Source organism: Sorangiineae bacterium MSr11367 (assembly GCA_037157805.1).
Classification (GTDB): domain Bacteria; phylum Myxococcota_A; class Polyangia; order Polyangiales; family Polyangiaceae; genus Pendulispora; species Pendulispora rubella.
The window spans coordinates 1,383,200-1,440,870 of sequence record CP089983.1 but is presented as its reverse complement, the minus strand read 5'-3'; the positions used below and the strand labels follow the sequence as shown (position 1 = coordinate 1,440,870).

The 57,671-nt window shown below is 65.5% G+C and carries 38 protein-coding genes and 1 pseudogene (2 of these 39 running past the window's edge); 23 read left to right on the top strand and 16 right to left on the bottom strand.

Annotated features, from left to right (window positions below):
* The 5 genes from LVJ94_05995 to LVJ94_05975 all read right to left on the bottom strand — a co-directional run.
* Positions 1–207, bottom strand: partial view of a sigma-54 dependent transcriptional regulator gene (locus LVJ94_05995; GenBank protein WXB06785.1) — the 5' portion only. Its footprint begins 1,164 nt before the window's first position; 207 of the gene's 1,371 nt are visible here — the first part of the coding sequence; its start codon is at positions 205–207; the stop codon falls past the left edge of the window.
* Between the two features lie 253 nt (positions 208–460).
* On the bottom strand, positions 461–1,165 hold the full coding sequence (locus LVJ94_05990; protein ID WXB06784.1) for a hypothetical protein: 705 nt from the start codon (positions 1,163–1,165) through the stop codon (positions 461–463).
* A gap of 43 nt (positions 1,166–1,208) precedes the next feature.
* The gene (locus LVJ94_05985) at positions 1,209–2,567 is read right to left on the bottom strand and encodes a FecR family protein (GenBank protein WXB06783.1); all 1,359 of its coding nucleotides are present in this window, start codon (positions 2,565–2,567) and stop codon (positions 1,209–1,211) included.
* Positions 2,554–3,156: a sigma-70 family RNA polymerase sigma factor gene (locus tag LVJ94_05980; protein WXB06782.1), complete on the bottom strand. Its 603-nt coding sequence runs from the start codon at positions 3,154–3,156 to the stop codon at positions 2,554–2,556. The genes LVJ94_05985 and LVJ94_05980 overlap by 14 nt, the downstream gene beginning before the upstream one ends.
* A gap of 51 nt (positions 3,157–3,207) precedes the next feature.
* Positions 3,208–3,678: a hypothetical protein gene (locus tag LVJ94_05975; protein WXB06781.1), complete on the bottom strand. Its 471-nt coding sequence runs from the start codon at positions 3,676–3,678 to the stop codon at positions 3,208–3,210.
* A 123-nt stretch (positions 3,679–3,801) separates the two neighbouring features.
* Between LVJ94_05975 and LVJ94_05970 the strand changes: the two genes are divergently transcribed.
* Positions 3,802–4,104, top strand: coding sequence for a hypothetical protein (locus tag LVJ94_05970; GenBank protein WXB06780.1), 303 nt, complete (start codon positions 3,802–3,804; stop codon positions 4,102–4,104).
* A gap of 159 nt (positions 4,105–4,263) precedes the next feature.
* Complete coding sequence (locus LVJ94_05965; GenBank protein WXB06779.1) at positions 4,264–6,414, top strand: beta galactosidase jelly roll domain-containing protein; 2,151 nt, start codon at positions 4,264–4,266, stop codon at positions 6,412–6,414.
* Position 6,415: 1 nt separating this feature from the next.
* Here the strand turns inward: LVJ94_05965 and LVJ94_05960 are convergent, their stop codons facing one another.
* Positions 6,416–7,366, bottom strand: a complete 951-nt coding sequence (locus LVJ94_05960) for an MBL fold metallo-hydrolase (protein WXB06778.1) — start codon at positions 7,364–7,366, stop codon at positions 6,416–6,418.
* A gap of 152 nt (positions 7,367–7,518) precedes the next feature.
* Positions 7,519–7,875: a hypothetical protein gene (locus LVJ94_05955; GenBank protein WXB06777.1), complete on the bottom strand. Its 357-nt coding sequence runs from the start codon at positions 7,873–7,875 to the stop codon at positions 7,519–7,521.
* Positions 7,876–8,319: 444 nt separating this feature from the next.
* Between LVJ94_05955 and LVJ94_05950 the strand changes: the two genes are divergently transcribed.
* Positions 8,320–9,117 carry a class I SAM-dependent methyltransferase gene (locus LVJ94_05950; protein WXB06776.1) on the top strand — a complete coding sequence of 266 codons (798 nt, stop codon included), beginning with the start codon at positions 8,320–8,322 and terminating at the stop codon, positions 9,115–9,117.
* 1 nt (position 9,118) lies between these two features.
* On the opposite strand, the gene LVJ94_05945 is transcribed toward LVJ94_05950, so the two are convergent.
* Positions 9,119–10,966, bottom strand: coding sequence for a hypothetical protein (locus LVJ94_05945; GenBank protein ID WXB06775.1), 1,848 nt, complete (start codon positions 10,964–10,966; stop codon positions 9,119–9,121).
* Positions 10,967–11,041: 75 nt separating this feature from the next.
* On the opposite strand from LVJ94_05945, the gene LVJ94_05940 reads away from it, so the two are divergent.
* On the top strand, positions 11,042–12,970 hold the full coding sequence (locus tag LVJ94_05940) for a KUP/HAK/KT family potassium transporter (protein WXB06774.1): 1,929 nt from the start codon (positions 11,042–11,044) through the stop codon (positions 12,968–12,970).
* Between the two features lie 196 nt (positions 12,971–13,166).
* On the opposite strand, the gene LVJ94_05935 is transcribed toward LVJ94_05940, so the two are convergent.
* Positions 13,167–14,468, bottom strand: coding sequence for an epoxide hydrolase 1 (locus LVJ94_05935; protein ID WXB06773.1), 1,302 nt, complete (start codon positions 14,466–14,468; stop codon positions 13,167–13,169).
* A 234-nt stretch (positions 14,469–14,702) separates the two neighbouring features.
* Between LVJ94_05935 and LVJ94_05930 the strand changes: the two genes are divergently transcribed.
* Positions 14,703–15,212, top strand: a complete 510-nt coding sequence (locus LVJ94_05930; protein WXB06772.1) for a TetR/AcrR family transcriptional regulator — start codon at positions 14,703–14,705, stop codon at positions 15,210–15,212.
* A 3-nt stretch (positions 15,213–15,215) separates the two neighbouring features.
* Here LVJ94_05930 and LVJ94_05925 read toward each other — a convergent pair whose 3' ends face one another.
* Positions 15,216–16,079, bottom strand: a complete 864-nt coding sequence (locus LVJ94_05925; GenBank protein ID WXB06771.1) for a ferritin-like domain-containing protein — start codon at positions 16,077–16,079, stop codon at positions 15,216–15,218.
* A 232-nt stretch (positions 16,080–16,311) separates the two neighbouring features.
* Between LVJ94_05925 and LVJ94_05920 the strand changes: the two genes are divergently transcribed.
* Positions 16,312–17,388 carry a methyltransferase gene (locus tag LVJ94_05920; protein WXB06770.1) on the top strand — a complete coding sequence of 359 codons (1,077 nt, stop codon included), beginning with the start codon at positions 16,312–16,314 and terminating at the stop codon, positions 17,386–17,388.
* A gap of 29 nt (positions 17,389–17,417) precedes the next feature.
* On the top strand, positions 17,418–18,752 hold the full coding sequence (locus LVJ94_05915) for an amidohydrolase (protein WXB06769.1): 1,335 nt from the start codon (positions 17,418–17,420) through the stop codon (positions 18,750–18,752).
* A 25-nt stretch (positions 18,753–18,777) separates the two neighbouring features.
* Here the strand turns inward: LVJ94_05915 and LVJ94_05910 are convergent, their stop codons facing one another.
* Positions 18,778–20,379, bottom strand: coding sequence for a sodium:proton antiporter (locus LVJ94_05910; GenBank protein WXB06768.1), 1,602 nt, complete (start codon positions 20,377–20,379; stop codon positions 18,778–18,780).
* Positions 20,380–20,504: 125 nt separating this feature from the next.
* On the opposite strand from LVJ94_05910, the gene LVJ94_05905 reads away from it, so the two are divergent.
* Positions 20,505–21,176 (top strand): DMT family transporter, encoded by a 672-nt coding sequence (locus LVJ94_05905; protein ID WXB06767.1) that lies wholly within the window; start codon positions 20,505–20,507, stop codon positions 21,174–21,176.
* A complete protein-coding gene (locus LVJ94_05900; GenBank protein WXB06766.1) occupies positions 21,128–21,547 on the top strand; it encodes a hypothetical protein in 420 nt (139 codons plus the stop codon). Before LVJ94_05905 ends, LVJ94_05900 begins: the two co-directional genes overlap by 49 nt.
* Here the strand turns inward: LVJ94_05900 and LVJ94_05895 are convergent.
* Entirely contained in the window at positions 21,538–22,548 is a 1,011-nt protein-coding gene (locus LVJ94_05895; GenBank protein ID WXB06765.1) for a chromate resistance protein, read from the bottom strand. The two genes, LVJ94_05900 and LVJ94_05895, sit on opposite strands and share 10 nt — an antisense overlap.
* A 92-nt stretch (positions 22,549–22,640) precedes the next feature.
* On the opposite strand from LVJ94_05895, the gene LVJ94_05890 reads away from it, so the two are divergent.
* The 6 genes from LVJ94_05890 (at position 22,641) to LVJ94_05865 (ending at position 28,556) form a co-directional block, all read left to right on the top strand.
* A complete protein-coding gene (locus LVJ94_05890) occupies positions 22,641–23,285 on the top strand; it encodes a DUF1080 domain-containing protein (protein WXB06764.1) in 645 nt (214 codons plus the stop codon).
* A 113-nt stretch (positions 23,286–23,398) separates the two neighbouring features.
* Positions 23,399–24,058: a hypothetical protein gene (locus LVJ94_05885; GenBank protein ID WXB06763.1), complete on the top strand. Its 660-nt coding sequence runs from the start codon at positions 23,399–23,401 to the stop codon at positions 24,056–24,058.
* 12 nt (positions 24,059–24,070) lie between these two features.
* Positions 24,071–25,243, top strand: coding sequence for a chromate transporter (locus LVJ94_05880; GenBank protein ID WXB06762.1), 1,173 nt, complete (start codon positions 24,071–24,073; stop codon positions 25,241–25,243).
* Between the two features lie 18 nt (positions 25,244–25,261).
* The gene (locus LVJ94_05875; GenBank protein WXB06761.1) at positions 25,262–26,278 is read left to right on the top strand and encodes an extracellular solute-binding protein; all 1,017 of its coding nucleotides are present in this window, start codon (positions 25,262–25,264) and stop codon (positions 26,276–26,278) included.
* 41 nt (positions 26,279–26,319) lie between these two features.
* Positions 26,320–27,795 (top strand): ABC transporter permease subunit, encoded by a 1,476-nt coding sequence (locus LVJ94_05870; protein WXB06760.1) that lies wholly within the window; start codon positions 26,320–26,322, stop codon positions 27,793–27,795.
* Complete coding sequence (locus LVJ94_05865) at positions 27,792–28,556, top strand: ATP-binding cassette domain-containing protein (protein WXB06759.1); 765 nt, start codon at positions 27,792–27,794, stop codon at positions 28,554–28,556. The genes LVJ94_05870 and LVJ94_05865 overlap by 4 nt, the downstream gene beginning before the upstream one ends.
* A gap of 40 nt (positions 28,557–28,596) precedes the next feature.
* On the opposite strand, the gene LVJ94_05860 is transcribed toward LVJ94_05865, so the two are convergent.
* Both LVJ94_05860 and LVJ94_05855 read right to left on the bottom strand, forming a co-directional pair.
* Complete coding sequence (locus tag LVJ94_05860) at positions 28,597–29,004, bottom strand: hypothetical protein (GenBank protein ID WXB06758.1); 408 nt, start codon at positions 29,002–29,004, stop codon at positions 28,597–28,599.
* Positions 29,005–29,573: 569 nt separating this feature from the next.
* Positions 29,574–31,904: a PAS domain S-box protein gene (locus tag LVJ94_05855; protein ID WXB06757.1), complete on the bottom strand. Its 2,331-nt coding sequence runs from the start codon at positions 31,902–31,904 to the stop codon at positions 29,574–29,576.
* 400 nt (positions 31,905–32,304) lie between these two features.
* Here LVJ94_05855 and LVJ94_05850 point away from each other — a divergent pair, with 400 nt between their 5' ends.
* Positions 32,305–32,796, top strand: a complete 492-nt coding sequence (locus LVJ94_05850) for a hypothetical protein (GenBank protein ID WXB06756.1) — start codon at positions 32,305–32,307, stop codon at positions 32,794–32,796.
* 13 nt (positions 32,797–32,809) lie between these two features.
* Here the strand turns inward: LVJ94_05850 and LVJ94_05845 are convergent, their stop codons facing one another.
* Together LVJ94_05845 and mxcH are read right to left on the bottom strand one after the other, a co-directional pair.
* Positions 32,810–34,042 (bottom strand): hypothetical protein, encoded by a 1,233-nt coding sequence (locus LVJ94_05845; GenBank protein WXB06755.1) that lies wholly within the window; start codon positions 34,040–34,042, stop codon positions 32,810–32,812.
* A 22-nt stretch (positions 34,043–34,064) separates the two neighbouring features.
* A complete protein-coding gene (gene mxcH, locus LVJ94_05840) occupies positions 34,065–36,593 on the bottom strand; it encodes a TonB-dependent siderophore myxochelin receptor MxcH (GenBank protein ID WXB06754.1) in 2,529 nt (842 codons plus the stop codon).
* Between the two features lie 452 nt (positions 36,594–37,045).
* On the opposite strand from mxcH, the gene LVJ94_05835 reads away from it, so the two are divergent.
* The 7 genes and pseudogenes from LVJ94_05835 to LVJ94_05805 all read left to right on the top strand — a co-directional run.
* Positions 37,046–46,600: an amino acid adenylation domain-containing protein gene (locus tag LVJ94_05835; protein ID WXB06753.1), complete on the top strand. Its 9,555-nt coding sequence runs from the start codon at positions 37,046–37,048 to the stop codon at positions 46,598–46,600.
* Positions 46,597–48,273 (top strand): cyclic peptide export ABC transporter, encoded by a 1,677-nt coding sequence (locus tag LVJ94_05830; GenBank protein WXB06752.1) that lies wholly within the window; start codon positions 46,597–46,599, stop codon positions 48,271–48,273. Before LVJ94_05835 ends, LVJ94_05830 begins: the two co-directional genes overlap by 4 nt.
* Positions 48,274–48,363: 90 nt before the next feature.
* Positions 48,364–49,692, top strand: a pseudogene (locus tag LVJ94_05825) (diaminobutyrate--2-oxoglutarate transaminase).
* Positions 49,689–52,079: a penicillin acylase family protein gene (locus LVJ94_05820; protein WXB06751.1), complete on the top strand. Its 2,391-nt coding sequence runs from the start codon at positions 49,689–49,691 to the stop codon at positions 52,077–52,079. Before LVJ94_05825 ends, LVJ94_05820 begins: the two are co-directional and overlap by 4 nt.
* Positions 52,076–52,291: an MbtH family protein gene (locus LVJ94_05815; GenBank protein WXB06750.1), complete on the top strand. Its 216-nt coding sequence runs from the start codon at positions 52,076–52,078 to the stop codon at positions 52,289–52,291. Before LVJ94_05820 ends, LVJ94_05815 begins: the two co-directional genes overlap by 4 nt.
* On the top strand, positions 52,288–53,229 hold the full coding sequence (locus LVJ94_05810) for a TauD/TfdA family dioxygenase (protein WXB06749.1): 942 nt from the start codon (positions 52,288–52,290) through the stop codon (positions 53,227–53,229). Before LVJ94_05815 ends, LVJ94_05810 begins: the two co-directional genes overlap by 4 nt.
* A protein-coding gene (locus tag LVJ94_05805) for an amino acid adenylation domain-containing protein (protein ID WXB06748.1) crosses the window boundary here: on the top strand, positions 53,226–57,671 show its 5' portion. Its footprint extends 3,318 nt past the window's final position; the window shows 4,446 of its 7,764 coding nt (coding positions 1–4,446); its start codon is at positions 53,226–53,228; the stop codon falls past the right edge of the window. The genes LVJ94_05810 and LVJ94_05805 overlap by 4 nt, the downstream gene beginning before the upstream one ends.

Below are 57,671 nucleotides of genomic sequence, written 5' to 3'. Positions count from 1 at the left end.
GACGCGTGCAAGGAGATCCATACCTCCCATGACCGGCATTTTGAGATCGGTGACGACCAAGTCGGGAGCCTTCTCGAGGATGATCTCGAGTCCTTCCTTGCCGTCCGCCGCAGCGTCCACCACGTACTCCTCCTGCGTTAGGAGCTTTACGAGTCCGTTGCGGGCGGATGCCTCGTCATCGACGACGAGGATTCTAGCCTTGCTCATGGGTCACTTCTCCTCGTGCCGTCAGCCACGTCCACATGAGCATAGCGCCGAAGCGCCCCGGATCGCGCGTCCCGTGATCCGACGCGCACTTACCTGATGAGCCATCCGCCGGTACAGGTAGCACTGCGCCGATGCCTACGACGGACTGAAGGCTACCTTCGACGTCTACGTCGCGAACCGGGCCTTCTACGTCCGAAGCGCGAGAGCGCGAGGGTGCAACTTCGTATTCGTGAAGCCGCATCCCACGCTGATCTTACAGCTGCAATCCGTCCAACGTGGCGTAGGTTGCTTTGAGCCACGACTTGACACGTTGACGCTCCATCATGCCCAAGGCGTCCGGCCCCGAGCGGGCGTTGGTGGCCGCCCAGAAGCTCAAGTTCTGGAGGTCAATCTTGCGCATGCTGGTTTCGTGCAACGCGCCCAACGCAACGAGTTTGCCATCCAAGGCCAGCGCGGTCTTCAGCGCCTGCGATTCCTCGAGGTGCGAAAAATCGGACCCGCGCCCTAGATTCTTGACGACGAGGTAGTTGGGCCCCGGCCCATACGTTTCGATCAGCCGATCCAGAAGGTCGACGGAGTCTTTTCCGGTATCGGCCAGGTGCCAAAAATTGACGGTGACATCCATCTCTTCCAGCAGAGCGAGCAGATCGGACTCCTTCACCCAGCGCGCCAAAGGCGTCGCCGTCTGGGCGGCAAGGTCGACGATCACGCTTCGCGGCGGCTCGTCGGGAGATTCCTGCTCGAACGCGCTGGCGATTTGGTCCAGCCCCTCGTAGGTGTCCACGACGACCGGCGACGCATAATCGCGATAAAAGCGCGCAAACGAGGTGTGCGAGCGGTCGGTATCGAACCCCACGAAGGGCCGGCCCCGGTCGATGAAGTACTGCGCCAAAACCCGGGCAGTGACCGACTTGCCTACACCACCTTTTTCACCACCGATCAAATTCAACGAGCGCATTTCTCCATCCTGTATGCGAAGTGGGCGCCCAACACCAGCCCGGTCAGTGGCCACGGGAAGGACTTTTGCGCGTTTCCGCCCAGGACTCATTCCACGCGCAGAATGCATCGGAATACACCAAGCGGCGCGCTTCCTGCGGACCGAAGCTGCGCGCCAGATCGGTCTCCAGATCCGACAGGCGACCGGTGAAACTCAGAAGGACGCGCTCGAGGACGGGGACCCGCGCGTCGCCTGCGCTGGGAAGGGGGCGAAAGCCGGCTCGCATTTCCGCAACGTGAAGTCGCGCCTCAGCGTGGGCGTGCGGCCCGCTCGAGGCCACCGAAAGAAGCGCATTGCCGCAGCCCATCGGGCCCAATTTGTCGGCCACCTCCGCGTTGAGAGCGCTCACGCAGAGCGGCCGAATTTCCCCCCAGACCCGCTCGTAAAGATTGCGATAGGCCTCTTCGATGACCTTGCCATCGTTTGGGCTCAGGCCCAGCTCGTCGCGCTCTTCCGGCGAGGGACTCCACGGCTTTTGCGATAGGCATGGCATACGAAATTTCAACGATCCCGAACGTGCGAGCTCCTTCCAGTCGTCGGCCGACAGGTCAAAGGCCAAGTTGGGATTGATGCCGCCATCGCTCGTGGCCGCGAGCCTCTGGGTTGCCGTCGCGAGACGCTCTTCGAGAAGCGCTTTTTCCCCTTCGAGGGTCTCGAGCTGGAGTGCGTATTTCCGCACGTCGGAGAGGCCGCCAGAACTCGCCTCGGCCGAACCGAGGGTCCGAAGGTCGAACGCGTGCATTCCCTGCTCCAGGTCACCGGTGCGACGCGGGCCTGCGCCATCGAGCTCTCCACCTTCGCCGGCGGCCAGGCCGATGCTCGTCGCGCCATGGGTTAGTGTCACCCTCCCTTCGTAGACGCCGACGAAGGCCATGGCTTCCGGCGTCGCCACACGAGCATCGCGCCCGGGAAGCGCGCGTTCTTTCGTCACCTTCACGCGAAAGCACGTTCCGCGCACCGCCACATCGCCCGCGGGCGTCCGAACGCGGAATGGGCCTCCCGGATCCACGCGATAGAAAACGTCGCCATCGTCTTGGGTGACGCTCTTGCCTTCCCACCGGAGATGCGTCCCCGGTTCGATGACGATCCATGCTCGTCCGGCGATGGCCATTTCCGTTCGTTCCTTGGCGGCAAGCTCCCCGCGCCAAGGCGGTGCGTCGCGTCGACCCACCAGCATGGCAACGGCGGCGGCGCTCGCGACCAGAGACACGGCGCCCAGACGAAGCCAGAGCTTGCGACGTTGCTGCGGTTCCCGCTCGACCCGGGCCATGACGGTATCGACGAATCCGGGGGGCGGGAGGCCGGGCTGCCACGCTTCGAGGTCGAGGCGGTCGCCGCGGAGAAGATCATCATCCTCGATCATCGTTTGCCTCCGATGCGCCGCCGTTCGAAGACCATGAAAGCAACAGGGCACGCATCTTCTCACGTGCACGGAAGAGGCGAGTTTTCGCCGTGTTCTCGGGAATTTCGAGCGCACGGGCCATCGCAGCCACACTCCAACCATGGTATTCGGCGAGCACGAAGACGGCCCTTTGGTCGGCGGAAAGCGTGGCGGCGGCGGCCTCGATGGCCCTCCCCAGCTCTCGGCGCGAACGCTCGGTTTCCGGGGTCGTCGGGGCCGGCGGCTCGCGCTTCGCGTCGATGGGGAGCGCGGCGAAGACGCGGCGCTTTCGCTCGTTCAGGGCCAACCTCGTGGCAATGGTGAGCAGCCACGTCGACGCTCGAGCGTCGCGATCGAGGTCGAAGCCCGGGAAGGCACGATAGGCACGCACGAAGACTTCCTGTGCAACGTCTTCCAAATAGGGATGCGTCTTTCCAAGAAGGCGCGATAAAAGGGCAAAAACGGAGCTCTGGTAATGCACCACGAAGGCGCGCATGGCTATGGGGTCGTGCTGTTTGCATCGCCTCAGGGCATCGCGATCGAGCTCCCCCATGCCAATCGCTAGCATCATGGGTTTACACAGCCAACCTGCGTGAAGGTTCCCTCGGAGGCAGAACACTCGCTATCCGCGCCAATTTCGGTGCAGCAAGAACGCAAACATCGCACCGCGCCGTACTCTTGGGTTGGAAACATTGATTCGGACGAAGGTGGGTTTGCCCCGCACGAGAAGCACCCCGTCGGGTGCAATCTGCATGATGACCGTACCTTCGGCCGTGTGCACCATCCCATCGGGATCGATGATCAGTCCACTGTCGATTCGGCCATTGGCTGCCATCGACGATATCAGCTTGCCGCCGGCGTCCACCAACCGGCCATCGGAATGGATCGTCAGCACCCATTGGCCATCCATCTCCATGCGCCCGTCCAAATGGATCGTGGCCCAGGTTTCATTCGTCTTCGTGGAAGCAAAGGATGCCTCCCCGAGGTCGACCACGGCCAATGCGGGCGAAGCCGCCAATACTTTCCGCATGGGCGCGGTCATCGGGAGCAAGAGGCACGAGACGAGGAGTGCACGAACGACGGAGTGGCTCATGCCCTCTTACACAACGAGCCATGATGAAAGTTCCCACGCGACGAGGCGTCGAAGGGCTGAGCCAGTCGATGCTCAAGCGGTGTGAGGCGTCCGTCAACCCTTCGCTCGCCCTATACTCGGACCATGAAACAGGCCATCACCAAGGTTCTTTTTCTCGCCGGGTGCGTCGTCGTGGGCGCGTGCAGCAAGCCTGCGGCGACCACGCCAACCCCGAGCGAAGCGGCAAGTGGCTCCGCCAGCGCGGCTCCCGAGAGCGAGTCCGCGCGACCCATGCCTGGGAGCGATCGCGATGCGCACGGCTGCATTGGGTCGGCCGGCTATCGATGGTGCGCCAAAGAGAACAAGTGCGTCAGGCCGTGGGAGCTGGCGAAGGAAAAGGGGTTCCCCCTCGAAAAGGAGTCGGTGGACACCTACTGCGGCCACTGATCGTGCCGTCCATTAGGAGCTCTGAAGCTCGAATCGAGGCTGGTTCATGAAATCGCGATAGACCGATCGCACTGGCGATGCCTCGCAACGCGACGCATAAAGTGACACCGGTTTCAGACGTTGATTTACCAGCACATGGCGCTCCCTTAGGCTCGCCCCATGACGAGACGAAGGAATGGGCATTTCGGGTGGGGGTATCCGATGGCATCTGGGCTCTTGCTTGCCGGTTGCTCGGCGGATATCCCCATCGACGCGACGCCTTCGATCCCGGACGACCGCGCGTCGGCGCCGCTCGATGCGGAGTGCGAGCAGCGTGAGGTGCGACGGCGTGTGGACCTCGATGAGGGCTGGCGCTTCCTTCGCAGCGATGCCGCAGACGTGCCGTTGCCGCAATTCGATGACTCGGGCTGGTCCAGCGTCACCATACCGCATACGTGGAATGCCAAAGACGGACAGGACGGCAACGCCGATTACTACCGCGGAATCGGATGGTATCGCCGTCACTACACGGTGCCGCTCCGTTTCATTGGCAAGAAGCTCTGGCTGCAGTTCGACGGCGCAAACATGGTCGCCGATGTCTGGGTGAACGGCATTCATCTGGGTCGCCATGAGGGCGGGTTTGCTCGCTTTCGCTTCGATGCCACGAGCGCACTCCAGGTCGGCCGCGACAATGTCATTGCCGTCAAAGTCGACAATGCACCAAATGCGAATATCGCACCGCTCACCGCGGATTTCACCTTCTTCGGTGGCATCTACCGCACGGTGAGCTTGCAGGTGACGGACGATCTCTCGCTCGACATGCTCGACGACGCCGGCCCCGGAGCGTACTTCCGGCAACGCAACGTGGACGCGACGTCTGCCACCCTCGACGTCACCACGAAGATCGCAAACCACAGCGCGAGATCCCGTCGCGTGCGGACGCGCATCTCCATCACCGATCCGGCGGGCAACGTGGTGGCAAGAGCGCTCGGTGCCGTCCTGCCGCTCGCCCGCAAGGCGTTGGACCAGGTCATCCAGACGTTGACCATCGCCGATCCGCACCTCTGGAATGGGCGCACGGCCCCCTATCGATACCGCGCCCGCGTGGAGATCCTGGACGCCGATACCGGCGTGCTCACCGACGTGATCACCGAGCGGATTGGACTGCGCTCCTTTCACGTGGACGCCAACACGGGGTTTGCGCTCAACGGAAGCCACCTCGCCCTTCACGGCGTCAATCGACACCAGGACCGGCTCGACAAGGGCTGGGCGCTCGGCGATGCCGAGCACACGAACGACTTCGACATCATGGACGAAATGGGGGTCAACGCGCTGCGTACCGCCCACTACCAGCAAGATCAAAAAGTGTACGATCTCGCCGACGAGCGCGGATACGTGGTTTGGACGGAGATCCCGCTGGTCAACCATGTCACGGACACGCCAGAGTTCCGTGCCAATGCCGAGCAGCAACTTCGCGAGATGATCCGGCAGAATTACAACCATCCCTCGATCGTATTTTGGGGCGTGGGCAACGAGCAGTTCATCGACGACGAGGCCACGAATTCCCTGCTGGAGCGCCTCGCCCGCGTGGTCGACGAGGAAGATCCGGAGCGCCTGTCGACCTATGCGCACGACAAGAGTCCCGCATTCAAGATGATGACGCACGCGGAGACCACCGGCTGGAACAAGTACTTTGGTTGGTACTACGGCGCCGCGGGCGACTTCGGCGCGTGGATGGACGGGGTGCATCAAAGCCAGCCAACGCGCATGTTTGGCATCAGCGAATACGGTGCAGGAGCAAGCATTCAGCAGCACGCGGCAAACCCGCCCAAACCGGTACCCGATTCGGATTGGCATCCGGAAGAGTACCAATCGTTCTACCACGAAACGCACTGGAATCAGATCGCCGCCCGCCCGTACCTATGGGGAACGTTCGTGTGGAACATGTTCGACTTTGCCGCCGACATCCGCAGCGAGGGCGACAGCTACGGCCGCAACGACAAGGGCCTGGTCACCTACGATCGTGCGACCCGCAAAGATGCATTCTATTTTTACAAGGCGAATTGGACCGCCGAACCGTTCGTGTACATCACCAGCCGCCGCTGGACCAACCGCACCAAAGCCACCACCACGGTCAAGGTTTATGGCAACGTGGACAGCGTCAGCCTCAGCGTCAACGGCGCACCGATAGGCACCGCTTCCTCGAGCAACCATATCTACACATGGCCCAACGTCAACCTCGCGCCTGGCGCCAACCACATCACCGTCACCGGCAGCCGAGGCACGGAAAGCTACACCGATGACGTGGTCTGGACGCTGACGACGAACTAGATCACTTCGCGTAAATGCCCTTCACGAACCCCGTCAGCTCGTCGATGGTCCAATCGGGGTACTTCTTCGTGAGCTCGCCCCGGATCTGACGGCTTGCCTGCTCCGCGCTCACCCCTTCCCGCTCGAGCGCGATGGCGCGATCCCTCACTTCGACGAGAAGCGCCCTCTCCTGCTCCACCAGCGATCCATCTCCGATCGGACTATGGTCCGGAACCACATGGCGAGGTCCAAGCTTCGCAACCTCGTCGACCGCTGCAATCCAGCTCGCGGGGGTCCCACCCTCGCCGTAAATGAACGGTCCGACCTTGTTCTGCACGACGTCGCCCGAGATCAACGTTTTGTCCGGCTCGACGAAAATCAACTCATCGCCTTTGGTGTGGGCCGGCCCCAGCCAGAGCAGGCGTGCTGTCACGCCACCGCCGAGATCCAGAATTCGCTCCCGCTCGAAGGTCTCGTCCGGGGCCCGAAGCTGCTCGCCGGTGAGCAGCGATTTCCACTGATCCTTCGTGTCCGCGAACATCCGGATCAGTTCCTCGCCGTGGCGGTCCATCTCGTCCTGCTGCACCTTGTCACGAATCAACACCGTGCCAGCCGGGAACCCCAGCACGCCACCCGCGTGTTCCGGGTGAAAATGCGTCGTCGTCAGGAAAAGGCGGTTGTTGGGCGCGAGCTTCGTCGCGACCTTTGCCACAGTGGCGCCATTGCGCCGGCCAAGGCCCGTGTCCACCACCAAGGTCGCGTTCTCCCCCACGACGATACCGATGTTGGGAAATCCAATGATCGCCCAGACGTGCTCGGATACCTTCACGGTCTTTTCGGAAAGCAGCTCGTCACGAAAGGGAGGCGCCGGCATATCGCTCGCTCCAGAGGTAACGTGCGAGGAAACCGTCGCGCACGAAACCGCGGTGAGCGCGACGAGCACGGCCAGGGCGGCATTCTTGTACGAATTCATCTTTTTCTCGTCTCGTAACCAACTTCGCTCCACGGCGTGACGCTTTCCTGAAGCATCATGCGGTGGTCTTCCAGTGCACTTCCGGAATTGTATCAGTGCACTCGGTGCAATCCGTGAAGCACCTCGCGAGCGCGATGTCCAAAGGAGGGCGCCTACGAGCGGCGTGAGCGCTCGATGTTCTCACGCAATTGCGAGAGCCGTGTGATGACGGCTTTCATCGGGTCGAGCACCGATTCGACTCCAGCGCCCGAAAGCTGAATTCGCATTTCGGCAACCCGTTCGATGACCCCAGCCTGATCTTCCGCCCGTACGTCCAAGTAGTCCAGCGCCGCGGGAAGATCCGCGGGGGCGAACGCGCGTATGTTCGGATTGAACCACGAGAGCACCGAAACGATTCGGCGCGCCATCACCGCATGTGTGACCACCGCGACGAGGAACGGCGCGGGAATGCGCTTGTTCATCGTTTCCCGCTGCGCGGCATTGGGGCCCGGGCCATCGGTTACGACCAAGATGCGAAGACGTGTCCTCCTCGCTGCGACCGCGACATCATCGAGGTAGTGCTGCCAGTCGGATGGACTTGGCGCGGCATTGCCATGCACCAACACCATAAACGACCCGGTGCGTCGATAGAGGAGCGTTGGATTCTCGGTCGCAGGAGGCCGCACGGTCATCCGTGTTTGGTTGCCGTGGATCGCCATCCACGTGAGCCAGGTATGGTGAACGTATACATGACGTATACTATACTGGGCCCGTCGCGGAGCGGCAACCCCCTCGGTGAGTCATTCCAATTCACACCGACGTCGCGCAAATGCAATGAACGCGATGGGCTCGTTGTCTATTCGAGGGCCTTGCGCCATTCACGCACGTAATGTGTAAAGCAAAAATACGAGATTGAGTACGACGCAAAATGAGACTATCGATTTGCATATCCACGATATGAACGGAGAGTCGAAATGGTGACACTCGAAACCAGTGCAAATCCCGTCCGGTCGAACGAGGTGTATGCCGAGATCTTTCGGCGCTACGACGCGAAGAACAGTAGTCCGAGTGGTATCGCCGAACGCGCCTCCGTGTTGAGTGCATTGGGGGATCTCACCGGAAAATCCGTTCTCGATATCGGTTGCGGAACGGGCTTTTATCCTCGGGTATTTCGCCGCGTTGGCGCGAACGAAGTCGTCGGGATCGATCTCAGCGAAGAAATGATTGGCGTCGGCCGCCAGTTGGAGGAGCTCGAGCAGGCGGGGATTTCCTACCATGTGCTCGATGCTGCGAACCTGCCCGACTTGGGGCAGTTCGATGTCGTCACCAACATGTGGCTCGTCAATCACATGACCGATCCCGTTGCCCTTGCCGCGTTCATCGAGGGCTTTGCGCGGCTGACGGCACCAGGCGGGACCGCGTTGCTATTGACCACGAACCGTGACGGTGACTGGAAGCTTTTCAGCGACGACTACCGCCGTTACGGATTTACCATGACCTTCAACGAGGCCGAGACGGCGGGGAACAGACCCTACCTGTTGGAACTCGACAGCGGCGGAAAGGCCTTCAGCTTTCAATCGACGTCGTGGTCGCCCCAGGTGCTGGAGGAGGAATTCACCAGGGTGGGGTTCCGCACCATCGAGCGGATGCACGCGACGTTGCCAACGGGCAATTTTCCCTGGGTGGACGGCGATCACACGGCCAACGATGCGGACTTCTTTCAAGACCTGTTGCGCAGTCCAGCGTTTACCATCTTCCGCCTGACCAAGTGAATCACGTCGGGCGCGCGATGCCCAGGGTGCGGGCCAGCGATCCGGGAATGAAAAAGTGGTTCGTGCTGATGGACGGGTTGTAGCCGCCGATGGGCGTGGACGGGTAGACGGTGCGGGTGCGCGTGCAGTAGGCGTCGGCGCGCACGTAACCTGCGCGGCGCGCGCATTCGCTCCAGGCGGCGCGGAGAGGGCGGCCGAGGCGGGCAGGCCGCGGATTCGGCTCCGCGGGGCGCAAGCCTTGACCGCTCTTTTCGTGAACGTACTTGAAGCCCGCGTGGTACGTGTTCCACGCGGTGGCGCGCAGATCGTCGATGCTGAGCGCGTTTTCCTCGGTGAAGAGGAGCACGATGCCCGCGCGTTCATAGCCGCGGAACACCTCGATCATACCTAGGTCGGTCTGATTGCGCACTTCGTGAAAGCCATTGCCCACGAGCATCGCGGCACCGTTTGCCTCGATGCCCTCTGCGCGAAGCGCGGCGAGAAGCACGTCCGGTTGGCCGATGTCCGCGTTGCGTACGAAGTGCATCGCACGCGGAAGCGCGCCGCGCGATTGCTCGGCAACGGCCGCATCGATCGCCGCATCCTCGAGATCCGCACCGACGTACGTGAGCGCGTCCCCCGAGCGGGCGAAACGCTGGCGGGTAGCCTCGCCGCGACCGATGGCGTGCTCGATGAAGACGCCGTACGAAAAGCCCGTGTCGCGCACGAAGCGATCGAGCGCATCGTTGGCCTGTTCGAAGGTCGCGCGGTTGGCATCCTGACTCGCGCCGACATTTTCGCCGCGCTGGACCCAAACTTCGCCGCGGCCGTGAAGCAGAATTTCACGCCCGTGATCCATGTACGTCCGATACGCCTCGACGATGCCGAAGGGGCCGGGGCCGCGGGCAAAGCCGCGCGCACCGAGCACCGTGACGCCGTGCCGGCCATCGTCCGCCGACAGCCAACCCGCGGCGGTGAGCACGGACAGCGCTGCCCCGATGCATGTCGCGTAGCGCGCATCGCCTTCGGCGGGCACCAGCTCCGCTCCGGCGACGAGCCCCGCCGTGCGCTGGGCCGCGCGAAGACCGAGCACGATGGGCAGGAGGCGCCGCCCCAAATCGAGCTCTTCGTATGTCGGGATCCAGTGGTTTTGCGCGGGATCGCGCCGACGAGGTACACCTTCGCCAATCGCTTGCAATTCCGCCACCTCCGCGACCTCGAGCGAGCCACCCTCGAAGAGCCGCCGCCAGAGCGACGCGGGACTCGAAGGCCCGCGCGGTGGATGCGCGAGGATGCGTTCGAACGTCTCGCGCACGCGCGGATGGCCCGCGATGCGGAAGCCTTCGTCATACGGTTCGACGAAGCCGCGCGAGAGAAGAAAATGCAAATCCGTGTCGAGCTCCTCCGGGACGAGCTCGCGCATGTTGCCCTGCCAGGTGACCTGGCAGCACGCCGGATGAATCGCCTCCCCCGCGGCCAGCCGCTCGAGCAGCCCGAGCTCGGCGAAGAAACCGAGCACATGATAGATGAGCCAGAGATCCGGCGGCGCCGTGATCGCCGCCGTCAGCACGACCTGTCGCACCACGGAAGCGCCGGCCACGACCTGCTCTTTCTCCGGCCCGGGCAGCGCGGAGGCCCGCACAGCCTCCACGAGACGCGCCGACGCCGCGAGCACGTCCTCGCCGAAGCCGAGCAAGAGCGGCACGCCATCGCGAAGACGCTCCCACGCCCGCGGCGCGAGGTACGCGCGACCTTTGCTGCTCGTCGCCACCGGCTCGCCAAGAACGCCAACCAGCGCGCTCGCGATGGGATCCGCGCCGGCAGCCTGCGCGAGCACCCGCTCACGCGCCGTCGTTTCGACCTGGGCCATTGCTCATTCTACATCGATCTTTGTACTTTCTTAATGCCGAAGGCGCGACGATGAAGCGACCGGATCCTTCGGAACTTGGAAAACATCGTCCCGCTTCAGTCGACCGATGCTGCCGCGCAGACGGGTCACCCCAAAGCGTCGTTGACCACCCTGACGCTCGGCGCACTCGGGGTCGTCTTCGGAGACATCGGCACCAGTCCGCTGTACACCCTGCGCGAATGCCTTCGCGCGACCGAGCACGGGCAGGCGTCGCCCGCCGACGTCCTTGGTCTCCTGTCGCTCATCTTCTGGTCGCTCACGATGGTGGTCACCGTGAAGTACCTGACCTTCATCGTGCGCGCCGACAGCGACGGGGAGGGAGGCATCTTTGCCCTCTTGGCGTTGGTCCCGCGGAGGCTTCGACTCACCGAGGGAGGAAAACGCATATCCCGCGTTGCCCTGCTCGTGGTGATTGGCGCGGCGTTGCTCTATGGAGATGGGGCCATCACGCCCGCCATTTCGGTGCTCAGCGCCCTCGAGGGCCTCACGATGGTCAGTCCAACCCTCGAGTCGGCGATCGTACCGCTCGCCTGCGCCATCCTCTTCGCCCTCTTTTTCGTGCAGAAGCGCGGCACCGGCGCCGTTGGCAACTGGTTTGGCCCCATCATGGTCGTCTGGTTCTTCACCATCGGCGGGCTGGGCGCCTATCACATCGTGCGCTATCCAGGCGTGCTGGCTGCGCTCTCGCCGCATCACGCCTTTCACTACTTCGCGGTTCATGGCTTCCCGGGGTTCTTGGTACTCGGCGCCGTCGTCCTCGCCATCACGGGCGGCGAAGCGCTCTATGCCGACATGGGCCACTTCGGCGTGCGCCCCATCCGGCTGGCATGGCTCGGCCTGGCGATGCCGGCGCTCGTTCTTTGCTACTTCGGACAAGGGGCGCTCGTCCTCGCCGAGCCGAACGTGATTGCCAATCCCTTTTTTGCGATGGTCCCACCGGGCTTCGCCACGCTCCTCCTCGTGCTGCTTTCGAGCGCTGCAACCATCATCGCGTCGCAGGCGCTCATTTCGGGGGCGTTCTCCCTGACCCGACAAGCCATGCAGCTCGGCTATTTCCCGCGGGTTACGATCGAACACACCGCCGCGCACACCGAGGGCCAGATCTACATTCCTCAAATCAATTGGATCTTGGCGCTGGGCTGTCTTCTCTTGGTGATCGGATTTCGACGGTCCGAGCACCTTGCCGCCGCCTACGGCATCGCGGTCACCGGTACCATGGCGCTGACGTCGATCGTCTATTACGTGGTCGTACGCCACACGTGGAAATGGTCTGCGCTGGCCGCGGTCGTCGTCGTTGGGGTTTTTCTGATCTTCGACCTTTCCTTCTTCCTCGCCAACAGCGTCAAACTCGTCGAGGGCGGCTGGGTGCCCGTGGTGATCGGCATGGGCTTCGTCGCCGCCATGCTCATATGGAGCAAAGGGCGATCGTTGATCGTGGAGGAATACGCCCGCCGCTGTGGAACACTCGAGGCCGCGCTCCCACGCGTCGAACGGCAGCTCTACGCGCGCGTACCGGGAATTGCCGTGTTCATGGCATCGAGCACCGCACACGTGCCGCCCATTCTCATTCATCTGGTCGAACGAACCCAAACGCTGGCCGAAAACGTCTTTCTACTCACGGTGACGACGGAGTCCGCCCCCACGATTGCCCCGCATCGCCGCATGGAAATCACACCATTGCAAAACGGCTTTCGCCAGATCGTTGCCCGCTACGGATTCATGGAGCAACCCGACGTCCCCGCCATCGTATCGGCCGCTGCGGAGCAGGGAGGGTTGTCGGTCGATCTGCAACGGGTCACCTACTTCTTGGGCAGAGAACGCGTCCTCGGGCACCAGACGAATCGAATGGGTCGTTGGGTGGAGGGCTTTTTCGGGTACCTTCAGCGGAATGCGGTCGCCGCCGATCGGCACTTTCAGATCCCCCCTGCGCAGGTGGTCGAACTCGGCATTCAGCTCGACCTCTAATCCGATCTAAATCAGCAAGCACGATCCTCGAACAGAAGAGGGGAACCGCCAAGACGCCAAGGACGCCAAGATTGATGGATGGATCGAAGCGTGAAGGACCGCTATTTCTCGAACCTTAACTTGGCGTTCTTGGCGTCTTGGCGGTTTTTCTCTCTCCTCCAGAATGAAGTCCGTTCGGGATGTGTGCTCGCCCATTTTAGCGCAGGGACCGGAAGGCGGCGCGCAGTTCCGAGCTGAAAAGCTCGGGCTCTTCCCACGCGGCGAAGTGACCGCCCCTCGCGGCCTCGTTGAAGTACATGAGCGTGGGATAGGCCCGTTGGGTCCAGCTCTTTGGAGCGTGGTAGAACTCACTCGGAAATACCGTGACCGCGACAGGCAGGTCGATCTCCGTCGTCTTCTGCGCGGCAGAACTCAAGGCGGGAGCCTTATCTTCCCAGTAAAGCCGCGCGGAAGAACTCGCGGTATTCGTCAGCCAATAGAGAGTGAGGTCATCGAGCACCTGCTGCTTGGTGAGGAGACGCTGCGCCTCGGCATCGTTGAAGTCGTAGATCCAGCCTGCGAGACCGACGGGCGAGTCCGTCAGGGCATAGCTTACGGCCTGCGGGTGCGTTGCCATCATCGTGTAGTAGGCGAATCTCTTTTTGAAGGTGTCACGGACGGCATCGAAGGTCGCCTTCTCGTCGTCGGACAACCCTGGCGGCGCCGGCTCGCCTTTGTCGAGGATCGCAAAAACATTGGCCGGTAGGATTGCGGGGAAATTCACGTGAATGCCCACGAGGCCCGGGGCCCTTTGACGGGCCATGGCGCTGGTGATCGCGGCCCCCCAATCTCCCCCCTGGGCAACATAACGGGTATACCCGATGCGCCCCATCAATTTCGCCCAAGCTCGCGCAATCTGCTCGGTATCCCATCCAGTACCCGTGGGCTTGCCGGAAAAGCCGAAGCCAGGAATCGAAGGAAGGATCACGTCGAAGGCCTCTTCCGCGCGCCCGCCATGGGCCGTGGGGTCGGTGAGCGGCTCGATGAGGCCCATCTGCTCCACGATGGAACCGGGCCAGCCGTGGGTGATCAGCACCGGCAACGCATTCGAATGACGAGAGCGGACGTGGATGAAGTGCACATCGACACCATCGATCGTCGTCATGAACTGCGGCCAAGCATTGAGCTTGGCTTCGAGCTTGCGCCAGTCGTAATGGTCTCCCCATTCGTGCACGAGCTCCTGGACCTTGGCCAGCTGAACGCCCTGCGATCGGTCCGTGACGGTTTCCCGACTGGGCCAACGCGTCGCCTGTACACGTCGATGGAGGTCGTCCAAATCTTCCTTGGGAATGTGGATGTGGAACGGGCGTATCGCCGTGTCGCGGACCGGAATCGCGGCATCGTGCACGATGGTCTCATGGGGCGTCTTGGCGATCGCATGGTTTGCGCATCCAAGGCCAACGACGAAAAGAGCGAGGATGCCACCTCTCGCGTCACGAAGAAGATTTTCGGAATTCATACGGCCCTCGTTCTTTGTCGAACGACAAATAACTAGAACCCCCACGGGAATGGGTCAAGGAGTTCTTGGTCGATTGACCAAGAACGAGCCCACTTGCACGGTCGAGGCGGCCGGATTATTTTACGATCGACCAAGAACGGAGGCGCAGTGGCTCGACCGCGGGAATTCGACCGAGATGTGGCACTGGAGAGAGCGCGTGACGCCTTTTGGTCCCGCGGCTACGAAGGCACGTCCATGGCGGATTTGGTCGCGGCCCTGGGGCTCGCTTCGGCGCGCATTTACGCCGCGTTTGGCTCCAAGGAGGAGCTGTTTCGCGAGGCGATTGCCTTGTACCAGGCCAAAGAAGGCGGCTTTGGGGCTCGGGCTTTGGACGAGGAGCCGACGGCGCAGCAAGCGTTTGCGCGCACCATGCGGGAGGCGGTCGATCTGTACACGCGCCCCGGGAAACCCCACGGCTGCATGGTCGTCACGGCCGCAACGACGTGCGCCGCCGAGAACGAGCCGATTCAAGAGTGGCTGGCCCAGGTCCGCCGCCAGCGAACGGCGGCCATCATCGAGCGACTGAAACGCGCGGTGCGTGAGGGGGAATTGAAGCGGGAAACCGACGTGCAAGCGCTCGGTGACTACCTCTCGACTGTGCTCAACGGGCTCTCGGTGCAAGCCCGCGATGGCGTGCCGCGGAAGCGGCTTCACGCACTGGGCAACCTCGCCCTGGAAACCTTGGCGCAGAATCGCGCACGCTGACGTCTACTCGACCATGACCTTTTCGCGCTCGACGGCCGCCTCCGCCGCGCGGATGCTGAGAGGATCGTCCTCCGTCAAACGCTGCGCGCCGAGGAGGCGAAGGAGCGGGATGAGGCCCGGCATCGGCGTGAGCCCGAGATCGGGCGCTTGCACGAAGAGCCGGGTCAGCGCGTCGGCGTACGAACCGGCGAGCACCGAGAACGGGATCCGGTCGAACGTGAACGCCCGCCGGCGGCTCGCCGCGGCCGACGCGACCAGGGCGCCCGTCAGCACGTGGTAGAGGAGTTGGCTCCGCTGCTTCGCCCGAGCGGGCTCGCGCTGGAAGATGCGACGGAGGAAGTGCGCGTTGAGCGGGACGTGGAACGACTCGTCGCGGGTCAGGATGGTGAGCATCCGCTGGACCGCCGGTTGCGGACGCGCGGTGCGGAGCGCGATTCGGTAGGTCGTCGCGCCGATCGTCTCGAACATGAGGTTCGTCAGGACGATGGTCTCCATGCGCTCTGCGCGCTTGTAGAGCGTATAGAACGTGCTCGTGGTCGGCCCCATCGGCTTTACGTAGCCGCCGATCTTGTCGAGGAACTCCGTCAGGAGCTCGCGATGCCAGCCCTCTTCCTCGCCGTAAAGACGGAGCGTCTCGCCAAGCTCGGCGTCCCATACGCCGACCTCGTCTGCGAGCTCGTGGGCCTGACGGAGGCCGGACTCCTCGGCGCGAAACGCGGCATTGAAGAACGCGATCGCGGCGAGCTTCTCCTCTTCGCTCTCCCATGTCACCGCGGTCGAGAAGTCGAGCGTCTCGTAACGCATACGTTCGCGGCGCTTTCGAAGAGCATCGAGCCACCACGCGGTGGGGCGATCGAGCGGACCCATCGCGCGCAACCTAGCATGACTCGAGGCCAGGCTGATTCGCGAGCCACCTCGGAAGATCCCTTGACGACCCCGCCACAGGCGAAGTACGAGCGAAAGGTTACCTCGTCGCCATTGTATACGAGGCATCCGCACACGTTCGCGAGCTTCTCCACCAGCGCAACCGCGCAAGGTGCATGTCGTGCGCGATACAGGGTTCGACCCGCCACGTTGCGCCGATAGGATGCGCAGACCCATGAATTTCTACGAAGTCGATACGCTCTCGGCGCCGGACGCCATGTTTAGGGCTCAACAGATCGCGTTCGGCCCCTTCATGTTCCAGGCGGCGATGGCGCTGCGCGACCTCGGCATCCTCAGCGCGCTCGAAAAACACGGCAAGCTGGGAGCGACCGCGCGGGAGCTCGCCACGGAGCTCCAGCTGCCCGAGTACGGCGTAAAGGTCTTGGCAGAGGCCGGCCTCGGAATGGGCGTCCTCTTGTGGAACGAAAAAGAGCGACGCTTCTCCATCACGAAGACAGGCCGGATCATCGAGCACGACGGGATGACGCGGGCCAACATGAACTTCGTCCGCGACGTGAACTACCGCGGGTTTGCGCACCTGCAAGAAGCCGTGCAGACGGGCAAGCCTTCGGGGCTCGTCGAGCTCGGTGACTGGCCGACCGTCTACCACGGCCTCGCATCGCTCCCGCCGGACGTGCGCGCGAGTTGGCTCGCGTTCGACCACTTCTACTCCGACGGCGCCTTCGCCCGCGCGCTTCCCATCGTCTTTCATCATCGTCCGCGCCGATTGCTCGACGTCGGCGGCAACACCGGTCGCTGGGCGACACGTTGTCTCGCGCACGATCCCGACGTCGAGATCACGATCGCCGACCTCCCGCGCCAAATCGAGATGGCGCAGCGCGCGCTCGAAGGCGTCGAACAACGCCACCGCGTGGCGTTCCACGGTGTCGATCTCCTCGATCCCCAGGGCATGCTGCCCACGGGCCACGACGCGATCTGGATGAGTCAGGTCCTCGATTGCTTCTCCCTCGAGGACATCGTCTCGATCCTCCGCCGCGCCGCCACGGTAATGACGCCGTCCGACAACCTCTTCATCCTGGAAGCCTACTGGGACCGGCAACATCGAGAAGCCGCGGCCTTCTGCGTCCAGCAAACGTCGCTCTACTTCACCTGCGTCGCAAACGGCACGAGCCAGATGTACCACTCCGCCGATGTCCTCGGCTGCGTGGCCGAAGCCGGCCTCGAGGTGGCCGAAGACATCGACGACGTCGGTCTGAGTCACACACTCTTCCGCTGCGTCCGAAGGAAATGACGCTCCGAATTGGGATGAGGGCTCCAGCGATGATGAAGGCGGGCATCGTGATGGTCGCGTGCATGGCATCGACGCAATGCATGGCCGAAAACAGGGGCGTGCAACCGGCGGTACCTCTGCGCGAGGTCGACCGCGACATCGATGCCGTCCGCCCAAAGCTCATCACCTGGCGCCGCGACATTCACAGTCATCCCGAGCTTTCAGGTCAGGAAGTGCGCACATCCAAGCTGGTGGCCGATCATCTGCGCGCCCTCGGTCTGGAGGTGACGACCGACGTGGGCGGACATGGTGTGGTCGGCCTTCTTCGCGGCGGGCGGCCGGGCAAGGTCGTGGCATTGCGCGCCGACATGGATGCCTTGCCGGTGAAGGAAGCCACGGGGCTGCCCTTCGCCTCGACCGTCACCGCGCCGTACATGGACGACCGCGCACCGGTCATGCACGCGTGCGGGCACGACGGGCACACAGCCATTCTCATGGGCGTGGCCGAGGTCCTCGTGCGCCGCAAGGCGAGCATCCCGGGGACGGTGAAGTTCATCTTCCAGCCCGCCGAAGAAGGCGTTTCCGATCCTCGCGCGGCAGACGCGAAGATCGGGGCGGCGGCCATGATCGCGCAGGGCGTGCTGGAGCGTCCCAAGGTGGACGCCATCTTCGGGCTGCACATCATGCCCATGATTCCGACGGGCACGGTGGGCTACCGCAGCGGCCCCCTGCTGGGGAGCGCCGATGCGTTCGAGATCAAGATTCAAGGAAAGGCGACGCACGGCGGCATTCCGTGGAGGGGCATCGATCCCATCGTGACGTCGGCCAAGGTGGTGCTCGACTTGCAGACCATCGTGAGCCGGCAGCTCGACATCAGCAAGGAGCCCGCGGTCATCACCGTCGGCTCGTTCCATGGTGGCAACCGCGGAAACATCATTCCGGAGAGCGTGACCATGCTGGGGACCTTGCGGACGTTCGACGATGCGATGCGGGCGGATGCCAAGCAACGCATCGTGACCGTCACGGAGTCGGTCGCCAACGCGCACGGCGCAAAGGGTGAAGTGCATTTTGCGGCCCCGGGAGTCAGCGTGACCAGCAACGACGCGGCCTTGACCGAGCGAATGATCCCGGCGCTGCGCCTGGCGACCAACGGCAAGGCCGTGGTGACCCCCAAGATCAGCGGTACCGAGGATTTTTCCGAGTTCCAGAAGGTCGTGCCCGGCGTGTACGTGTTCCTCGGCGCTCCACCGAAGGGCAAGACGACGGAAACGGCTGCCGCGAATCACTCACCGCTGTTCGACTTCGACGAGGATGCGATGCCGGTGGGCGTGCGCACCCTTACAACGTTGGCGCTGGATTATCTGGCATCGCCATCGGCGAAGTGACATTTGCCTCGCATCGCGCGGCGTTTCAGGGGTCCTCGATGCCAAAGAGGCGTGCATCGATATCGTGCAAGAGTTCTTCCGCCGCCTCATTGCCAAGTAGACCACGCTTGACGGCGTCGAGGATGGCATCTTTCTCGATCATCAGAAGGTGACGCTTCGTCGCGATCAAAGCCTGATTTCGCAGTTCCGCAGCATCCATGTACAGGCTTTGAATACGAGCCTCCGCGTCATGGGCCATGCGCTCGTAATCGCTCCGAATGTCGTTTTCGACGTCCGCGTGCACCGCACCCTGCACTTTCATGGACTCGAGAGTCTCCAGGGCTGCTTTCGCAGCCCGGAGGACTCCGCGCTCTTTGTCGTAGGCAATCCGATCGTGTTGCACCCCGACGATCTTCAAGCGGCGCATCAGCGGCCCGATCGTCAAGCCTTGAAGGACGATCGAGATGAGAACGACGCCAAAGGTCATGGTGATCAGGAGCTCGCGGTGCGGAAAGGTGGCCGGCAATGCCAAAACCAACACCATCGACAGTCCGCCCCGGAGACCGCCCCAGGTGAGAATGGCGCTCCAGGACCAAGGGATGCGCTCTTTCGTCGACCGGAGGAGAAACGTCACGCCGTACGTCAGGACGGCGCGCGCGATCGTGACGGACAGATAGGCCGCCAGAATCGGCTTCCATGATGCCAAAAGCGCCGATAGCCGGACTTCGAAACCGATGAGAAGAAAGACGATGGAGTTGAGCGCAAAAGCGACATATTCCCAGAACGACTCGACGGCGATGCGCGTGGTGGGCCCCATCCCCGTTCTCGCCGCGTAGTTGCCGCACACCATGCCGGCGGTGACCGTCGCAATGACACCGGAAAAGTGGAACTGCTCGGCAAGCGCGAACGAACCGTAGGCCGCGATGGTCGTGAGCGTGATTTCGATCATCGCGTCCTCGACCTGCTGGATGACTTTCGACACCGCAAAGGAGACCATCACACCGATCAGGGCGCCCATCCCCACGACCCGCAGGAAGTCCATCAGTGAGCCGAACACGGACGCTTCCGCACCGGTAACTGCAATTCCGGATATCAATGTAAAGAAGACGACGGACGTCCCATCGTTGAGAAGGCTTTCGCCTTCGACGAGGATCATCAGACGCTTTGGAGCCCCGAGGCTCTTGAACAGTGCGACCACCGCGATGGGATCGGTCGCGGCCAAAATGGCGGCGAACACGAGCGCGTGCAAGAGCGTAAAATGCTCGACGACATGCAGCGCATTCGCGACCGGCGCGAGGATGACCGCGGTGATGGCGATGGCGGCGATGACGCCGGGAACCGCGAGGGCGAGGATCGCGAGCTTGTTTTGCCAGAATTTTCGAAATTCGAGATGAAACGCCGCCTCGAAGAGAAGCCCCGGAAGAAACACCGTGTACAGAAGGTCTTTCGTGAGATGGGGCGGCTCGAACGCTTGCACGGAGCCCAGCAGGACCCCCGCTGCGACCAAGGCCACCGTGTAGGGTGCGCGAAGCCAGCGGGCGGCCAATGCGACGGCCGTGGCGATCGAGAAGAGGGCGACGAAGAGGAGCTCGAAGGGCATGTGCGGAAGGTCGGTACGGGCCGGGTACTCCACGAAGCGGAGAGCCACGAACGTAAAGCATCCATGGGCAGGCCGTGCCGCCCATCGCGTATTCCGTTGTTGAGCTGGATACCCATCCCGTATCCAGTTGCGAGAGCGTGTCGTTCACGCCTACGAATCGACAGGGCCGTTTCATGACACCGAACCCGATCGCACGCGGAAGCCTCGTGGCCGTCACGGCGGCGATTCTCTTTGGAATATCGACGCCGCTCATCCGCCATTTCGGATCCGGGATCGGAGCCTTCGCGACCGCCACCCTGCTCTATGCGGGCGCCGCACTCGGCGCGGGCCTTCCCTCGCGTCGGGTGAACGAGCCGACGCTCGGCAAAGCACAGTTCCGCCGCATCGCGCTCGTGGCCCTTTTCGGGGCGGTCCTTGCGCCGGCAAGCCTCGCGTGGGGACTGCAGCACACGGGGGCACTGGCGGCGTCGCTGCTGCTGAATCTCGAGGCCGTCTTTACGGTGTGGCTCGCACGCGCGTTCTATGCCGAGCCGATCGGGCGGCGGGTGGCGCTTGCCGTGGCGCTGATGGTGGCGGGCGGAGCGCTCCTCGGCGTGCGGGCCGGCAGCACGGGAGCGTCGACCGCGCTGGGCCTCGCGGCCATTCTTGGAGCGACGCTCGGGTGGGCGCTCGACAATACGCTCACCCGCCCGCTCGCGGATTTCGATCCGCGGGCGGTGGTGTTCTACAAGGCACTCGGCGGCGCCATCCTATCGGGGCAGCCGCACGGGTGCTCGGGGATGCTTGGCCCTCGCCCATGGTCACTCTGGCGCTGCTCGCATGCGGTGCCCTCAGCTTTGGACTGAGTCTGCGATTGTACCTCCTGGCGCAACGCACACTTGGTGCCGCGCGCACCGGATCGCTCTTCGCGTTTGCACCATTCGTCGGGGCGGCACTGGCGTTCGCGTTCGGGGAACGAGATGACGTCTTGCTCGTCGCGGCGGCGGGCGCGTTGTTTGGCGTGGCCGTTTACCTTCATGGCACCGAGGCCCATCACCATCACCACCGGCACGAACCGCTCGACCACGAGCATGCACATCGCCACGACGACGGGCATCACACGCACGCGCACGACTCACCGGTGACGGGCGAGCACAGTCATCCCCATCGCCACGATTCGACCGAGCACGATCATCCACACGGTGCCGACCTTCACCATCGCCACCCTCACCCGTAAGGAACGCGTGATGCGCCGCGCTTGCGGCGGAAAAGCTCGAGCAAGGCGCCGAACATGCGACCGCCCAGCTCGATGCGGGCCTCGTCTTCCCGCTCGGCCATCGCGATACCGGCAATGAGCGCGGCCACCCCCGGGGCCTCGGCGCGGCTGAATTTGCCGTCCTTCACGTCGATGTCGTGCACGATCTCGGCAATGGCCGACAAGCCCGGCTCTCGGATTTCGAACTGATCGAGCAAGGTCTCGAAGGTGCATGCGTCGCCCACGTGCGTGAACTCGCCCTCGTACATATCGAAGGTGACTTCGCCTTCCTTCGCGCGATACCCCTGCCCAGGCACGAAGGAAAAGCGGGCATCGGGATCGATGAAACGGCGAATGAGCCACGCACTCGCGATGCGGTCGACATGGACGTTCTTGCGCGTAACCCAGGTGCGTCCACGGTACGTCTCACGGCGCGGGCGCGACTCCTCCTCGACGTGGGGCTTTTCTCCGCGGCGAAGTCGCTTTTCCAGCGCCGACAGAGCAGATTCCGCGGGCTCGCGCCCGGAGGCCGCGAAGAAGTCGATGCCGGAGATCTCGTTGAAGCGCTTGCGCAAGCGTACGAGGTCGGCCTCCAGCGCAGGGCGCCGTTCGTCGTCGCGGCCGAGGCGTGGCGGTAGCTCGCCCGTGATCTGACGCACCTCCTCGGTCAGCTGCATATAATCGGCATCGCGCGCCGCGTGAAAGAGCACCTCGATCTGATCGTCGCGGAGCCCCTCGACGAAGGTGGCTTTGCAAAGCGTGGCCTCGCCACCTTCCGTGGCAATCTCGCGCGCGACCCATTGCAGATCCTCATGGGTCTGCTCGTTGAGCGGCAAGACGTAGACCGAGTTCTTGATCGCGACCGCGCCGAGCCGCGCAAGGCGCCTGCCGACCTTGGCGCGAAAGTACGCCGGCTTCGGAGGGATCTGATGAATAAGGAGAAGCCATCGTGGCTCATGGGTCTCGTCGCGCATCTCTGACATTTGTATCAGTTGTGCAAGGGAGCAGCCATGGTATCACAGTTGTGAGTTCAGGCAGGCCCCTACCTAACAACTGAGCCGTGAGGAGGCGTGAGATGAGGACGATATCCGCGAGTCTTTGCTTGTGTGCGGCCATGAACGTCACGGGCGGCCGCAGCGTTCCACACGCGCGCTCCTTCGATCAGGACGCAGTTTCGGCCGCGCCGCAGGGCTTCGCCTTTGGACGCACGGGACAAGGCAAGCCGGGTCGTTGGATCGTCCGAGCGGAGCCCGACGCCCCCAGCAAACCCAATGTGCTCGCGCAGGTGGACACGGATGACACGGATTACCGATTTCCGGTGGCCGTGGCCAACGAGCCTTCGGCCAAAGACGTTCGCGTCCGCGTGCGCTGCAAACAGGTATCCGGTAAGGTCGACCAAGCGTGCGGGCTGGTCTTTCGTTATCAGGACGAGAACAATTACCTGCTCACGCGCGCGAACGCCCTCGAGAACAACGTGCGGCTCTATTTCGTCAAGAACGGCAGCCGCAAGCAAATCGCGACCTGGAGTGGAACCGTCAAGGGCGGCGTGTGGCACGACTTCCAGGTCGAGGCGCGCGGTGATCACATCGAGGTCACGTGGGACGGCACGAAGGTGCTCGATCATCACGACAGCACCTTCCTGAATGCGGGGCGCGCGGGCGTGTGGACCAAAGCCGATTCGGTCACCGACTTCGACGATTTGAGCGTGGAGGCGCTATGAAACGGACAGAAGACACTATCATTTCGCGACGGGCCGCCATGATTTCCGCAGCGGCCGGAAGTGCCGCCGTTCTTTCGGCCTGCACGCCCGCCGCGCAAGCAAAGGGGACCACCATGCCTTCTTCTGCGTCGTTGAACCCCGTTGTCCCCGGCATTGCCTTCGCGGGCAAACACGAACCGAAGCCCCTGCCCTTCCAGCCTTCGGCGCTCAAGGGGCTCTCGGAGAAAATGATGGTCTCCCATCACGATAACAATTACGCAGGGGCGGTCAAAAACTTGAATCGTGTGGAGGAGGAGCTCTCGCGCGTGACCAAAGAGACGCCCGCCTTCGTCGTGGGTGGACTGAAACAGAGCGAGCTTACCTTCCGCAACTCCGCCACGTTGCACGAGCTCTATTTCGCGAACCTCGGCGGGGATGGCCGCCCGAGCGGCAACATCGAAAAGGTGCTCGGTGAGGCGTATGGTAGCTTTGGGCGCTGGGAGGAGCTATTTCGCGCCACGGGGGCGAGCCTCGGAGGTGGAAGCGGCTGGGTGGTGACTACGTGGGACCTACACCGCGATGTGCCCTATACGTTCTGGTCGGGCAATCACACGCAAGCCTTCTCGGCATCGGCCACGCTGCTGGTGATGGATATGTACGAGCACGCGTACCAAATCGATTATGGCGCCGCCGCGGCAAAGTACATCGATGCATTCTTCGCCAACATCCACTGGGACGAAGTGAACCGCCGCCTCGAGCGCGCGCGCCGCGCGGCCGCTGCGTTGCGCGCATAAGGACACCGCATCATGGATGATTCTTCTTCCGGGAAGCCGGAATCTTATTCCCTTCGCGCACTCGCCCTTTACTTCTTACGCCTCGGTGCGCTGGGATTCGGGGGCCCCATCGCACTTGCAGGCTACATGCAACGCGATCTGGTCGAGCGCCAGCGCTGGATCACGAAAGACGAATACGTCGAAGGCCTCGCGCTCGCACAGCTTGCCCCCGGACCGCTCGCCGCCCAACTCGCGACCTACCTCGGGTGGGTGCGCGGCGGCGTGTTCGGGGCCACGCTCATCAGCATAGCGTTCATCGTGCCATCGTTTCTCATGGTCGTGGCCCTTTCCGCGGCCTATCTTCGATTTGGCGGCCTCGTATGGATGCAGGGGCTCTTCTACGGGATTGGGGCCGCGGTCATCGCCATCATTGCGCGCAGCGTCTTCAAGCTGGCAAAAATGACACTCGCAAAAGACCGTCTTCTTTGGGCGGTATTCGCGATCAATGCCGTCGTGACGGCGTGGACGGAATCCGAAATCGTATGGCTCTTCCTCGCCAGCGGCGTGCTGCTCTTTTTCCAGCGAGGCCGTCCCACCGGACCACTCGCCGCGCCGGGCGTGTCGGCATTTTTTCCGGTCGATATGCTGGTCACTGGACTATCGGGTGCGGCGTCGAGCGAAACGCTTTGGCGGATCGGGCTGTTCTTCGCCGAGGGTGGGGCCGTCGTCTTCGGCAGCGGGTTGGCCATCGTTCCGTTTTTGCATGGCGGCGTCGTCAACGAGCATCATTGGCTGACGGAGCGGCAATTTCTCGATGCCGTGGCGGTGGCCATGATCACGCCGGGGCCGGTCGTCATCACCGTAGCCTTCATCGGATACCTCGTCGCGGGCCCGCTCGGTGCGGCCGTCGCGGCGCTCGGGGTCTTTCTCCCGTGCTACCTCTTCGTGATCATCCCGGCGCCGTACTTCAAGCGCTACGCGAAGAATCCGAGCATTGCCGCCTTCGTAGCCGGCGTCACCGCCGCCGCAACAGGGGCCATTGCCGGAGCGGGCTTCGTGCTTGGCCGCCGAGCACTCCTCGATGTGCCAACGGTCGCCATGGCGGCCGTAACGTTGCTCGCGTTGGTGAAGCTGAAGAAGGCTCCCGAGCCACTGGTCATCCTCGGCGCAGGTGCGGCTGGGTTGCTGCTCCGGGGTTTCTCGTGAGATGGTGAGGCCGAGGACATGAAAGCGACTCGACGGGATCTGATTTCCGGCGGCGCGGTGCTCCTCGGAGCGGCGCTGGCGGGCTGTAAGCGGAGCAGCTCGGAGGCGGTGGTCTATACCTCCGTCGATCAAGTGTTCGCCGAGCCGGTGTTTCATGCCATCGAGGCGAAGTTGGGTCTCAAGGTCCGCCCGGTCTTCGACACGGAGGAAACGAAGAGCACCGGTGTGATGAATCGCCTCATCGCAGAAGGGTCCAATCCGCAGGCGGACGTCTTCTGGTCGGGTGACCCCGTGCGTCCCCTCTCGCTTGCCAAGCGTGGGCTCGTCGAACCGTATGCCTCGCCCGAGGCAACTGCACTCCCGGCGGGGTTTCGCGCCGAAGATGGCACATGGACCGGAATTGCCGCACGCGCACGGGTCCTCCTCGTGAATACGTCCAAAATAACCGCCGGCGAGCGGCCGAAGTCGATTCGCGATCTCGCGAACCCGCGCTGGAAAGGGCAGATCGCATTGGCCAATCCGCTCTTCGGCACGACCACGATGCACGTCGCGGCCCTCGCATCCATTTGGGGCGACGACGCGCTCATCGACTTTCTCGATGCCGCGCGGGCGAATGGGGCGCGTCTCGCCAGCTCGAACGGCGAGGTGAAGCGGCTCGTGGCCTCGGGCGAAATCGCCTTTGGTTTGACCGATACGGACGACGCCGACGAAGCGCACAAGGATGGCGCGTCCGTCGAGACCGTGTACCCCGACCAACGTGATCTCGGCACCTTGGTGATCCCCAGCGCCGTCGTGCGCGTGAAGGGCGGTCCGCACGCCGAGGGTGCGAAAAGGCTCATCGACGGGCTCCTCTCGGCGGAGACGGAGAAGCAAATGGCCGAGTCCGGGGCGCACATGCCTCTTCGCGCCGGGGTTCCGGTTCCCGAGGGCGTGCGGCGCGTGAGCGATCTGCGCGCGATGAATGTCGACTTCGCCAAGGTCGCCGACGCCATGGACCGCCTTCAAGGTCGGCTCAAACGATGGGTTGGCCTTTAGCGCGCCGCGCACAAAGACCGACCGCGCTTCTTTTCACCTCCTTGGCCGTAGGACTCGCCGTTCTATGGCCTCTCGCGCACGTCTTGCTCGGGATGACGACGGCGAGCCTCGCCGTTCTCGGACGCGCCACGACCTGGGCACTTCTGGGGCGCACCCTGCTCTCGTGCCTCGAGGTGACCGCGACCACCGTGGTGCTCGGCGTTCCACTCGGTGCCGTGTTTGCGCGGGGGAGGATCCCGGCACGGCGCGTATGGCTCGCACTTCACGCCCTGCCGCTTTTTCTACCGCCGTTCGTGATTGCACTCGGCTGGTTTCACTGGCTCGGAGAGCGCGGGCTCGTGGGTTCTGCGCGCACCTCCGCCGTTCTCTTCGGGCCGGTGGGGCACCTGTTGGTCCTCACGACCACGTTCACGCCCATCGTAACGGCGCTCACGATGCTCGGCATGACGGGGCTCGACGCGTCCCTCGAAGAAGCCGCGCTCCTCGTCGCGCCGCCGTGGCGCGTGTTGACGCGCCTATTGGTACCCGCCGCTCGATCACGCATCGCGGTCGCGGCCATCATCGTCTTTTCGTTGACCCTTTCGGAAGTCGGCGTGCCCATGTTCTTGCGCGTTCCAGTCTACGGCGCCGCGGTCTTTGTACGCCTTGGAGGCGTGGATTTCGCGCCCGGAGAAGCCGCTTCGCTCGGTGTGCCGATGGTCGTGCTCGGGTTCGTTCTCATAGGACTCGAGCGCGCCCTCGCCTCATCCCACGGTGCGCTCCGGCTTCGATGGCGTACTCGAGATCCGATGGACCTCGGCGCGTGGCCGGGCGTCATGACGATATTTGCGGGCCTCTTCGCCTCCGCCCCTCTGCTCGCACTCGCGGTCCGCGCCGTGCCTGGAATGGGCCGATGCTGGTCATGGGCCGGCCCAAGCATGGCCAACAGCCTGGTGGTGTCTGGAGCCGCCGCGGCCATCGCCATGGGCATTGCACTCATTGCCGGACACGCGCTCGCCCGCGGCTCCCTATGGGCGAGCGCCCTGGATCGCGTCACCGTAACCGGCTTCTTCCTGCCATCTGCCGTACTGGGAACGGGCATCATCGCCGGATGGAATCGGCCCGCCACGCAACGGCTCTATGGTAGTTTGGCCATCGTTATCGTGGGTTTCGTCGCCCGCTACACGGCACTCGGTACGCGCATCGTTGCCGCATCCATCGCGAACACGTCCCGGGCGTACGAAGACGCCGGCTCGCTGGGCGGCGCAGGGTATTTCCGCCAGCTCGCGCGCATCGTCATCCCCTTGCATGCGCGCGAGCTCGTGGCCGCCTTTGGAATCGCCATGGTCTTCGGCCTGCGCGATCTCGAAACCGCCGTCCTGTTCTACCCGCCCGGAGGCGAGACCCTCACGGTTCGAATTTTCACCTTGGAGGCCAACGGTCCATCGTCGGTCGTCGCGGCACTGGCACTGCTTCAGGTCATCCTGTCGCTCGCCGTGGTGACCCTCGGGGCTATCGTCATGAAGAGGCTGCGGTGAGCGCCTTGCTCGAGCTGGAGGACGTATCGCTGTCGCTGGGGGGACGGACGGTGCTGTCCGATGTGTCCCTCTCCCTGCACGAAGGTGAAGCCCTCGTCCTCGCCGGCCCCTCGGGAAGCGGAAAGACGAGCCTCCTGCGACTTGCCCTCGGTCTCCTCGCCCCTTCCTTGGGTTCGATTCGCATCGGCGGGAAACAAGCCAGCGCCCCGGGCCGCATTCTCCTGCTTCCGAACGAGCGCGGCGCCGGCGCGGTTTTTCAGGACCTCGCGCTGTGGCCGCATTTGACGGTCATTGGCAATCTTGATTTCGGCCTCGCGGCAACTGGGCTCCCCAAGGCGGAACGCGCGCACGCGATCGACACGATGTTGGCCCAGGTTGGCCTGGCCGGACTCGGCCACCGAAGGCCGCACGAGCTCTCCGGTGGACAGCAACAGCGCGTCGCACTCGCCCGTGCACTGGTGGTCGAACCGAGGTGGATCGCGCTCGACGAGCCGTTCACGAACCTCGATATCGTACTCAAAGCCGATATTCTCGAGCTCCTCGCGTCGCTGCTCCTCGCGCGGAACACGGCAGTTCTTCTCGTAGCCCACGATCCAGATGAAGCGGCCCAGTTCGCCGATCGCATGGCGGTTCTCGAAGAGGGAAAGCTCGTACAAATCGGAACGCGCGAAATGCTTGCGGAATCGCCTAGAAGTGCCTTCGTCCGAGCGTTCACACGGACCTCCCGAGGACGGAGGGGTCTGTCCTCGGGAGGTCCATGAACAAGCAAAGCCATTATCGTCTATTGGATACAATAAGACTTCAAAATGTCCCCACGACGGACATTCCGTAACCGGTTCGGCCGAGATGCGCCGGCGCCACTTGCCATTGGAGCTTCTGTTTCTGGGCCACGGGTGCAAGGTGCCGTTGGCCGACTGGGGCCAGGTAGCCCTTGCCTTCCACGACTTCCACCCGGCGCGTCTCCGGCCAAATGAAGGCTCCCAAAAGCTGCAGCGCGCCGAGGGCCTGGAAGACGCCGTCGACGGCGATGAGCACGCGGTTGCCCGTGTCGCCTCCGCAGTCTCGCTGCCCGGAGCCACCGCACGGGCCCCGGTCGGCGAGGTCGATCCACGGCCCCGCGAGCGGAATGAGCAGGTTGCGATCTCCAGGGTGGTCGCTGGTGCTGCCGACGATCGCGGCCGGCGCGTACGCCACACCAAATGTGAGCACACCGCCGAAAAGCAGTTTACGATTGGGCCGGTAGTTGTCGGAAGTCGTGTCACGTTGCGCCGTGCTTCCCGATTGAGAGACGATGACCGGCGCCGACGTGACGGTAGTCGACGAAGGCGTTTGCGACGTTTGAGGTGTCTGCTGTGGGCTTTGAGGCGTTTGAGGTGTCTGGGGGGTCTGTGGAGTCTGGGGCGTCTGCGGTGCTTGGGGTGCCTGCTGTGCCTGCGGCGTGGCCGGGGCCTGTGGTGCTTGTGGAGCGGTTTGCGTTTGCACGGTCTGCGCATACGAGCTCACCGATACACCTAGAGTGCACACCGCGACGGCGGCGTGAATAAAGCCTTTCATGACTTCGCTCCTCTCCCCACGGGCCTGTCTGCGGCCCGCGCAGAGCGAGGTAGTGCAACGGTGATGCCCCGGATGTGCGATCGGCCCCAAAAAGACTTTATATCCTTTTAATCGCGGCTTTAGGTGGTCTGCTCTCGACGCGTCCTTTGCGCAACGACGAGTGGCCCCATGCCGCGCCATTGTGACAGAGCTGACTTTCGCGGCAAGTTGCTACGAAGTGCAAGTTAGGGCACGACCAATCCGGCCAAGCTGGCGATGCTGGCGACGAGCTCACGCGGATCGACGGGCTTCGCGATATGACTCTGAAAGCCGGCTCGCAGTGCCTTCATGCGATCTTGAGAGCTCGCGTGCGCGGTGAGTGCGATGGCCGGGATACGGCCCCCCTCTCTCGAATCGAGCCGACGAATGCTCCGAATCAGCTCGTATCCATCGATGTCCGGGAGGCCGATGTCGCTAATGAGGATATGCGGGCGTGCCTTCTGCAAGAACTCGAGTGCCTCACGCGCCGACGCGGTCGCCGAAACCGAGGCATGATGCTGCTCGAGGATCTTACGGAGAACCTCGCGGTTGTCGGGGTCATCCTCCACGAGCAGCACGTTGATATGATCGAGGACGACCTTCACGTCCGACTCCAGGTGGGTTGCCGCCGCCGTGCGGACTGCCCGGATGGGCAGTGCAAGGGTGAACGTCGCGCCCTGACCTTCGCCGAGGCTTTCCACGCGCGCGTGCCCCCCGTGCAGCTCGATGAGCTGCCTCACGATCGCGAGCCCCAGGCCGAGACCGCCCGAGCGCTTGCTCGTCCCGGGTTCGATCTGACGAAAACGCTCGAACACGAGGGGAAGGAACTGCGGGCGAATCCCGATGCCGTTGTCCGTGACGCAGATCTCGACGTGGGAATTGCTGCGACGCAAATGGACAGCGACCCGTCCACCTTGCGGCGTGAATTTGATGGCATTCGAGAGCAGATTCCATACGCATTGCTGAAGGCGCGATGGGTCTCCGGTCGTCGAGGCCACGGAGGGATCGAAGGAGCAGTCGACCGAGATCCCCCTCGCGTCGGCTGCCGGCCGCGTCGTCTCGATGGCCGCGTTGATGATCGCAATGAGGTCGATGTCGCGCACGTCGAGCCGCAGCTTGCCGGAGATGATGCGGCTCATGTCGAGCAAATCGGAAATGAGCTGCTCTTGCGACCACGAGTTGCGTTCGATGACCTCGATTCCATGCCGGACCGTATCGACGTCCGCGGGATCGCCTTTTACGAGCTCCGCCCAGCCTTTGATCGCATTCAAGGGCGTACGCAGCTCGTGCGAGACCATGGCGATGAACTCGTCCTTGCTCCGATTGGCCTGCTCGGCTTCGCCGCGCGCAGCACGCTCGCTCTCTAGAAGCCGCTCGCGTTCGACGACGGCAACGCTTCTCTCCGCTTCGAGGCGACGTCGATCGGAGATGTCGCGGAAGACCAAGACCACGCCGCGAAGTTTCCCGTCACTCCCGACGATGGGGGCGCCGCTGTCGTCGATGGGACGCTCGGTGCCGTCGGCCGCGATGAGCACCGTGCTGTTGGCGAGTCCGACGACGACGCCGAGGCGAAGGACACGGGTGATCGGGCTTTCGACGGTCTGGCGCGTGTTTTCGTTCACGATCCGAAAGACCTCATCGGAGCCTTGACCGCAGGCATCGGACGAAGCCCATCCCGTGAGCCGTTCGGCCACGGGATTCAAGAACACGACCTTGCCATGCGCGTCGGTGGCGATAACGGCGTCGCCGATGCTCTGAAGGGTCCGGTCGAGCCATTCGCGTTCCGCAGCGATCGCCTCGGCGGCGCGCTTGCGCTCGGAGATATCGCGCGCGATCTTCGAAGCGCCAACGAGCTCGCCGTAGCGGCCGCGGACCGGCGAGATCGTCAGCGAAACGTCGAGCCTTCGCCCACCCTTGGCGAGGCGCACGGTCTCGTAGTGATCGATGCGCTCGCCATTGCGGAGTCGCTCGAGAATGCGCGTCTCTTCATCCTCGTTCTCCGGCGGAATCAGCGTCGTAACGGGGCGACCTACGATCTCATCGGCCACATAGTGGAAAAGGCGCTCTGCCCCTGGGTTCCAGGATCGGATCACCCCGTTCAAATCCTTCGTGACAATCGCATCGTCCGACGACTCGACGATCGCGGCCAAGAACTCACACTCTTCTTGGCGAGCGCGCGCGGCACGCGCGAGCACCACCATCGCGCCGGAGACAAGGAGGAAGATGATCATCGAGGCGCTGTAACCCGTGTCCTCTCGGGGCACGACGAAGACCCAAGCGGAAGCCGCCGAGAGCAAGACCGCCATCAAGGTCGGCCCCACGCCCCCGAACCATGCCGCGAGCAAAATCGGGAGATAGTAGAGCGCGTATGGAGCGCGGCCCTGTAGGACGCTGTCCAAAAGAAGCCGGAGCAGCGTCATCGCCACGATGGCCGCGATGACCAGCGCGTAGGCACCCACGGTACTGCGGCGCCGCGCCCCGGGTGAGCGGAATTGCGACGCAGAGGGTGCTGCCAAGGCCTCCGTGCGATGAGCCACCGGTCCATACCTCCAGGACCTGGACGGGGCAGGCAGCGTGCCACCGGTCGACGTCGATCGCTCGATCAATGATGAAGTGCACCCAAGGGAACCGAGCAACATATCAGCCCCTTTGGGGCAGACTGCGCCTCCGCCACGGCGGCGTGCTCCGCCGCGCTTCCGAGAAGAAGCACGCCCTACGTCGACCGAATCTCCAAAACCGGCTCGGCTCCGCAGCTGGCTGCGGATATCGGTACAAATTCGACGCTACTCCGAATTTCCACTTAGCAGGGCAATCTCAAATGGCCAGAATCTATCCGGAATGTCCCTGTGCAATCTTTGACGTTCGAAAAAGCGACGCCGGAAGATTGAATGGATTCGAAGTCGCGAGCAACGCGGCATCCAAACAATCGACAATCATGTGCTTCGCATCACGAGTGACGCTATCCTGGTGATGAGCGCGTGTCCTGCCGCCTGGCGTTTGCGAATCGCATTGGAAAATGGGCTTCGTGCCGAATGGTGGTCGGCGCGAGCAAGTATGGAGAAGAACCCGCAGATGAAGACAATTGGAACGACGACCACCTACAAGGGAAATGAATTTTCCCAGTTGCAAGGCGCTACCGTACTCATCCGATCTATCGTGCATCGTGCAATGGATCGGGACCGGGATGTGTACGGCCCGTCGCTCATCGTGTCGGACGAACTGCTCGCCATGGTCGGTGGAGTGACCAATGACGACCGCGTCGAGATCGTTCGCGTCTTGACGGACGGACGGCCAGGCGTGCTGTGCTACCACGTGCGCGCCGCCGATTTGGAACGGTTTGCGGATGTCGAAGGGTCGCGGGCGCGAAGCACCGAAATCGAACCGATTTCCGATTCGCTTCGCTGCCCCGATTCGGTTCGATCTCCATGAGATTAATTAAAGACTACTGCACGCGTGCCAGCCCGTAGAGAAAGCCGGGCGCGGTCAAGGAGCGCTTGGGACCACCTGCGGCGGTGAGGTCGATGAGCGTGGTCGACGAGTTGTCCGATTTCGACTCGGTCCCGAACACCTGATCCCCCACTTTGAACCAGAGGACGTCGGCCGTGCCGGACGGCAGCTCGTTGATCCGGACCGCCTTCGCGGTGGTCACGTCCCAACGCCACCACTGCCACACGGGTTGGCCCGTGAGCTTCCAGGTCTGATCATCCGCCCTCACCGTGCCCGCGCTCTCGTCGAAGACGCGCAGGAACATGCTGTTGCCGCCGGCGGGGATCGGCTCGCCGACGATCGGGGCCGACGTGACGTCGGAGAGGTTCGCCACGTAGCTGGGGTCGAACGCGTCGGCGCCGGCCTTGATGCGCAGCGCGCAGGGTGCCGTGGACAATCGGCCGAGTTTGTGCGCGGAGGCAGCAAGCGCGGAGCTGGTGAAGTACGTGTCGCCGGAATCCATGACGACCGGCGTGGTGATTCCGCCGCAACGATTGTCCACGTCGACACGGGAAACCGTATCCGTCGCAGTGTCGAGCACGACCAACCCGGTCTCCCCCAGCACCTTGTCGCCCTGCTGCCAGTCGAACCAGCCGACGGTGAAGAGGATCTTACCGTCACGCATGGTCGACCCATAACCGTAGACCGAGAGGTACCCATTGCGCGCCGTTTGCGGGAGCTTGATCGTGCGTTCGACGGTCATCGCCGTCGGGTTGATGACGATGATCTGCTGGCCCTCGGGATCGGGGTAATAGATCTTCGTGGGGGAGATGACATAGAGCGTGTCCCATAGCTTCTGCACGCCCTGCGGCTGCAGGCTGATTTTCTCCTGCTTCACGAGCTTGCGATCGCTGCTCAAGGTGTAGCGCGTGAAGGTGACGTCTTCGGCGTTTCCGACCGCGAACCATCCGAGGCCCGGGATGGAATAGAGCGTCGCCGAGCCGCCAATCTCCAGGGCCTTGCTCGGATCGATCGTCGTCGCTTCGTCGAGGGAGGGCACGACGTGGACGTACGACGTCGTCACGGTGTCGTTCCAGACGCGGGTGCCGACCAGATAGGCAGGGCCGGTATCACCACCATCGGGTCCACCACCACCCGAGGAATCGTCCTTGCCGCATGCGGGGACACCCGACACGGTCAGAAGCGCCGCGAGAATGGCAATCCGCTTCACGTTGGTCATCGATTTCATGGCTGTTCCCTTTTTGCGGAGTTCAGAATTCCGCGGTTGTCTTGAAATAGAAGGCTCTGCCCGGCCGCTGAACGCCAATGAAGTCGTAAGCCGGTTCGTTGGTCAGGTTCTGCACCTCGCCCGTGAAGCTCAGGATGAACGGGTTACCGCGGACGAGGTACGTGAGCGCAAGTGAGTGCAAGAGCTGCGACGGGACGACCTGTTTGGACTCGCGCGAGCCGAGGCTCTCCCAGCTACGATAAAACTCGTGCACGTAACGGGTATTCCACACGAGCGCGATTTCGTCATTGGAGGCGGCCACGCGACGAAATTGTAGACGCGCCGAGCCATTGGCCAATAGGTAAGGGCGATTCGGGATGCGGTCGCCATCGTTGCCGAATGTCCCTTCGCTCGAGGTGTTGCGAAAATCGAGGTAGGTAAAGTTGCCATCGAGCGCGAGGTATTCACCCGGCGAGGTCCAACCCGCCGTCGTTTCGGCGCCGAGCGAGCGCGCGCTCAAAATGTTCTCGTACGTGGAGGTGGCGGCGCCCGCGGGCAGGACGATGAGATTATCGGTTTCGCGAAGAAAAGCGTTCACATCGAAGCGCCACGCTCCAACGCGGGTCTCGGCGGTGTCGATGGTGAAACCGACATTGACGTTGTGACTGGTCTCGGGTTTTAGCCCGAGGTTGGCGGCGATGATCACACCATTGGTGCCGAATACCTCGTTGGGGCTCGGCAAGCGGGTCGCCAGCTCGTACGAGGTCTTCCCGTAGAGCCAGGGCAAAAAGCGGTATCGGATGGCATTGCCCACGCCGAAGCGATGGGTGTTCCGATCGTTGCGACTGACGAATCCGCCCGGCCTCGGCTCCTCCGCTCGCGCGAGTTGAAGGTAGTCTTTGACGAAGGCGATGTTTTCCAGGCGGTCGCCGAAGCCGTCGATTTGATATTCGAGCCCGCTGACGAGGGTGAACAGATCGCGCTGGGCCGCCAGAGGATCGCGCTCGTTGGAATTCAATCCGCGCCGCTCGTCACCCGTGCGCGTGACATACGTGGGCGACAACGAGAGCCGAACGGCATGCTGCGGATGCAGCTGCCAACTGGCATTCAGGCGGCCGAAGCCACTGTGCTGGATGGTCAGCGTGTCGTGCGGAATTCCGTCGACCTCACCGCCTCGAGGCCGCATCGTATTACAGCGCCCGAACCAGCTATAAACGCATTGGCTCACGTCTCGAAGCCAGATGCGGTTTTGCGTATAACCACCGACGAAGCTGACCGAGACATTCTTGGCAAATGTGTTCTCGTAGCGAAGCGTCGCGCCCGCCGTGAGCTCGCCGTATTCGACCTCCCCATATGGCACCGACATGATGAGGTTGTTCTGCACCTCCTTCGCGTAATCCGTCACGAATGCGCGTAAAAGAAGGCGCTTCGCCCAAGGGCGATTGATCAGGCCCGTCTCGACGCTGGCCCCCGTGGATCGGTAAGCGTCGTGGAAGCGATCCACGCGTGCAGGTTCGACCCGGCCGTTCGCGGCGACCGCTTCGACGTCGACGGGGTAATCGTTTTTGGCGTAATCGTGAAATGCGGTTACGCGCGTAAAGCTACCCGTGGGCTCATCCAGGGTATGCCCGCTGAAGGTAAGGCGGTGCGTGCCAAACGAGCCCACCTGATAGGACGCGGCACCGTGCGTTCCACGCACCTCGGTGTCGGTCCGTAGGTTGACGACGCCGCCCAGGGCATCGGCGCCAAAGCGAATGGGAACGACCCCGCGGTAGATCTCGACCCGTTCGACGAGGTTCAACGGAACGTTCGCGACGCCAAAGGGATAGCCCGCCAGCTCGAGCGGAATGCCATCGACGAGGAAGCGGATCTGATCGTCGGTGAGGCCATTGAGCGACAGGCGCGTTCCCGCTCCGAGCCCGCCGCCGCGGCGGACGCTGATGCCCCCGGACCGTGCGAGCACCTCGCCGAGGTCCGCGGTCTCGCGCTGCGCCTGTTCCAGCTCGATGACCTTCACCGCCTGCGCGGATTGCCGCAGCCGCGCGACCTCGGAGAGGCCCTTGACCTTGACCTCGACCGGAACCTCCGCTGCTGCAGGAGGTCGTGGAGCGGGCGCGCCCGGGGCTTGCTCCACCCCCGGTGCGGGGGGCGCCGCAGGTGGCTCGGGCTCCGGAGGCAGCCGGAACTCGTACGTGTAAAGGATGCGGGCGGCGACCGGCTTGTCACCGCGGCGTGCCGGCGAGAAGCGAAAACGAAGCGCGGCGCTGCGGGCCGCCTCGTCGAAGCCGTAACCCGCGGGCTCCTTCACGTCCGCGTCGATCACCAGGCCCTCTCGGTCGAGCGTCAACCGCAACACCACGCGCCCCTCCCGTCTGGCCGCAAGGGCCGCGGGTGGGTATTCGGCTTCGACGAACGCGACGAGCTCCGGCGGCTGCACGCCGGCGGCGCCATTCGAGGCACCCACGGCCCCGGTGTCCTGTGCCAAAGCCACACCGGCCCCGCCGAGGCTGAACGCGCAGAGACTCGCCAGGAAGGCCGCGGGAAAGCGGATGTCGGTGATGCACTTGGTCATAGTCGGCCAGCCGTGCAGGGCCTTATTAAGGTGCGAATGATTCCTATTTTCTGGGAATAACAAGAAAGAGGCTGGATCGGGCTCCGTATCGGTCGTCCGAAATAGACCGCGCATACCGCGGCGCCAAGGGTTGGGTCAATTGCGAAGGCTCATACGATTCGTGAGGGATGGTGGGGCTCGTCATCGAACAGCGATGTCCGAGTGACAGTCACGCGAATCATCGAATCCTAGACCTTTCAGCGTTGACAGTTGAGAGTGATTTTCATATTCAGCACCAATCGCAGAAGTTTTCTTTTGGGCGTGCGCCAACACCGCTTCCCCATGGCGTTCTGTGACGTTGCCACGCAAACGCCCCCGGCCGGCCAGCGATCCTGACTGTTGGAGCCCCGAAATCGGATCCAGCTCGCCGCTTCCGGATCCTTCGAATTTTCGGACTTGGCGCCGAGGACACTATGGAATCGAACGAATCGCGCGCACGCGCGCTTACGACCGCTCCGTCCACTGAGCCCACGACCCTGATTGAATTGCTTCAATGTCGCGCGGGCGAGCGCTCCTCGTCCCACGCGTACACCTTCCTCGCGGACGGGGAATCGATTGCGCATTCGACGACATATGGCGAGCTCGATCGGCGAGCGCGCGTCATCGCCAGCGCGATGCACTCGTGCGCACGGCCCGGCGACCGCGTGCTCATCGTGCTGCCGCCCGGGCTCGACTTCATCGCGGCGTTCTTCGGCTGCCTCTATGCAGGCCTGGTCACGGTCCCCGTGCCACTGCCCCAGCGGCGGCGCGGCCTTCCGCGGCTGCTTTCGATCGTTCGCGACTGCCGTCCCACGGTCGCCCTGAGCAACGTCCCACGCCCCCCCGGCTTCGACGATGTGCATTGGGTCTCCATCGACGCGATCCCCGACGGCACGGAGGACGCATGGCGACCGCTCCCCATCCAGCCCGGGACCTTGGCGTTCCTCCAGTACACATCGGGCTCGACCGGCACGCCCAAAGGCGTGGCGCTCACCCACGGCAATCTTCTGCAGAACGAGCGGATGATCCAACGCGCGTTCGGACAAAGCGACCAAAGCGTGATCGTGGGGTGGCTGCCGCCGTACCACGACATGGGGCTGATCGGGAACATCCTGCAGCCGCTCTACGTGGGCGCGCCCTGCATCCAGATGACGCCCGAGCACTTCTTGACGAACCCGCTGCGCTGGCTATCGGCCATCTCGCGCTACCGCGGGACGACCAGTGGGGGTCCCAACTTCGCGTTCGATCTGTGCGTGGACAAGATCGCGCCCGAGCAGCGCGGGACGCTCGACCTGAGCTCGTGGACCGTGGCCTTCAACGGTGCGGAGCCCGTGCGGAAGGCCACGCTCGAGCGCTTCGCGAAGGCGTTCGCGGGCGCGGGGTTCCGGGCCTCGGCGTTCGTTCCTTGCTACGGCCTCGCGGAATCGACGCTCCTCGTGAGCGCCCGCACACGCAGCGCTCCGCCCATCGTGCGGACGGTCGAGCGCGCGGCGCTCGAACAAGGGCGCGCGGTGCTCGCCTCCGACGATAACGGTGCGGTCGCGCAGTTGGTCGGCTGCGGGCCGCATGATCCCGCGATCGTGAAGATCGTCGACCCCGCGCGCGCCGAGCTTCGGGCGGCCGGCGAGGTGGGGGAGATTTGGGTGACGGGCGGGAGTGTGGCCCAAGGCTACTGGGGAAGGCCGGAGGAGACGGCCGCCTCGTTCGGAGTGCACCTTGCTTCAAGTGAAGGAGCGGGTGAGGGGCCCTTCCTGCGGACCGGAGATCTCGGCTTCGTCGACGACGGAGAGCTCTATGTCACGGGGCGGCTCAAGGATCTGATCATCGTCCGCGGGCGGAATCTGTATCCGCAGGACATCGAAGCGTGTGCCGAGGCGAGCAGCGCCGAGTTCGGCGGGGGCGGTGCGGCGGCGTTCGCGGTGGAGGTCGGCGGTGAGGAGCGGCTCGTCGTCGTCGAAGAGTGCCGCACGCGCCCGGCGGAGGACTTGGCGCGTGCGGGGACGCGCGTCCGCGAAGCGATTGCCTCGGAGCACGAGGTCGCCGTTTTTGCCCTGGTCTTCATCCGGCGCGGCAGCCTTCCGCGCACGACGAGCGGCAAGGTGCAGCGGCGGGCGTGCCGCGAGCGCTTCCTGAACGGGGAGCTCGCGACGCTTTGGAGTTGGGACGCTTCCATGGAGGCGCCCACCGCGCAGGCATGGCCCGCGGAGCGGGCGCTCACCGAGACCGAGGCGGCGCTGGCCCGGATCTGGACGGACGTGCTCCAGTGCGGACGGGTCACGCCGAGCGATGCGTTCCTCGAGCTGGGCGGCGATTCGCTGAAGGCCATGCAATTGAGCGCACGGGCGACCGAGACCTTCGGCGTGGAGGTCGGCCCCGCGCAAGTGTTCGACACGAACACCGTGGCGGCGCTCGCAACCTGGATCGAGGCGCAGCAGAAGAGCCCGGAGTCGATCGCCGCGGTGGCCCTCCCGGAGCGCATTCCGCTTTCGTTCGTGCAGGAGCGCCTCTGGTTTCTCGAGCGGCTCGTCACGCCCGCCCCCGTCTACCAGATCGCGGGCGGTCTGCGCTTCGCCGGAGCGCTCGATCGCGAGGCCCTCGAGCGGGCGGTGAATGCCGTCGTCGCCCGGCACGCCGCGCTGCGCACGCACTTCACGACGTGGGAAGGGCGCCCCTGCCAGACGATCCTGCCTCCTTCGCCGGTGGCACTGCCCATCGAATCGGGAACGTGGCAGCCCGTCGCGTTGGAGGGTGCGCCCGTCCGCTTTGCGCTGTTCGAAACGGGGGCGCGGGAGCATGTCCTCACGCTCACGGCCCATCACCTCGTGGTGGACGGCTGGTCGTTGACCATCGTGCTCCGGGAGCTGCTCGAGCAGTACGCGGCGTTCACGACGGGTCGCGATGCGGCGTTACCGGCGAACGAGAGCGCATTCGCGGACGAGGCCCTCGCGCAGCGAACCCCGGAGCGGGCCCACGCATGGGAGCCGCAGCTCCGCTACTGGAAGGCGCAGCTCGGGCGGCCGATGCCGCACTTGGAGCTTCCCACCGATCGACCTCGGCCGCCCATCCAGACGTACGCCGGCGCGCGCGAGACGTTCATCCTTTCGAGCGAGCTGGTGGAGCAGCTCACATCGCTCGGACGACAGCACGGGGCCACGCTCTTCGCGACGGTTACGGCCGGACTCTTCGCGCTCTTGCATCGGTACACGGGGCAGTCGGATCTCTGCCTCGGAACACCGGTCGCGGGCCGCGCCCGCCCCCGGCTCGAGGGGGCCGTCGGTTGCTTCATCAACACGCTCGCCTTGCGCGTGGACGCCGGAGGCGATCCCGCGGCAGCGGAGTTGCTCGCGCGCGTGCGCCGGACCGTCGAGCAGGCGCAGGAGCACCAGGATGTGCCCTTCGAGCGCGTGCTTCGAGAGCTGCCGCTCGTTCGCGATCTGAGTCGTGCGCCTCTCTTCCAGGCCATGGTCTCGATGCAGCCTCCCCTGCCCGCTTGGCCGGCGTTGGCCGATGTGACCTTCGCCGTGGAGCAGTTCGATACGGCCACCGCGCAGCTCGATTTGGCCTTGGATCTCGTCCCCGCCGGCCGCGAACTGCACGCGGTGTGGGAGTACAATACGGATCTCTTCGACCGAGCGACGGTCCGCGATCTCGGGGAGCGACTCCGGCGGGTGCTCGAGCAGATCGTTGCACGCCCGGACGCGCCGCTCTCCGCGTTGTCCATTCTGACGGAGCGCGAACGCGCGCGGACGTTCGGCGCGCAGCCGCGTGTCGCGGTTCCGTCGTATTGTGTGCACGAACTGTTCGAGGCGCAGGCGGCGCGGCAGCCCGATGCGGTGGCGCTCATCGCCGGCTCCGAGCGATGCACCTACGGGGAGCTCGACCTCCGCGCCCGTCGCCTGGCCGGCTACCTTGGGCGGCTCGGGGTTTCGGCCGAGGTGCGGGTCGCCATCCATTTGGATCGCTCGATCGATCTGGTGGCCAGCGTGCTGGCGGTTCTCAAGGCGGGCGGTGCGTACGTTCCGCTCGATACGAGCCATCCGACGGAGCGCGCCGCCGCCACGTTGCACGATGCAGCCGTCTCCGTGGTGATCACGCGAGGTCGTCGGCCCGCGCTTTCGAACGGCGTCCATGTCGTGGACCTGGATCGGGTGGAGCTGCCCGAGGGCGCGGAGCCGAATCGCACGGCGCCGGGCGGGCTCGATCGCCTAGCCTATATCATATATACATCGGGCTCGACGGGCCGGCCCAAGGGGGTGATGGTGAGCCATCGCACCTTGGCCAACGCCTTCGCCGCCTGGCAAGACATGTATCGCGACGGCGAGCTGCGCTTTCTTCAGGTCGCGAGCCCCGCGTTCGATGTCTGGACCGCCGACTGGGTCCGGGCGCTGTGCTCGGGTGGCTCGCTCGTCCTCGCGCCCCTCGAGGCATCGATTGACGCGGCCGCATTGGCCACGTTGGTGGAGCGCGAAGCGGTGACCGCGCTCGACGTCGTTCCGGCGCTGGCCAAGCCGCTGATGGCCCATGCCGAACGACTGGGCCGCCTTCGCCTGCTCATCGTGGGATCCGACGCTTGGTCGATGCGCGACTACGTCGAGCTGCGCCAGCGTCTCCCTGCCACGACGCGCCTTCTCAGCGGCTACGGCGTGACCGAAACGACCATCGACAACGCGGTCTACGAGGCCGCGGAAGCCGATCTCCACGAGGCGCATGGTCGAGGCGTTCCCCTCGGCCTCGCCTTCCCGAACACGCGGCTTTACGTTCTCGATCGCCATGGCTCGCCACTGCCCGATGGTGCGGCGGGCGAGCTGGCCATCGGCGGCGCGGGTGTGGCGCGCGGCTATTGGAAGAACCCGCGGCTCACGGCGGAGCGGTGGAGGCCCGATCCGTGGAGCGACGAGCCGGGCGCCCGCCTGTACGTGACGGGCGATCGCGTGCGGCGACGTCCCGACGGGGTGCTCGAGTTTCTCGGGCGACTCGATCACCAGGTGAAGGTGCGCGGGATGCGCATCGAGGTCGGCGAAATCGAGGCCTGCCTGCGCCGGCACCCGGAGGTGAACGAGGCCACGGTGATCCTCGCGGAGAGCGCCGCGGGGGACAAGCATCTGGTCGCCTACGTGACGGGCACGGGCGATACCACCGCGCTGCGGGCCTATCTCCGCGCCCACCTGCCCGAGGCCATGGTGCCATCGAACCTCGTTCGGCTCGAGGAAATGCCCCTCGGCCCCAACGGGAAGGTCGATCGCAGCCGCTTGCCCGCGCCCGTCGACGAGCGCCCTCTGTCGCGAGCCACGACCTCGGGCCGCACGGAGCTCGAGCGAACCATTGCGGAGATCTGGGAACAGGTCCTCGCCGGGCGGCATCCCGGCGTGCATGAGAACTTCTTCGACATCGGCGGACACTCCATGCTGCTCGCCGAGGTGGCAACCCGTCTCCGGGAGCGGGTCGGCCGCGACATTCCGGTGCTCCTTCTCTTTCAGCACCCGACCATCGCCTCACTGGCCGCGGCGCTGTCCGGCGACGAGCCCGCGGAGCCGTCCCGTGCGGACCAGCGAACGCGCGCGCACGTCGGAGGAAACGACGTCGCGATCATCGGCATGGCGGGCCGGTTTCCCGGCGCGCCCGACGTCCGCACATTTTGGCGCAACCTCTGCGCCGGGGTCGAGTCCATCGCGACGCTCACCGACGAGGAGCTCCTGGCCGCCGGCGTGGACCCCGCGCTCGTGTCCAACCCGCACTACGTGCGAGCGCGCGCGGTGCTCGATGGGATCGATCGCTTCGACGCAGAGTTCTTCGGCTTCTCGCCGCGGGAGGCCGCCCTGCTCGATCCGCAGCATCGGCTCTTTCTCGAATGCGTGTGGGAGGCCTTCGAAGACGCGGGCTACGATCCCGAGCGCGCGGGCGGGCGGGTCGGCGTCTATGCAGGCTCCAGCCTCAGTGGCTACCTCTTTCATCGGTTCCCGGAGGGCGTGCGCCTCGAGTCGGCGGAGGACATGGCGGCGCTGCTGGCGCTCGACAAGGACTTCCTCACCACCCTCGTGTCCTATCGTCTGAACCTCGAAGGGCCGAGCGTCGCCGTCCAAACCGCGTGCTCGACGTCGCTCGTGGCGGTGCACTTGGCCTGCAGGGCACTGCTCGGCGGTGAATGCGATCTCGCGGTGGCGGGCGGTGTCTCCATCACCGTTCCGCAGACCGCCGGCTATCTCTATCAAGAGGGTGCGATCGGCTCGCCCGACGGGCACTGCCGCGCCTTCGACGAACGCGCCCAGGGAACGGTGTCGGGCAGCGGCGCGGGCGCGGTCCTTCTCAAGCGACTCGACGATGCGTTGGCCCATGGGGACGCCATCGTCGCCGTGATCAAAGGGTCCGCGATCAACAACGACGGACGAAAGAAGATTGGCTACACCGCCCCCCGCGTCGATGGGCAGGCACGCGTCATTCGAGACGCGCATGCGGCCGCCGGCATCACCGCGGAATCGGTGGGCTACGTCGAGGCCCACGGCACCGGCACACCGCTGGGGGATCCCATCGAGATCGCCGCGCTCACGCAGGCCTTTCGGGCCAGCACGGAGCGCACGGGCTTCTGCGCGATCGGCTCGGTGAAGAGCAACGTCGGGCACTTGGATGCGGCGGCGGGCATCACGGGGCTCATCAAAGCGGCCCTCGCCGTCCGGGAGGGCCGGATCCCGGCGAGCTTGCACTTCGAGGCGCCGAACCCGGCCATCGATTTCGAGCGCAGCCCCTTTCGGGTCGCCACGCGCCTCCTCGATTGGGCGACGTCGGGACCGCGGCGTGCAGGGGTCAGCGCGTTCGGCCTCGGTGGGACGAATGCGCACGCCGTGCTGGAGGAGCCGCCTTCCCCGGTCGCGCACGCCGAGAACGCCGAGGAGCGGGCAGAGTTGCTCGTGGTGTCGGCCCACTCGGGCAACGGCCTCGCCGCCGTGAGCGACGCGCTCGCCGCGCGCCTGGAGGACGACGCGGACCTTCGCCTGGCGGATACCGCATTTACCCTGCAAATGGGCAGGCGCGCCGCCACCCATCGCCGCGCGATCGTCGCGCGGTCGAAGGCGGAGGCCATCGCGGCCCTGCGCGCGGATCGGACGTCGCTGCAGGCCCAAAGCGCGGTCGGAGAGGCTCCGCCCGTGGTGTTTCTGTTCCCCGGGCAGGGCAGCCAGAGCGCCGGCATGGGGCGGGAGCTGTACGAGAGCGTGCCCGTCTTCGCCCGTACCCTCGACGACTGCGCGCGCCGTCTGGAGCCGATCCTCGGCCTCGATCTGAAACGCGTGATGTTCTCCGAGACGAAGGAGCTCGATCGCACCTCGCTCACCCAACCGGCGCTCTTCGTGTTCGAGTATGCGCTGTCGCGGGTGTGGGCTTCGCTCGGCGTCGAGCCCGAGGCGATGATCGGCCACAGTGTCGGCGAATACGTGGCCGCTTGCCTCGCGGGCTGCTTGAACCTCGACGACGCGCTCGCGCTGGTGGCGGCGCGCGGCCGCTTGATGGAAGCGACCCCCGCGGGCGCCATGCTGGCCATCCCCGCGTCCGAGGCCGTCGTGCAGCGTTGGCTCGGCGAGCAGGTGGCGCTGGCGGCCGTCAACGCGGACGGCCAGTGCGTGCTCTCGGGCTCCGTCTCCGCGATCGAGCAGGTCGAGCGCGAGGCCGCGGCGGCGGGGCTCCAATCGCGCCGTCTCCGTGGAGAGCGCGCCTTCCACTCGCACCTCATGGACGGCGTGCTCGATGCGTTCCGCGACGCGGTGGCGCGGGTGTCGTTCTCGGAGCCACGCGTGCCCTGGATCTCCAACGTGACCGGCACGTGGATCACGGCGGCGCAGGCGCAGGATCCCGATTACTGGGTCCAGCATTTGCGCCAACCCGTGCGCTTCGCGGAGGGCGTCCGCACGCTGGCCACACGGCCCGATCGGATCGCGCTCGAGGTCGGCCCGGGACGAACGCTGACCGGGCTCTGGCAACGGACCGCCGCGAGCCAGGCCTTGCCCTCGACCCCCTTCCTCGAGGCCGTCGGGCACCTTTGGGTCCTGGGCGCACGGATCGACTTCACCGCGCTCGCGGGCACGCGCTCTGGTCGGCGCGTTTCCTTGCCCACCACGCCCTTCGAGCGGCAGCGACACTGGCTCGAGCCGCGCCCGCGCAAGGCCTCGAACGCGCCGGTCCAAGCGCGCCCGCTGAAAGACTGGTTCTACGCGCCCTCGTGGAAACGCGCCCCGGCCGCGTCGCTGCACGCGGTGGAGGCGGGCACGCACTGGGTCGTCTTGGGCGATGACGGTCCGCTCGTCACGCGGCTCGCCGCGGCCCTCTCGACGGCGGGGGATCGGGTCACACGCGTGCGCAGCGGCCCCGCCTTCGAGAAGACCGGTGCGGATGATTTCGTGCTGCGGCCCTCGGCGGTGGACGACTACCGAGCCCTCGCCGCAGCCTGCGCGCAAACCGCGACAGGCGCCACGCACGTCGTGCATGCCTTTGCCCTCGCCGCGTCGAACGAGGGCGCCCTCGATGCCGACGCGTTCCTCCTTGCCCAGCAGCGCGGCGCGGCCAGCGTCATGGCGGCGGCGACCGCGCTCGGCGCCACGAGGCTTCTGGTCCTCGCGCAGGGTCTGCACGACGTCACGGGTCGCGAGACCCTGCACCCCGAGCACGCACCGCTGGTCGGCCTTTGCCGCACGATTCCCCTCGAGTGGCCTCGCCTTCGCTGCCGCCTGGTCGACCTGGAGACCGACGACGACACCAGCGTGCAACAGCTCCTCGCGGAGGCGCGATGCACCTCGGACGAACCCGTGGTCGCCTTGCGCGGCGCGCATCGGTGGCTTCCGGCGGTGGCGCCGATCCCGATCGAAGAAAGCCCCCGCGGCGCGGGTCTTCGCGAGCGGGGCGCGTACCTCATCACCGGGGGCCTCGGCGGCATCGGGCTCGCCCTGGCCGAAACCCTCGCGCGAACCGTGCGCGCGCGGCTGGTGCTCTCGGCCCGATCGGAGCCGACGGACGAGCAGCGCCAGCGCGTGCGCCTCCTGGAGGACCTCGGCGCGGAGGTGCTCGTCGCGCGCGCGGACGTGGCCGACGTTTCGGCCATGCGCACCATTCTCGGTCAGGCGCGCGAACGATTCGGTCCGCTCGCGGGGCTGATTCACGCGGCCGGCATCGCGGGCGGGGGCCTCCTCGGAGGCCTCACCGTGGAGTCCTTCACCGGCGAACTGCGCGCCAAGGCGCTGGGGGCCCTCACGCTCGAGGAGGCGCTGAGCGAGGGGGCCGACGCGCCACTCGACTTCGTCCTCTATTGCTCGTCGCTGACGTCGTTGAGCGGAGGTGTCGGCCGGGCGGGGTACGCGGCCGCCAACGCATTTCTCGACGCCTTCGCGCAGAGCCTCGGCCGGCGCACCGCACGAAAGACGCTCTCGGTGAGCCTCGATCGCTGGCGCGGCATCGGCATGGCTGCACACGCCGCCGCCCGGCTCCAAGCCATGGGCCTCTCCCATGACAGCGCAGCGGAGATGCCCGCGATGTCCGCGGCCGAGGGGCAAGAGGTCTTCTGCCGGCTCATGGCGCAACCCGCGCCCTCCCACGTCATCGTCTCCACGCAGAGGCTCGACGGATTGCCGAAGGACGACGAAGGCCAAATCCTCATGCGTCACCTGGACGCCCCCAAACCGGTCCTCGAGAAGGTCGCCTCCCTCGATGGCCTCGAGGAGCGCATGGCCACGATATGGGCCGAAGCCTTCGGCGTCGCGCGGATCGACCCGAAGAAAGACTTCTTCGCGCAGGGCGGCGAGTCGCTGGTCGCGCTGCAAATCCTCAATCGCGTTCGCGACGTGTTCGGGGTCGCCTTGTCGCTCCAGGACTTCTTCGAGCGGCCGACGGCCACCGGCCTCGCGGAGCGGGTTCGCACGCTGCGGGCGGAGCCTTCGGCGCCCCCGGCCGAGCCCGCGCTGGTGGCGCTGCCGCGAAACGCTGCGCGCCGCATCAAGGGGCGCAGCGAATGAAGGCCTCCGGCTCCCTCCTGCGAGGCTCCTGGCCCGTCGTAGCCTGCGCGATCGGCGCGGGTCTCGTCAGTGGTCTCTGCAGCGCCGCGGTGATCGGTCTCGTGCACGACGCCATGTCGAGCGCGCCCGGCGCAAGCGGAACGCGTGAGCGGCTGACGGCGAGCTTCGTCGGCCTGGCCCTGCTGGCCGTGCTCAGCAAGGGCGTCTCGGAGGTGCTCCTCACGCGCCTCGGTCAATCCATCGTGGGCGAGGTGCGGAGGCGACTCGGTCGCAACATCGTCGAAGCGCCCCTTCGCCAGATCGAGGCCCTGGGCACGCATCGCCTCTTGGCCGCGCTCAACGACGACGCCCTCGTCATCACCCAGGCCTACGTGCAGATGCCCCACATTTGCGTCTGCGCCGCGACCATCGTCGGTTGCCTTCTGTACCTCGCCTGGATCGCGCGATCGGCCTTCCTCGTGGTCCTGGCCGCGATCGCCCTTGGCGTCGGCCTCTTCCGCCTTCACGAAGTCCGCGCCGTGCGCTTCTTCGAGCGTGCCCGCGAAACCAGCGACGCCCTCTTTGGCCACTTCCGCTCGCTCACCGCCGGCGTCAAGGAGCTGCAAATCAACCGCGGACGGGGCGAGGCGTTTCTGACCGATTCCTTTGGTCGCAGCCTCTCCACCTACGAGCGCGACTTCGTGGCCGGCATGACGGGATACAGCTTCGGCATGGGCTGGGGGAGCCTCCTGTTCTACGTGGCGCTCGGCGCGACGGTGTTCGTTCTCCCCGGCGCAGCGGGCCTCTCGGCGTCCGCGGTCGCCGGCGCAACGTTGACGCTCCTGTACCTGATGGGCCCCGTCGCGCAGCTCGTGGAAATCGCCCCCTCGGCAGGCCGCGCCGCCGTGGCCTTTCGCAAACTCGACGACCTCGGCCTCGCGCTCGCGTCGCCGGACGAGGCGCACGCGCCATCCCTCCCCACGAGCACCTTCGCATCGAGCTGGCAGCGCATCGAGGTCTGCGGCGTCACGCACAGCTACGTCCGCGAGTACGAGGAGACCAGCTTTCGACTGGGCCCCATCGCCCTCGGCTTCCGCCCCGGCGAAATCGTCTTTCTCGTGGGCGGAAATGGGAGCGGCAAGACCACGCTCGCCAAGGTGCTGCTCGGGCTCTACACGCCCGAGGCAGGCGAACTCCGCGTCGACGGCGTCCCCGTCGATGCCTCCAACCGCGCGCAGTACCGCCAGCTCTTCTCCGCCGTCTTCGCCGACTACCATGTCTTCGACGAGCAGCTCGGCCTCGGCAACGCCCTCGTCCGCGAGCGCGTGGCCGGCTACCTCCAACGGCTCAAACTCGACCGCCGTGTGAGCATCGAAGACGGCAAACTGCGCTTCGATGGCCTCTCGACCGGGCAGCGCAAACGGCTCGCGTTGGTCGCGGCGCTGCTCGAGGACCGCTCGTTCTTTCTCTTCGACGAGTGGGCGGCCGATCAGGATCCCGAATTTCGGAGGGTCTTCTACCGGGAGTTTCTCCCGGAACTGCGGGCGCAGGGAAAAACTGCGCTCGTCATCAGCCACGACGAGCAGTACTTCGGCGTCGCCGATCGCTGCTTGCACATGGACTTCGGTGTTCTCTCCGAAGTCGCGGTCCCGCCAGCGCCTGCCCCGGGGCCAGTCATCAGGGTCATGAATTGAGGCGCACGCCATGCACTCCATGGAAAGGAACACGCCGTGAACGTACCTTCGTTGAAGACCTCTTCTCCTTCCCATTCGGGACAGATCCCGAACAGCGTCTACCTCGAGCAGCAAGCGGCGCGCGAATCGAACGCGCGTAGCTATCCGCGGGGGCTGCCGCTCGCGCTGGCGAGTGCCAGCGGCATCTACGTCAAAGATGCGGATGGGCGCTCGTACATCGACTGCCTGGCCGGGGCGGGTGCGCTCGCCCTCGGGCACAACCACCCGCTGGTCAAAGAAGCGTTGGTGCGCGCGCTCTCCCAAGACGTGCCCATGCAGACGCTCGATCTGACGACGCCGGTCAAGCACCGCTTCATCGACGACCTGATCGGGCTCCTGCCACCGCGCTTCGCCGAGCGGGCGCGCATCCAGTTCTGCGGGCCCACGGGTGCCGATGCCATCGAGGCGGCCCTCAAGCTCGTGAAGACGGCCACCGGCCGGCGCTCGGTGTTGGCGTTTCGCGGGGCGTACCACGGCATGACCCATGGCGCCCTGGCGCTCACGGGGAGCCGCGGACCGAAGGAGCCGATCGCGGGGCTCATGCCCGACGTTCACTTTCTGCCCTACCCCTACGCATACCGCTGCCCGTTCGGGATCGGGGGCGCGGAGACCGGACGCCTGGCAAGCACGTTCGTGGAGCGGCTGCTCGACGATCCGTACAACGGCATCGTCACGCCCGCGGCGCTCGTCGTCGAGCCGGTTCAGGGCGAGGGCGGTGTCATTCCCGCGCCGCTCACGTGGCTGCAAGAGATCCGCCGGATCACCCGCGAGCGAGGCATTCCCCTGATTCTCGACGAGGTTCAATCGGGCCTGGGCCGGACGGGGGCCATGTTTGCCTTCGAGCACGCGGACGTCATTCCCGACGTGCTCGTTCTTTCCAAGGCCATCGGTGGCGGCCTCCCGATGAGCGTCGTGCTCTACGACAAGGACCTCGATCGCTGGGCCCCGGGCGCACATGCCGGCACCTTCCGCGGCAACCAGCTGGCCATGGCCGCCGGCATCGCCACCATCGAGTACATTCGCGAGCATCGCCTCGAGCGCCATGCCGGCGCGATGGGCGAGCGCCTCCGCGAGCACCTTCTCGCCATTCAAGGGCGCTCGCGTTGCATCGGCGACGTGCGCGGACGCGGGCTGATGGTCGGCGCCGAGATCGTCGATCGGGAACGCGAGCCCGATGCCGCGGGCGCACATCCGGCCGCGCCCGCGAAGGCCCGGCTCATTCAATCGGAGGCGCTGCGACGAGGCCTCATCGTCGAACTGGGCGGCCGCAACGACACCGTCGTGCGCTTTCTCCCTCCGCTCATCGTCACCGGCGAGCAGATCGACTCCATTGCCACGATCTTCGACGAGGCGGTGCGGGCGGCGGAACAGGCGTCATGACCCGCGCGCGCACGAGATGGCGGCGCCTCGTGCTCTGGGGGGCTGCGACGTTGGGCGGCCTCCTTCTCGCCGCCGTGGGATTCGTCACGTTCACCTTGCGCGCATCGCTGCCGGAGCTGGACGCGAAGGTGACCGTCGCAGGCCTCGCCGACACCGTCACGGTGACCAGCGACGAGCACGCGATCCCTACGATCCGAGCGGCCTCGCGCGAGGACGCGTGGCGCGCGCTCGGGTACCTCCACGCGCGCGATCGCCTCTTTCAGATGGACCTTCAGCGCCGCCAGGCCGCGGGGCGCCTCGCCGAGATCTTCGGACGCGATCTCCTCTCGCTCGACGTGCAAAGCCGCACCTATGGCTTCGACCGAATCGCGCCCCTCGTCGTCGCGCGCCTCCCCGCCCCGCAGCGCGCCGCGGTCGAGGCGTACACGCAAGGGGTCAATGCCTATCTGGCGCGCGGGCGTGCACTCCCCTTCGAGTTCCAGCTGCTTCGCTACCACCCCGAAACGTGGCGGCCGGAGGACAGCGCACTCGTCGCCCTCGGCATGTTCCAGGTTCTGAGCAGCAACGAAGATCAGGAGCGAACCCACAGCGTCATCGCGAAGTGCGTGCCGCCGAACGTGGCCGGCTTCCTCTCGCCCGAGGCAGATCGCTACACGCGCGCACTCTTGGGCGTGCGGACGGAGGAACCGCCGTTGCCCGTCCGCGAGCTTCACGCATTGGCGAACGCCGCACCTGCCGGCTCGAACGACGTGCTCTCGCCCAGCGCGGGCGAGGCACCGAAGGGCTCGAACGGGTGGGCCGTCGCGGGCACGCGGACGCAAGATGGACGCGCCATCCTCGCCAACGACATGCATCTCGATCTCGGCGTGCCCAATGTCTGGTACCGCGCCACCCTTCATTATGGCGACCTGGAGGTCTCCGGCGTGATGCTGCCCGGCGTGCCCGCCGTGATCGCGGGCTCGAACGGTCACGTCGCCTGGGGGCTCACGAACCTCGAGGGCGACGTGTTTGATCTCGTCCAGCTCGAGACCGATCCGCAGCACCCGGACGCCTACCGCACGCCGGAAGGGTGGAAGCCGTTCGAGGTGGAGCAGGCCATCGTGAAGGTGCAGGGCGAAGCCGACGTGACCACCCCGATTCGCCGCACGATTTGGGGCCCCGTGGCGTCGCGCAAGCTCCTCGGCCGAGACGTGGCCGTGAAGTGGACGGCGCTCGATCCCGAGGCGGTGGACTTCGGCCTGCTCGAGATGGACGGCGCGCGCACGATCGAGGATGCGGCCGCGGTGATGAACCGCGCGGGAAACCCGCCCATGAACGCGATGCTCGCCGACGAGCAAGGGCGCGTCGGCTGGACCATGACCGGGCGCATCCCCCGACGGCAAGGGTTCGACGGAGAGGTGAGCGTCTCGTGGGCTGGCGGCGACGACGCGTGGAGCAACTACCTGGCACCGGCGGCGATGCCGCGCCTTCTCGATCCGCCGTCCGGCTTCGTGGTGAACGCGAACCAACGCATGCCGATCGGCCCCGACGTGCCGGTGCTCGGCCATGACTTCGTCAACGGCTACCGCGCGTACCGAATCTCCGAGCGGCTGCGGGAGATGCCCAAGGTGAGCGAGAGCGACATGCTCGCCGTTCAACTCGACACGCGCAGCGAGTCGTTCGACGCTTACCGCGACGTGGCGCTGGCGGCCCTCGACGATGCCGCGGTCGCGACCAATCCGCGTCTGGGCGAGGCACGTGCGGCGCTGAAGGCGTGGGATGGTCGCGCGGACGTATCGAGCCCGGGGTTCGTATGGCTCGTTTCGTTTCGGCGCGTCCTCGCCAAGGAGATCTTCGGCGCATGGCTCGGCGCCTGCCGCACGCTCGAACCGGAGTTCCAATTCGACCTCGGGGACATCGACACCCCGATGCAGCGGCTCCTCGCCGAGCGACCGAGCGGCCTCGTTCCCCCGCCCGCCGCGAGCTGGAACGACTTCCTGCACACGGCCCTCTTGAAGGCGCAGGACGAAGCGAAGACCCGCTACGGCAAGGACCCTGGACATCTCACGTGGGGCGAAGCGAACCACGTGCAGGTCCGCCACCCGCTCTCGGACGGGATACCGGGCATCGGCCGATGGCTGGACATGCCCGCCGAGCCCCTCGCCGGCTGCGGCGCCTGCGTGCGCATGGCCGCGGGCACACTCGGCGCGAGCGAGCGCCTGGTCGTCTCGCCCGGGCACGAGCGCGATGCCATCCTCCACATGCCCGCCGGTCAATCCGGTCATCCGCTGTCACCGCACTACGGCGACCAGCAGGCAGCGTGGGTGGCGGGCCGTCCTTTGCCACTGCTGGCGGGCCCCACCCTCGCAACCTTGACGCTCGCCCCAACCCAAGGAGAAAAACGATGAGCGAAGAACACGACGACACGACGACGTACAAAGTGGTGGTCAACCACGAGGAGCAGTATTCGATCTGGCCGGAGTACCGCGACAATCCTCTGGGCTGGCGCGATGCGGGCAAGAGCGGCTCGAAGGCCGAATGCCTAGATCACATCGCCCAGGTTTGGACCGACATGCGGCCCCTCAGCCTGCGCAACCAGATGGAAGGCAAGACGCCGTGAGCTTTCCCCCCATCGTGAGCCCGAGCGGGCCGGGCGAGCTGCCGGACTTCGCCGAAAGCATCCGCGCCGCCGTGGAAGAGCAGCTCACGAGGCATGGGGCCGTTCTCTTCCGCGGATTTCCCGTGCGCGGCCCCCAGGACTTCGAGCGCATCGTCTCGTTCGTCACACCCGATCTTCTGGAGTACACCTTCGGCTCGACGCCGCGGTCGCAACTGTCCGGGCGCATCTACACGTCCACCGAGTACCCGGCGCACCAGCAGATCCCGCTGCACAACGAGCAGTCGTACACGGCGGAGTGGCCGCTCAAGATTTGGTTCTACTGCGCCAAGCCCGCGCTCGAGGGAGGTGAGACACCGCTCGCCGATAGCCGCGAGGTGTTGCGCCGGATCCCGGCGCGCATCCGCGAGCGCTTCGTGGCCAAGAAGGTGATGTACACGCGCAACTACGGCAACGGCCTCGACGTTCCTTGGCAGAAGGTCTTCGGCACGGAGGACCCCAAGGTGGTCGAGAGCTTCTGCCGCGACGCGGGGATCATCTGCGAGTGGAAAGAAGATGGTGAGCTGCGCACGCGGCAGATTTGCCAAGCCATTGCCACGCACCCGCACACCAAGGACGTGGTCTGGTTCAATCAAGCGCACCTCTTCCACGTCTCGAACCTCGAGCCGGCGGCGCGCGAAGGTTTGCTCGCCGTCTTCGCCGAGGACGAGTTGCCTCGCAACGCTTTTTACGGCGATGGCACGCCCATCGAGGACGGTGTCCTCGACGAGATCCGCGGGGTCTATGGCCAGGTCGCCGTGTCCTTCCCTTGGCAGGAGGGCGACGTGGTGCTGGCCGACAACATGCTGGTGGCCCACGGTCGGTCGTCCTTCAAAGGGCCCCGCAAGGTGCTGGTGGCCATGGCCGAATCGTACCGTCCCGAGGAGGGAGCGTCGACGTGAGCGAGGACCTGTTCGTTTTCCCAATGAGCTTTGCGCAGGAGCGACTCTGGCTCCACGGGGAGCTCGAGCCCGAGAGCACGTCGTACAACATGGCCGCCGCCGTGCGGCTCGACGGCTCCCTCGACACGGATCTCGTACAGCGATGCGTGAGCGAGATCGTGCGCAGGCATGAAGTCCTGCGCACGACGTTCGAGGTGGTCGACGGCCAGCCCTCCCAAGTGATCCACCCGGAGAGCACGCAGCGTGTGCCGGTGGTCGATCTGAGCGGCCTGCCGGCGCGCGAGCGCGAGCCCGAGGCGCGGCGTTTGATCGAGCGGGAATCGCGGCGGCCCTTCGATTTGGTGAACGGCCCCTTGCTGCGGTTGCTCCTTTTGCGCCTCGGGCCCGACGAGCACGTGCTCGTCTGGGTGGTGCACCACATCGTGTTCGATGGGTGGTCGACCCACCTGGTCCTGCAAGAGTTCGCCGCGCTGTATGCCGCGTTCGCAGCCGGGAAACCGTCGCCGCTGGCCGATCTGGCGCTGCAGTATGCCGACTTCGCCGATTGGCAACGCCGGCGCGCCGAGGCGGGCGCCCTTGCGTCGCAGCTTGCCTATTGGAGCCAGAAGCTGGCCGGCCAAGATGGGATTCTGGAGCTGCCGACGGATCGGCCGCGGCCCGCGATCCAACGTCATCGGGGAGCGCGTTCCTTTTTCCAACTGCCCCGTGAGCTGGTGGACGGGCTGCGCGATCGGGCCAAGCAGCAAGGGACCACCCTGTACACGGTGCTCCTCGCGGCGTTCCAAGCCGTGCTCGCGCGTTACACGGGGGCGACGGACATCGCGGTTGGCACACCGGTGACCAACCGGAGCCGGGCGGAGCTCGAAGGGCTCGTCGGGTGCTTCGCCAACACCGTCGTGCTTCGTACGGATCTCGGGGGCGATCCGTCGTTCGTGTCGCTGCTCGGGCGGGTGAAGGATACCGTGCGGGACGCGCAGGCGAACCAAGAGGTTCCGTTCGATCGCGTGGTCGAGGCGGTGCGCCCGGCGCGCGACTTGAGCCATGCACCGCTCTGCCAGGTGCTGTTTGCGCTCCAACCTGCGCTGGGGGAGATGCCGACCGTCCCGGGGCTGGCGATGCGCTTGCTCGACCTGGATGCAGGTGGCGCGCAGTTCGATTTGTCGCTCGAGTTTGCGGCCGATGTCGATGGTCTGGCCGGCGCGATCGAATACGACATGGACTTGTTCGACGAGCCCCGCATCGTGCGTTTCAGCGCGCATGTGCGCCGGGTGCTCGAAGGTGCCGCGGCGAATCCGAATGCGCGCTTGTCGCAGTTGTCCATGCTCGCGCCGGAGGAGCGTGGGCAGTTGCTCGGCTGGAGTGGGCTCCCCCACCCCGGCCCTCCCCCGGGGGGGGAGGGAGCCCTGGGGTGCGTGCATCGGGTGTTCGAGAAGCAGGCGGCGCGGGCGCCGGAGGCGGTGGCCGTTGTCCATGATGGGCAGCGCATGACGTACGGCGAGCTCGATCGGCGTTCGCGGCAGCTTGCGCACCTTTTGCAACGGCGGGGGGTGGGCTCCGAGGTGCGGGTGGGGGCGTGCCTGCCTCGTTCGATCGGGATGATCGTCGCCGTGCTCGGGGTGCTTCGTGCGGGCGGCACCTATGTGCCCATCGATCCCAAATACCCGCGCGAGCGCATCGCCAACTTGGTCGACGATGCGGGGATTTCCTTGGTGATCGCCGAAGGCCATGCCGACTTGCCGTCGGGTGTCGACGCGTTGGTCCTCGATCTCGCGCTCTCCTGCCTCGATGGAGAGCCGGACGTCGTTTCGGCGGTGGATGCCGCGCCCGAACAGGCGGCGTACATTCTCTACACTTCCGGCTCGACGGGGGTGCCCAAGGGCGTCGTGGTCGCGCAACGGACGCTCGCGCGCTTCGTCGAGACGGCGGCCGCGCACTATGCCATCGCGCCCGGAGACCGGGTGCTGCAGTTCGCAGCTCTCAGCTTCGATGCGAGCGTGGAGGAGATTTTCCCGTGCCTGACGCGCGGTGCCACCTTGGTGCTGCGCACGGAGGAAATGCTCGAGTCGGTGGCCACTTTCCTCGCCGTGTGCGAGCGATGGGGCATCACCGTGCTGGACCTTCCGACGATGTATTGGCACCGCGTCGTGGCGGGCCTTGAGGAGGGACTCACGGTGCCTGCCTGCCTGCGCCTGCTCATCATCGGCGGCGAGGCGGCCCTGCCCGAGCGAGTGAGCGCGTGGCAGGGCACGGCGAGCGCGACCCACGTTCGCTTGCTCAACACGTACGGCCCGGCCGAGGCGACGGTGAGCGCGACGGCCAGTGACTTGACGGTGGCCGATCCACGTGACACCTGGGCGACGTCCATTGGGCGGCCGCTCGCGGGTGTGCGCGCCTATGTGCTCGACGCCGCTGGGGAACCGGTTCCCGTCGGCGTGATGGGGGAGCTTCACTTGGGCGGCGAAGGCCTTGCGCGCGGGTACTGGCGGCGGCCGGATCAAACCGCCGCGCGCTTCGTGCCGGATCCGTTCTCGGGACGGCCTGGGGAGCGGCTCTATCGAACCGGCGACCGCGTCCGCTGGCGCGACGATGGGCAACTGGAGTTCGCCGGGCGCGTAGATCATCAGGTCAAGCTGCGCGGCTTTCGGATCGAACCGGGCGAGATCGAGGCGCAACTCGCCGCGCACCCGGGTGTGCGCGAGGCGATCGTGCTCGTCCGGGAAGACCGCCCGGGGGATCGGCGCTTGGTGGCGTACGTCGCGGCCGACGCCACCGTGGAGCAGGAGGCCCTCCGGCGCGCCCTGAAGGATCGGGTCCCGGACTACATGGTGCCATCGTCGTTCGTGGTGCTCGAGCAGCTGCCCCATACGACGCACGGCAAGGTCGATCGGCGTGCGTTGCCGGCGCCGACCCTCGACGCCGAGCGCGCAGCCACCACGCCGACGACCCACGCGGAGGCGGTTCTTGCCGCGGTGTGGACGGCACTTCTGGGACGACCCGTGGGGACGCGGGAGAACTTCTTCGAGGTCGGCGGCGATTCGATCCTGGCGCTGCAGGTCGTCTCACGCGCTCGGGCCGCCGGCCTCGCGATCACGGCGCGGCAGATCTTCCTCCATCAGACCATCGCCGAGCTGGCGACGATCGCGGAGCCGCTCGTGGAGACCGCCGCGGGCGCGGAGCGGCCGGAGGGCGAGGTTCCGCTCACGCCCATCCAGCGTTGGTTCTTCGCGCAGGGCGCCGAGAATCCGCACCACTGGAATCAATCGTTCTTGCTCGAGCTTCGCCAGCCGGTGGTGTTCGAGGCCCTGGAGACCGCACTCGCGGCCGTGGCGGAGCATCACGATGCCCTGAGGCTGCGTTTCGTGAGCACGTCGAGCGATTGGCGGCAAGAATACGCGCAGGCGCCCCGCGCGCGGATCGTGCGCGCGGACACCCTCGAGCAGGCGCAGGCGCAGCTTCATTTGAGCGATGGTCCGCTCCTGCGTGCGGTGCTCCTCGATCGCGGTCCGTCGCAGCCGGGCCAGTTGCTGCTCGTGGCCCATCACCTGGTGGTCGACGCGGTCTCCTGGCGCATCCTGCTCGAAGATCTGCAGCTCGCCTATGCCCAGCACACCTCGGGCGAGGCGATCCGGCTTCCCCCGACGTCCGCCGCCTTTGGCACTTGGGCGCGCCGCCTTTCGGAGCATGCCCAGTCGGAAGCGATCCTGCAGCAAGCGCCCGCGTGGAGCGAGGGGCCCACGGAATCGCTTCCCGTGGACCATCCTGCGGGCGCGGCCGTCGAGGGCGAAACGGTCCGCCTCGCGGAACGCCTCGACACCGAAACGACGCACGCGCTGCTCGAGTCGGCCCCCGCCTACCGCATGCGCGTGGAGGAGATGCTGCTCACCGCCCTTGCCGGTGCCCTCGCGCAGTGGACGAACCACGAGGCCGTGTTCGTCGAGATGGAGTCGCACGGGCGCGATGTGCTCGACGACGTCGACGCCTCTCGCACCGTGGGGTGGTTCACGTCACTCTACCCGGTCCGGCTGGAGATCCCTGCTGACGCGGCGCCCGAGCAAGCGCTCCGCGCGGTGAAGGAGCGACTTCGCAGCCTATCGCCCATCCGCGGCGGCTACGGACTGCTCCGCCATCTCACGCGCGACGCGCGCACGCAGGCGATCCGCACGCAGCGCGCGCCCGAGGTGAGCTTCAACTACCTCGGACAGTGGGACGATCTCTTCGCGAGAAGCCCGCTCTTCGCGTTCGTCGAGGCCGATGCGGGCCCCGAGCGCGATCCCAAGGCGCCGCGCGGCTACGAGCTGGAGGTCGATTCCGCCGTCGTCGGTGGATGCCTGCGCGTGACGTGGAGCTACAGCGGCGCGCGCTACCGACGGGAGACCATCGAGCGGCTCCACCACGATTTCGAGGCCCGGCTTCGCGTGCTCACCGCGCATGCCGCCGAGGCA

Bases quoted from the DNA above. Each gene is read 5' to 3' on its own strand.
- LVJ94_05990 (WXB06784.1), bottom strand. From the start codon at position 1,165: ATGCGCTCGTTGAATTTGATCGGTGGTGAAAAAGGTGGTGTAGGCAAG.
- LVJ94_05985 (WXB06783.1), bottom strand. From the start codon at position 2,567: ATGATCGAGGATGATGATCTTCTCCGCGGCGACCGCCTCGACCTCGAA.
- LVJ94_05980 (WXB06782.1), bottom strand. From the start codon at position 3,156: ATGATGCTAGCGATTGGCATGGGGGAGCTCGATCGCGATGCCCTGAGG.
- LVJ94_05975 (WXB06781.1), bottom strand. From the start codon at position 3,678: ATGAGCCACTCCGTCGTTCGTGCACTCCTCGTCTCGTGCCTCTTGCTC.
- LVJ94_05970 (WXB06780.1), top strand. From the start codon at position 3,802: ATGAAACAGGCCATCACCAAGGTTCTTTTTCTCGCCGGGTGCGTCGTC.
- LVJ94_05965 (WXB06779.1), top strand. From the start codon at position 4,264: ATGACGAGACGAAGGAATGGGCATTTCGGGTGGGGGTATCCGATGGCA.
- LVJ94_05960 (WXB06778.1), bottom strand. From the start codon at position 7,366: ATGAATTCGTACAAGAATGCCGCCCTGGCCGTGCTCGTCGCGCTCACC.
- LVJ94_05950 (WXB06776.1), top strand. From the start codon at position 8,320: ATGGTGACACTCGAAACCAGTGCAAATCCCGTCCGGTCGAACGAGGTG.
- LVJ94_05945 (WXB06775.1), bottom strand. From the start codon at position 10,966: ATGGCCCAGGTCGAAACGACGGCGCGTGAGCGGGTGCTCGCGCAGGCT.
- LVJ94_05935 (WXB06773.1), bottom strand. From the start codon at position 14,468: ATGAATTCCGAAAATCTTCTTCGTGACGCGAGAGGTGGCATCCTCGCT.
- LVJ94_05930 (WXB06772.1), top strand. From the start codon at position 14,703: ATGGCGGATTTGGTCGCGGCCCTGGGGCTCGCTTCGGCGCGCATTTAC.
- LVJ94_05925 (WXB06771.1), bottom strand. From the start codon at position 16,079: ATGGGTCCGCTCGATCGCCCCACCGCGTGGTGGCTCGATGCTCTTCGA.
- LVJ94_05920 (WXB06770.1), top strand. From the start codon at position 16,312: ATGAATTTCTACGAAGTCGATACGCTCTCGGCGCCGGACGCCATGTTT.
- LVJ94_05915 (WXB06769.1), top strand. From the start codon at position 17,418: ATGATGAAGGCGGGCATCGTGATGGTCGCGTGCATGGCATCGACGCAA.
- LVJ94_05905 (WXB06767.1), top strand. From the start codon at position 20,505: ATGACACCGAACCCGATCGCACGCGGAAGCCTCGTGGCCGTCACGGCG.
- LVJ94_05900 (WXB06766.1), top strand. From the start codon at position 21,128: ATGGTCACTCTGGCGCTGCTCGCATGCGGTGCCCTCAGCTTTGGACTG.
- LVJ94_05895 (WXB06765.1), bottom strand. From the start codon at position 22,548: ATGTCAGAGATGCGCGACGAGACCCATGAGCCACGATGGCTTCTCCTT.
- LVJ94_05890 (WXB06764.1), top strand. From the start codon at position 22,641: ATGAGGACGATATCCGCGAGTCTTTGCTTGTGTGCGGCCATGAACGTC.
- LVJ94_05885 (WXB06763.1), top strand. From the start codon at position 23,399: ATGCCTTCTTCTGCGTCGTTGAACCCCGTTGTCCCCGGCATTGCCTTC.
- LVJ94_05880 (WXB06762.1), top strand. From the start codon at position 24,071: ATGGATGATTCTTCTTCCGGGAAGCCGGAATCTTATTCCCTTCGCGCA.
- LVJ94_05875 (WXB06761.1), top strand. From the start codon at position 25,262: ATGAAAGCGACTCGACGGGATCTGATTTCCGGCGGCGCGGTGCTCCTC.
- LVJ94_05845 (WXB06755.1), bottom strand. From the start codon at position 34,042: ATGAAATCGATGACCAACGTGAAGCGGATTGCCATTCTCGCGGCGCTT.
- mxcH (WXB06754.1), bottom strand. From the start codon at position 36,593: ATGACCAAGTGCATCACCGACATCCGCTTTCCCGCGGCCTTCCTGGCG.
- LVJ94_05835 (WXB06753.1), top strand. From the start codon at position 37,046: ATGGAATCGAACGAATCGCGCGCACGCGCGCTTACGACCGCTCCGTCC.
- LVJ94_05830 (WXB06752.1), top strand. From the start codon at position 46,597: ATGAAGGCCTCCGGCTCCCTCCTGCGAGGCTCCTGGCCCGTCGTAGCC.
- LVJ94_05820 (WXB06751.1), top strand. From the start codon at position 49,689: ATGACCCGCGCGCGCACGAGATGGCGGCGCCTCGTGCTCTGGGGGGCT.
- LVJ94_05815 (WXB06750.1), top strand. From the start codon at position 52,076: ATGAGCGAAGAACACGACGACACGACGACGTACAAAGTGGTGGTCAAC.